The following is a 57,671-nucleotide window of genomic DNA, read 5'->3' on the forward strand; positions in this document are numbered from 1 at the left end:
AACCTGTAAAAGATACAGTAAAAGGCATGGCTGCAACTGCTATCGAAGCGAAAGATCGTGCTGACGAAAGCAACGAAGTTATCGGCCTATTCGGTCTATTAAAATTACTAAAAGACCCACAAGCACAAAAAATGTTCCGCTTTGTGAACGCATATCTTCAAATTAGTGCAGAACGTAACAATAAATAATTTAACTTATAACAACAATTAGTAAAGACGGGGGATATCATACTATGTCAAAACAAATTGTCATCTTAGGCGCTGGTTATGGCGGTCTTCTTGCCGCTTTAAACGTACGTAAATATTACAGTAAATCAGAAGCACAAGTTACAGTGATTAACCAATACCCAACACACCAAATCATCACTGAACTACACCGCCTTGCAGCTGGTAACGTTGCTGAGCAAGCAATTGCAATGCCACTTACAAAGCTTTTCAAAGGTAAAGATATCGATCTTAAAATTGCAACAGTTGAGTCATTCTCAGTTGATAGCAAAGAAATCAAACTAGCTGGCGGCACTACTTTATCTTACGATGCACTTGTAGTTGCTTTAGGAAGTAAAACTGCTTACTTCGGTATTCCAGGACTAGAAGAAAACAGCATGGTATTAAAATCTGCTGCTGATGCAAACAAAATCTATAAACACGTTGAAGACCGTATTCGTGAATACGCGAAAACGAAAAACGAAGCTGATGCTACAATCGTAATCGGTGGTGGCGGATTAACTGGCGTTGAGCTAGTTGGTGAGCTTGCTGACATTATGCCTAAACTTGCAAAAAGCCACGGCGTAAACCCAAAAGAAGTTAAACTTCTTCTTGTTGAAGCAGGTCCAAAAATCCTTCCTGTATTACCAGACCACTTAATCGAACGTGCAACTACTAGCCTAGAAGCACGCGGTGTTACATTCTTAACAGGTCTTCCTGTAACAAACGTTGCTGGCAATGAAATCGACTTAAAAGACGGTCAAAAACTTGTTGCTAACACATTCGTTTGGACAGGTGGCGTTCAAGGTAACCCACTAATCGGTGAATCAGGTCTTGAAGTAAACCGTGGTCGTGCAACAGTTGATGCATACCTACAATCTACTTCTCACAAAGACGTATTCGTTGCTGGAGACAGCGCTGTTGTCTTCGCTCCAGACGGACGTCCATACCCACCAACTGCACAAATCGCTTGGCAAATGGGTGAGTTAATTGGATACAACTTATACGCAGCACTAGAAGGCAAAGCATTCGAAGAGTTCGCACCTGTAAACTCTGGAACACTTGCTAGTCTAGGACGTAAAGATGCTGTTGCTACAATCGGAGCAAGCAATACTCCACTTAAAGGCTTACCAGCATCATTAATGAAAGAAGCAAGTAACGTTCGTTACTTATCACACATTAAAGGTCTATTCAGCTTAGCTTACTAATCTGAATATAAGCCCGAATCATGCCCTGCATGGTTCGGGCTATTTTTATCCGTAACTTTCTCTAACTTATATATTCGGCAGAAGAATAAGTTAATCCTCTTTAATTATCGAAATATACTGACTCTTTATAATAAAAGCTGTACCAATTTGGTACAGCTTTTATGATCACCTTTTGTCGGTAAATCGGCAAATCGATATATCAAGAAAATCGCTGATATAATTTTTCAACCTCATTCATTATCCTAATTTAACTAGGCTGTAGTTCTTCTTCCCTTTACGAATAATAATAAATCGTCCATCAAATGAATTTTCTACAGTAACATCTGTACCCATATCTGTTACTTTTTCACCATTCATAGAAATAGCTCCATTATTAATATCTTCACGTGCTTGTCGTCTAGATGGTTCAATTCCTAAATCAACTAGCCATTCTACGATGTTTTTCGTCTCTTTCGAAGACTCAAATGTTGGCATCTCTTTAAAACCTTGTTCAATTTCATCAGCTGTTAACGATTTAATATCTCCGCTAAATAACGCTGCTGTAATTTTCTCAGCTTGCAGGAGTGCCTCTGCTCCATGAACGAATTTCGTCATTTCTTCCGCTAATACTTTTTGTGCTTCACGTTTATGAGGCTCTGTTTCTACCTTCGCTACCAATTCATCAATGCGCTCTTTCGTTAAGAACGTAAAGTATTTCAAGTATTTCACTACATCACGGTCATCTGTATTCACCCAGAACTGGTAAAATTCAAACGGTGTCGTTTTTTCAGGATCAAGCCAAACCGCACCACCTGCTGATTTACCAAACTTCGTACCATCTGATTTCAATAATAACGGAATCGTTAATCCGAATACTTTCGCTTCGTGCCCTTCTAACTTACGAATTAAATCTAAACCACTCGTAATATTTCCCCATTGGTCACTACCACCAATTTGCAGTTGGACATCTTCTTTCGTGTATAAATGATGGAAGTCCATCGCTTGCAAAATTTGGTACGTAAATTCTGTGAAAGAAATTCCTGTATCTAAACGACTTGCTACAATGTCCTTCGCTAACATGCTATTAATGCTAAAGTTTTTCCCGTAATCACGTAAAAACTCAATAATGTTTATTTCATGTGTCCAGTCGTAGTTATTTACCATCTTCACTTCGCTATTTCCGCCAAAATCAAATAGCTTTTTCATTTGCGCTGTTAACGCATCAACATTATGCTGAATGACTTCTAACGTTTGAAGTTGACGTTCTGATTGACGTCCGCTCGGATCACCAATTGTTCCTGTTGCCCCACCAATTAAAATAACCGGATGATGGCCAGCTAACTGGAACCTCTTCATCATCATAAACGGAATCAAATGTCCAATATGCATACTATCACCAGTCGGATCAACTCCGCAGTATAGTGAAATCTTTTTCTCTTCTACTAGCTTACGTAAACCTTCTTCGTCCGTCTGTTGATTAATGGCGCCGCGCCATTCTAATTCATCAATAATATTCATCTTTTGTCATCCCCTCTATTTTTTTGAAAACAAAAAGTCCCTATGTCTATGACATAGGGACGATTATTCACCGTGTTACCACCCAGTTTGTATAAATAGCATAGCTACTCATACCACTCTTAGCAATAATATCGATTGCCAATCCGCTTAGCATTACCTAAGATACTCCAGAGTGTAATTCGCAAGTTTGTTTGTGCTAGGTTCCAGCAACCCCTAGCTCTCTCATTAACAGTGACAAACTGCTACTGGGCTCTTTCAACGTATATTATTTGTTAAATTATTAGCCATTATATTGAATTGAAAACAAATTGTCAACAATACCCAAATGTTATTTTAAAATAATTCACATTTTCATACGTATTTCGTTACTCTTTATCTTCTCCAATAATCCTTACTTCTCGCTCTAACTTCACGCCAAATTTCTCTTCAACGGTCTTTTGTACAAAGTGGATTAAATCAATGTAATCTTGTGCTGTTCCATTATCCACATTCACCATAAATCCAGCGTGCTTTAAAGAAACTTCCACTCCGCCAATTCGCTTACCTTGTAGTCCTGATTCTTGAATCAATTTACCAGCAAAGTTATTTGGTGGGCGCTTAAATACGCTACCACATGAAGGGTATTCTAGAGGCTGCTTTGATTCACGTTTAAACGTTAAATCATCCATTTTTTCTTTAATTTCTTCACGTATACCTTCTTCAAGTTCAAATCGCGCTTCAAGAATAATGTAATGGTTGTTCGCAAATACACTCTTACGATATCCAAATTCAAATGCTTCTTTCGTCAAAGTACGTAGCTCTCCATCACCTGTCATTACAACAGCTTCTGTTAATACAAACGATACTTCACCGCCGTAAGCACCGGCATTCATATATAATGCTCCGCCAACTGAACCTGGAATACCACAAGCAAACTCAAGACCCGTTAAATTATGATCTAACGCAATACGTGATACATCAATAATTGCTGCACCACACTGTGCTACAATCGTTGTTCCTGTTACAGTCACACCTGTAATGTGAATTAAACTTACTATAATCCCGCGAATTCCACCATCTTTAATAATGACATTCGATCCATTTCCTAAAAACGTAACTGGAATATTATATTCGTTAGCATATTTAATAACTTCTTGAATTTCATCATAATTCGTAGGCGCAACGAACACATCTGCTTTTCCGCCAACTTTAATATGCGTATGATTCTTTAACATTTCATCTTGTTTCACATGACCTTCAGGCAATACCGTACTTAAATATTCATAAACCTCTTGCATATTCATTTTACGATTCCTCTATTTCTATATTCTTTTTATCCCGTTATACGGGCCCATAATATCCCCACATACATGAACGAACCTAAAGTGGTGGATACAGTGTACCCAAAATCAATTCGAGACACCTATAAACCTCTTAATTTATAAGAGGTGCCACTCATATTAAAATATATATTGCATAATAAAGCAACCCAAATGGGCTACTAAACTTGACATGTCATCAGAAAGACAACAATTTGTAAAATATATTACTTTTTCAAAACACTATCCTTCAGTATCTTACTATATCACACGAAAATAAAGTGGTATTTTTTTGTAATCTTTACTTTATTTTCATCAATAAAAAAGATGCTTTTACCTGTGTAAAAGCATCTTTTTTATTACCTATTATAATTTACTTTTCGTTCTCTTCTTTTTCCTTATCAAACCATAATAGCTCATCGTCATCAACTTCACCATTATAATTGATTAAAATCTCTTCTCCCGCTTTTATATCTTTGTAAGCAAAGAAGTTAAACGTATGATTCTCAAAGACAATATCATACGTTGCATTCGGATTATATGCATGATTAAATAACATGCCGTATCCTAACAGGAATGCCGTATGATTTACCCCATACTCAAATGCGTAGTCAGCAAGTAACGTTTTCTCAATGTGTTCATGCTGTTCATTCGGATAAGAGATAACTGGTGCTGAGTGAATCAACTCACCTTTTTTAATATCACGAGTTGCAAATACCCCTCTATTAAATTCTCCATCACTAAGTTCAGAAGTCTTAACTTCGATCATATGCGTCACCTATATAATTCTTTCTTTGAAGTATTTTATTCCGCTATTTGCGGGGTTCAACTAATAATCAGTAGCGTATAACCCACTAATTAAAGTCTCAGTTTATCTCCTTAAGCTTGGCAGAAAACGCGCAGAAAAGCAATTAAATTACTATCAACTATTCATTTAAATGAAAAAAGAACACACATAGTGTGCCCTTTTTAAGAGATATTACTTTTCTAAAATATCTTCTAGTAACTTCACTTGCTCGCTAACAGTATGTAACGTCTTCACCGATACATCATTTCGATGTTTTTCTTCTTCCACACTTGCTAACACTTCTTCCGTAGCCGCAGAAGTTTGCTGAATTACATTAGAAGCATGTGTAACATCCTTTACGATATTCGTCGTTTTAACTTGAAAACTTTCTTGATGGTCAACAATCTCTCTCATTACATCATTAATTACATCAATAAACTTCCCTAAATCCGTTACATTTGTTAAAACACTTGCTAACATTTCGTTACATTCTTCTTGTACCCTTTCTGATTTCTCTACCTGTACTTCCACCTTACTTGCTTGATTACTAAACTCCTTTAAAATACCTTGAATTCTCCCCGCAGAACGATTTGATTCTTCAGCAAGCTTTAATACTTCATTCGCTACAATAGCAAATCCCTTTCCATGCTCGCCTGCTCTTGCCGCTTCAATATTTGCATTTAAAGCTAGCAAACTCGTCTGACTTGAAATATTCGTTATTACATCTACAATTTCATTAATTTGCTTCGACTGCATCATTAAATCTCTAAATATAATTCCTGATTGTGAAACAACATCATTTAAACTTCTCATATTCGCTTCAAAATTTCGTAAAGTATGTACACTGCCCTTTGAAATTTCTAAACTTTCATCCATACGAATTGATGCATTTCTTACTTGAGAAATAATTTGTTCAATATTCCCCTCCATATCGTTCAATACTTCTACCGAACGATACATCATCTCTGATTGTGATTGGGTACCAACTGCCACTTCTTCAAAAGCGAAATTAATTTCACTCATCGACTCCATCGATGTATTCATATTTTGTCTTAAATGATTGAAATTACTATCTAGTTTCACAACAGTTTCCTCAATAAGTCTTTGAGTCTCTTCTAGCTCCTGAGCTTTCCTCATCACCTCTTGCTTCTCATCACTTAAACGAGCTAGCAGATTAGAGCCAATTTTCGTTACGCCCCACATAGCGATCGTTACGATTGCTAACAAGCTTGCGAAGTTTGCAGCTTCAGATGCCGCTGTATAAGCAAAAAATTGCTCTGGCCAATAACTACAAAGAATAAATGTGATAACAACCGCCACTCCGCCTAGAATTATAACGAGACGTTCACTTAAATAAATAAGTGAAACTGCTAATGTAAAATACACCATTTGAAATACAGCCGGACTTTCATTAAAGGCTTGCACCATAATGAAAGACATAATAAGCAACATAAATGTCATGATATATTTATACATCGCTCCCATGCTTTCTATAAAAGTAAGAAGCGTTCCAAATACAACAACAGAAATACCACAAACCCAAAACGCTATTGCTCTCTCTGTAAAAATATATCCGTAATACCCAATCGCAATTACTCCAAGAAAGAAACTACAAATCGTGATAAACAGCAATAAATGATTTTTCTGTGATTCTTTCTCAAGGTTAGAAAAACAAGTTCTCTTTAACCACTCCATATATGAAGCCCCACCTTCTACTTATACATATCGATTACTTCAGCTTAAATACCGCACTCACTGGGTTATGATCACTATTCTCAAACTTTAAATCTTTCCCTTGTACATTTACAATCTCAACATTCGGTGAAACGATAAAACCATCAATAATCGTGACGAAGTTTTCACCCTCCACATATTTCTTCACATCATCTCTCACCGTCATAACAGACGGATCTACAGCCCACTTAAAGCCACCATCAGTAAAGTCCTTTGGTAACTCTACTAACCACTCAGGACGCTCTTTCACAAACTTCGGATCACTTAGCTGAGCGCTAGAAAGTAATTGATTCCAATCTCCGCCCATAATTACGTAATCACCATTTTTATAATGCTTGTTCATATATTCTTTTAAAAACTCTACTTGCTGCTTTCTAATTTTCCCGCCTTCATCATAAGCAGACAAATGTAAATTTACGAGTCTAACAAACTTCCCATTATTAACAGGAATTTTGTGCTCAACAATCGCTCGATCTAAATCAAACAAACGCTTTGGCCAAGGCTCCATTCCAGGAAGCTGGAACCTCTCCGCTGTTTGAACTTTATATTTAGAAAACGTACTTAATCCAGCCTCCGCATATCCCATTGGACTTGTAATTGGGACAGGGACCCATTTTGTATCATAGTTCTTCCCGAATGACGAAGCATAATCCGGTAATCCTTTTTTCAAAAATTCATGCCCATTTACATCAAAAGATCGCATTGATTTTATATCGACTTCTTGTAATAACGCAAAATCACTATTCTCATTTTGTAAAAACGAAAGCATATTCTTTAAGTTCACTTCAGTCTGTTCTTTACTACTTGAACCAGATCCCTTTCCGCCATCCATAAAGAAATCTTGATCCTTATCTAATCCAGCATATCCAATATTAAATGTTGTAACTTTAAACTCATTGTCAGGCGCTAATACACGCTCCTTATTATTTCCCACCTTCAAACTTACAACATCAGCCGGCTGTTCTTTTGTAAGTGTCATATATCCTAAAAATCCACCTACAATTCCCGCTCCTACTAAAATACATATAAGTACTATTTTTAATAATTTCTTCAAATAAACGCCCCTTTTCTAAAACACACAACTTAATTTTCTCTATTTTCAGTTAACTGAAACTGAATGACAGACATACGAAATATTTTATCACATCGAAAACCCTATATCACTATATTTAGTTTATAAGTAATGATTCTTGCTCTTAAATCATCAAAAAAAGACAAAACACCCCAACTTCTTCACTGGAAATCAAACGCAATGTTTAGTACACTATATGTAATAATCATAGGCGATGGAGTTCGCCATAAACGCTGCTTAGCTAATGACTCCTACCAGTATAACTACTGGTAGGAGTCTATTTTTTTGAGCAAGCTATTTAAAGAGGTGAGAAAATTGATTTATATTATCGTTGGCATTGCCGGTATATTAGGAGCCCTTTCTCGTTATTATTTAGGTCTTACTATTCATGAATTTTGGCATCATTCATTTCCATTAGCTACATTACTCATTAACTTAGTCGGCTGCTTCTTATTAGCATGGCTAACTACGTATATTGCTCGGCTAAACATCTTACCTTCGGAGGTTATCACAGGCATTGGAACTGGATTTATCGGTTCCTTTACGACGTTTTCAACATTCAGTGTAGAGACTGTGCAATTACTCAATCTTTCTGAATGGGGTACGGCTTTCTTATATGTATCATGCAGCATACTTGGTGGTCTCATTATGTCTGGTCTTGGCTATACACTAGGTGATTTCTTAATTAAGAAACATCTTACGGAGGGTGATCACTTATGATAGAAGCTTTATTAGTAGCAACTGGAGGTTTCTTCGGTGCTATTACACGATTTGCAATTAGCAATTGGTTTAAAAAAAGAAATAAAACTTCATTTCCACTTGCTACATTTCTCATTAACATAACAGGGGCGTTTTTACTCGGATATATAATTGGCAACGGCGTCACTACAGGCTGGCAGTTATTATTAGGCACTGGATTTATGGGTGCCTTCACTACATTTTCAACATTTAAATTAGAATCTGTTCAGCTTCTCAATCGTAAAAACTTTGGCATACTATTTCTATATTTAAGTGCCACTTATATGATTGGTATCCTTTTTGCATTCCTTGGCATGAAGCTAGGCGGAATATAAAAAAGAAAGCGACTCTGATCAGTCGCTTTCTTTTATAAGAAGTATGTTCCGCCATATGGAATGGAAAATAAACCAGCTGGATGCACATCATAATGTACAAATTGCATTGGAAACTGTGAATACGGCATATACTGACTTTGCATCATTTGTGTTGCTTGTGCTTGCTGCTGCATTTGAATAGCCTGATACACAGCATGAATTGTTCCCTGTGCTCCGGCTAGCGTAATAGCTGCCCCTACCTGTCTACCATTATAAAAATAATGATTCATCATTATTCAGCTCACTTATTATTTTTCTTCCATATAGTATGTTTCTATTTCATAGTGAGTGTTTTGTCCCGATTTATGGATCCCTCACTAATTAAACTCCATTTTATCTATTACTTTTTTTCAGCTTTGAAGTAATAAATCCAAATAATAATACACCAATACCACTAAGGAACAATACATAACTTATCGGTACTAGGAAAAAGAAAGGTTCTTCAAGGAATCCATTCGCTCCTACTTTGCTGTTTGAAGCATGTATAGTTAAAGAAATAATCGCTAAAATCATGAAAGAAATAGCCACTATGTATTTATTTATCATTTCACATTCTCCTCTATTCATATAATTACCCTTAGATTGTTAACATCATATTATCCAAAATAACATTAATAGTCAATAATAATTTATTGTTTTACAATAAATTATTATTGACTATATTGAAAACAAAAAGATTTGCGAAGCATCTTACATTGTCTTACAAACCTTTTCAAACATAAACATTTACACTTCAAACCTCTTACTCACTACAACATAAATCGCACACAACAGCACGAATATCCCAGCATAAATCAACAAAATTTCTACACTAAACATATCAGCCAATGGACCAAATATGATCATTCCTAAAGGAAGTGCGCATGAATTAGCGATTTGTACAACACTAAACATACGCCCATGCATAGAAGGTTCTACTTTTTCCTGCAATAACACAGTAACTGGTGTATTGAAGCACGGCATTGTTATACCAATTAAAAAATTAAATACTAAATACATAATAAATATGGGTGCAATTCCTAGTCCAATCATAAGTAGTCCATACAACGCACAAGCTAGCGCTGTTGTATGCATACGATTACGGAAACCACCCCATGCCGCAATTAATACGCCACCAGCTGCTGCCCCCGCACTAAAAGTCATCTCACTAGCAGTAAGTCTCCACATTTCTGCACCGAAGGAACGGGTTACCATTAAAGGTGTTAAAAAGGCAGCTGGGCTTATTAAAATCATGACAATGATTAATAAAACGAGTAGCCTTTTAATAAATACATTTTCTTTTAAATAAGCAAAACCTTCTTTTATGCCTTGTAGATTAGATTTTTGCTTACTCTCTGCATTCACATGTCTCTCCACTTGAATAATAAACATAATACTAATTCCAATCATAGCCGTAATAACATCAATAAAAAATGTCGTTTCAATGCTAGTAACAGAAAGAATTGCGGCACTTGCCGCCGGTGAAAGAAACATAATTAAAGATGTAATACTACTATTTATCCCATTTACTTTCATAAGATAATCTTTCGGAACAATTTGTGGAATTAACGCATTCACAGCTGGCGTTTGTATCCCTGTCCCAGCTGAACGAATGAGTAGTACTATAAAAAGTAGCCAAATACTTTTATATCCTGTTAAAAATAAAACTGCTAAAACTAACGTAGCAATTGCTATAACCCCGTCCGATAACATAATCATCTTTTTACGATCGTAACGATCAATCCAAACACCTGCAAACAAAGATATCGCAATTTGTGGTAGGAAACCACAAACGGTTGAAATGGTCAACATTAACCCTGACGATGTGGTTAAGGTGATATACCATATAATCGCGTATTGCACGAGAGAGGAACCGAACAACGAAATAGTTTGAGCAGTCAAAAATATAATAATTTTCTTTTTCCAATCATTTCTACTCATATGTTTCACACCCCCTTAACTAATCCTGTCTCTATATTAAAAATACTATCTGTCCAATCAAGATAAAAACTTGCTTCGTGAGATACGAGTATAACGCTCCCCTTAAATTGTATTAACGCCTTTCGCACAGCTTCTTTCGCTTCCGCATCTAGATGATTTGTCGGCTCATCTAAAATTAAGAAATTACAAGGTGATAATAACAATCCGCATAATTTAACCTTTGATTGTTCACCACCACTCAACGTACGAATTTCTTGTGAAACATGAGTATCCTTCACACCACATGCAGCTAAATGATGACGTATTTCCTTCGTATTCAGTTTTGGAAACTGTTCCGAAATAATTTGAAGCGGCGTTAAAGAATCATTGCGCCAATGTAAATCTTGCTCATAGTAACCCATCTTTATTTGCTCTGAAAAATGAAATTCTCCAGAAATACTAGCAATATTTCCAACGATTGTTTTTAATAAAGTAGATTTCCCTACTCCATTGAATCCTGTAATAACAAGTTTTTGCCCACCCATTACTGAAAAATTCAACTTTGGTAAGAGAGCAAAATCGTAACCAACTTCAAGGTTATTTACTTCAAGAACTATCTGAACTGAAATGGGAAGTTCCTGAAAATGAATAGACGGTTTATGAGTAAAACTTGGTGGTGCAATTCTTTCCATACGTTGCAACTGCTTTCTGCGTCCTTGTGCTATTTTTGAATTTACTCCAGCGATATTTCTACGAATATACTCTTCCGTTTTTTCAATTTTCTTCTGCTGTGCATGATATTGGCGAATATAATCTTTTCGCAAATGCTCCTTTTGTCTTACAAAATCTGAGTATTTGCCGTAATACTTCTTCACCGTTCCAAACTCTACATCACATATGCAAGAAGTTACTTTCTCTAGAAAATCAAAATCATGTGATACTACAATAAACGCCCCTTCAAAATTCATTAAATAATTAGCAAGCCATTCAACATGCTCTTTATCAAGAAAGTTTGTCGGTTCATCTAGTAATAAAATATTAGGCTCTTCTAATAAAAGCTTTGCTAAAATCACCTTTGCCCGTTGTCCTCCGCTTAATTCACCAATAACACAATCCATCCCAATAGCGTCAATACCTAAACCGGCTGCCACCTTATTTATTACGCTGTCTACTGAATAAAAATCACGAGCCTCAAGCTGCTCTTGTATTTCAGCTACTTTCAATAGTTGATTCTCATCTCCAGTCATCGCACTTTCTTCATATAACGTATTCATTCTCTTTTCCATTTCAAACAAATCATAAAAGGCTCGCTTTAAATATTGTGCAATGGTATAGCTCCCATCAATTTCTGCATATTGATCAAGATGTCCAATTTGAATATTAGGTTGCCACTTAATGCTCCCTTTATCAGAAATAATTTCCCCCACCAATATTTTCATTAATGTGCTTTTTCCTGCACCATTCTGCCCAACAATCCCCATATGTTCTCCTTTATGCAAATCAAAAGAAGCATTTTCGTATAATGCTTTATCTATAAAACTATGTGATAAACTTTCAACTTTAAGTAAACTCATTTTTATTCCTCTTTTCCTGAAATTAAAAAAAGCAGAGAGGTAGCGTCATTCGACACTAGCCCTCTGCTTCGTGGTTTTTCCCATACTACTCCAATTTACAGTAAAAGCTCATTGGAATAATATACACAAAGGGCCATAGACAAAGCATTGTCTATGGCCCCTTAATCTATTTTATGCATCAGCTGAATAACCATAACGAAATAAGCATAGGTAAACTATACTTTTTTTGAAAAGTTATTCAGCCGATGAATATAGGGGATTTATGCCCCTTGATTAAGCTCCGTACAACGCTTCACCGTATACATTTGTGCGGAGCAAAGTTTTCTAATGAGTTTTACAAATTTTATATAAAGCATGTTCTGCACCTTCCTTAATACTTAAAAGGGATTTTAGCATACAGTTTTACGAAGCGTCAACATTACTTCCAAATCATTCAACTACTTGCTTTCAAAATATTCCTTCTGGAACATGCACATTCTTATCGCATTATGATAGTTACCATCAACGAAAAACTCGTCGAGAAGTTCACCTTCCACCATAAATCCAACCTTTTTATAAACATGTACTGCTTTTTCATTTTCCTTATCCACCACTAAATAAAGTTTATGCATATTTAATACAGAAAAAGCGTAATCCATCGCTAAACGCGTCGCTTCCGCTGCATAACCATGTCCTTGATAATTCGGATCAATAATAATTTGGAATTCAGTTCTTCGATGAATATAATCGATTTCCACTAACTCGACTAATCCAACCATCTCATTATCTTTCTCCAGGATAAAACGGCGTTCACTTTGATCATGGATATGTTTATCATATAAATCCTGTAGTTCTACAAAAGCTTCATACGGCTCTTCAAACCAATAAGACATAATATGTGCATTATTATTAAGTTCGTGTACAAACTTTAAATCTTCCCGTTCTAAAGGACGTAACTTTAATTCCTGACTCATTTCTATAACCTCCAAGTAAAAGAAACCTCTTCACTTAATTTCTCAATTTTTTTCAATTTCAAACGCCCTATTTTCATTGTAAACTTTCAAGTAACTTGAAGGTCAAGACATAAAAAGTAGTGCAAGCTACGTCTGCACTACTACTCTTTTCTCAAATCTCTCATATTTGATATGTATAAAGCAATGACTAAAACAAGAATTGCTCCTGCGTATAATAACGTCTCCATAGGTTCCTCATGAGATACAATAATTAATCGAATTAAAGCTGTAATTCCGATATAAATAAAATAACGTAACGGGAAATGATAATTCGACTTAAAATACTTAATAATCAATGCGATGAACTCGAAGTATAAGAAATAGACGATGATACTTTCAACCAATTTATACGATGTATATTCCTTTGTTGAAAATATGTATTGAATAAATGTGATAGTCTCGTTAATTAAAAAGATAGATAATACAATGGATAATATAATTAACGCTATATTCAATATCCACTGCAAAATGCTAGCTATGTAATGATCGATATTAAACTTCATTTTCTCTTTTAGCTCCCCTTCGTATAAGTACTTATTTATTATAGCAAAATTATACTTACAGAAATGTTAAATCATATGTGATCGTCCTCTTTCACTATCACTTCACCATTAGGATATTTATGCTCAATATAACCGCTACCCCAATTACAAAGTACTTTTAAACCTTGTTTTAATGATTGTCCCTGTTCTGTAAGGGAATATTCCACTTTCGGTGGCACTTGATTGTATACTTTTCTAGATACGAGCCCATCCTTTTCAAGCTCTTTCAATTGCTCAGTAAGCATCTTTTGTGTAATACCAGTTACCAACCTTTTTAACTCACCCGTTCTTGTCGGTCCACTTGTTAAATGATATAAAATGTGGGATTTCCACTTTCCTCCGATCACATCCAAAACGACTTCAATTCTATTGTTATACTCTTTTTTCATACTGAACTCCTTCTGTATTTTGATAGGCACTTTCTCGTGCCTATGTCACGAGATGGTGTCTATATCACGGAAAAGTGCGTACTTTTCATAGTACCTGTACTATACCATAATGATGCATGTAAGCAACTTAGTGGAGGTATTTAAAAATGAAAAAAGAAAATCGTACTGCAAATTTTTATGATGTAATTCGTGAGCGTCGTTCCGTTCGTTCCTATGATCCTTCAGTTACAATCTCTAATGAAGAAATTAAAGAACTTTTAGAAGAAGCAATGTTAGCACCAAGTAGTTCTAACTTAAACCCATGGCGTTTCATGGTAATTACAGATCAAGATTTAAAAGAAAAGCTTCATCCAATCGCATTAAACCAACCACAAGTGTTAGAGGCATCAGCTATGATCGTAATTTTAAGCGAAAATAACGCCCATGAATTCGAACATATCAATAAAGTAAATGAGCGTGCAGTAGCTGCTGGATTCATGACAGAAGAAATTAAAACTAGACTAAACAACAGCATTCGTGAGTTTTATGCACCTGTCAGTGACCAAGGAAAAAGAGAATGGCAAATGCTTGATGGTGGTTTGCTAGCTATGCAATTGATGCTTGCTGCAAAAGCGAGAGGATATGATACTGTCCCAATGCTTGGCTATAACGTTGAAGAATTCCGCAAAACATTTAACGTTCAAGAAAACTTAACTGACGTTTTAATGATTGCATTAGGCAAAGCAAAAGAGCCCGGATTTCCATCAGTTCGATTAACTGTAGATGAAGTAACATCTTGGAATGGCGGGTTTTAATCACCGTGTTTATCGTACTTTTGGAATGAAAGTACGATAAACACTATTAATGAAACTATGATGGTAGCAACCATAACCATAATCATAATGCAAAACTACAACCTTACCGACTACTTGCAAAAAAGAAAGGCGGAGAAAACAATGCTTGAAGTTTTAAATCGAATTAATGAACTAGCCAACAAACAAAAAGAAGCAGGTTTAACAAAAACAGAATTACATGAGCGTAAAGTATTACGCGGGGAGTATCTTCAAATTATTCGTGGTCAAATCAACACCACTGTTACAGGATTAAAAATATTAGATCCTTTAGGAAATGACGTGACACCTGAAAAATTAAAAAAACAACAAAAGCTATCACTAAACACAGATAACAATGCATGAAAATACCAAGATTTTTTGTTACTTAATGATTCGTCTAAGTAAACATGCGATTAGATGAATCATTAAGTTAACATTACATACCTCATCAACATATCCTTAAAACTTCTAGTTCTAACTTAAAAATCTACAAACAAAAAACCATCCCCCGCCTCTCCGGCAAGTTATGATTTTCAGTCTACAATACCACTAAGTTAATCATTAGCTTATAAGTTTTCCACAAAACGGAAAACAAAGTCACTATAACCTCCAAAGAAAAGAAACCTTATTTCAACTTTCCTATTGATAGATTAACACGATAGTTCCCGTACTTTAATAATCGTCCTAGAAAGTTATCTAATTCTTCATTGGAAGCAAAATGTGTTTTTAATAAATAACACCCCTCACCACTTATACGGTGTACTTCAGAAATCCCTTCTTCTCCTTGAAAGAAATTCATAAACTCTTGGTGATTAGCTGTTGTTACGAACAAAGTAACAAATGCAGTCACTACTTGTCCTAATTTGATTCGGTTTATTGCAATTGTATACTGTTCAATAACCCCTAAATCTTCTAATCTTCGAATTCGATTTCCTACGGCCTGCCCCGTCATATGTATTTTTTGGCCAAGCTCTTTCCATTGTATTCTTGAGTTTTCTCCTAATAATTTCAGTATCTCAAAATCTGTTTGATCAATGATATAAACCAATCCTTTCACCGTGAAAGTAGAAAGCCCGAAAGTGTTTCGCCAACTTATTCTGCTTATCGATACAATTCACTATACTTAGTTTATCCTCTTACATCACATTATTTATCAGGTATATTTACTTATAACACAGAGGACGCAACAAAAAAATACATCTAGATTTAAAGGAGGTTACAAATATGTTATTACAAGAAATTCTATCGTTCAATGAACAATTTGTAGAAAATAAGGAATACGCTCCTCGTGAAGCGACAAAAATGCCTAAAAAACGTATGGTTGTTGTTTCTTGCATGGATGCTCGTTTAATTGAGCTACTTCCAAAAGCTTTAGATATACACGATGGTGATGCAAAAGTTATCAGAAATGCAGGTGGTAAAATTGCTTCTGCTTTCGATAGTGTTATGCAAAGTGTTGTCGCGTCAGTATACGATTTAAATGCAGATGAAATCTTCCTTATTGGACACCATAGATGTGGTGCGAGCCAAACGAATCCAAAAGGAACACTTCAAAAAATATTAGATCGTGGAGTAGCTTCACCAGAAATTTTATCAGCAATTGAATATGCTGGTGTTGACCTTGAAAAGTGGTTATTTGGATTCGATGATGTTTGCGATTCAACACAAGCTAATGTTGATTTAGTAAGAAATCATCCACTTATTCCAAAAGATGTTCCTGTACATGGTTTAGTTATTGATCCTCATACAGGTAAATTAGATTTAGTAGTCGACGGATATAAAACATTAAATGGTATGGAACATTAATTATTACTTAAATGAAGGGAAGTTATTAGATATGAATAGACAAGAAGCTACGCAAAAAATTATGGAAGCAAAAATTGCAAAAGGGTTAACATGGGAAGAAATTTCAAAAGTAAGCGAAAACTCTGAGACTTGGGTTGTAACAGCATTATTAGGACAAGCTACAATGACACGTCCGGAAGCAGAAAAAATCGGTAAACTATTAGAATTAGATGAAGATGTAGTTCAAGCATTAACAGTAGTTCCACTTCGCGGCCAAGTAATGCAAATGCCTCCTACTGACCCAATCTTATATCGACTATATGAAATGATGTTACAATACGCACCAACTCTTAGAGAATTAATCTTAGAAAAAGCTGGCGAAGGTGTAATGAGTGCAATTAACTTCAATCTAGGTGTGGATACACAAGAAGATCCAAAAGGTGGCGATCCTCGTATCGTGATTACACTTAACGGTAAATTCTTACCATTCCGTACATGGTAATTAATTTTAAATCTATATATATAATTAAAATAATTTTATAGATTTATAAAATCCATCCTTTTTAATCTAACTGTATAGAAAGGATGGATTTTTACTATGAGATTCTTTTTCGACAAAGGAGAATAATATGAACAAAAAATACTTTAATACGAGCTTTAGTATTCTACAGTGGTTTGTGTTTCTATTAGCAAATGCAATTGCATTACCTATCATTATTGGTGGCATATTTCATTTATCAATTGAAGATATCTCAACATTAATGCAGCGAACTTTTTTAGTCGTGGGAGTAAGTTCATTTATACAAGCATGGTTTGGGCATCGCTATCCCATAGCAGATGGTCCAGCAGGTTCATGGGTAAGTATATTTGTCATACTGGGACAAGTAGCTATGCATCAGGGACAAAGTGCAAAAGACGTGTTGCAACTTTTAGAAGGTGGGTTAATTATTGCAGGTATATTACTCTTCGTTCTTGGTATAACAGGGCTTGTTCATCGAATCTTACGTTTATTTACCCCTTTAGTTACAGGAACCTTTCTTTTAATATTATCTCTTCAGCTTAGTGGTGTGTTACTAAAAGGAATGATGGGATTACAAGGACCTGCAATTCATCCTGACTATACAACAGCTACTATTGCTCTCTTTGTTTTTGCCCTTATTACTTTCTTATCAATTAAAGGGAAAGGATGGATGAAAAGTTACGCTGTGTTACTTGCCATTTCATTTGGTTGGCTTTTGTATGCTTTATTAGAAAAATCGCCTCATATGCCTTCACACACACCGTTAGTTAAGTTACCACAGATATTTGCTTGGGGCATGCCTAGATTCGATATTGGAATGACTCTAACTGCAATTTTATTTACATTTCTTTTAGTTGCAAATACGATTGCTGCTATTTCGGCTGTAAAACAAGTGGCTCCATTATCTAAAGAAAATGAAAAGCAAACACTGAACCGTGGTGTATGGGTCGGAGGTATATCACATATTATCTCGTCGTTGTTTTCTACAATTGGAATTGTACCATTACCTGCATCAGTAGGATTTATTCAACTAACAGGACAAAGAAAAGTGAAGTCATTCCTTATAGCAAGTCTCATATTAGCAGGAATTTCTTTTATTCCCTCAATTGTAAGCTTTATATCCTTACTTCCAGGCCCTATTGCTAATGCTGCACTTTTAGCAACATTTGTCCAAGTAATAGGCCTTTCATTTCAATCAATTTTACGTGAAGAATTAAAGCAACGCCGATTAACTATATTAGGAATTACATTATTAATCAGTTTAGGAATAATGTTTCTTCCAGAAAGTGCATTTAGCGGCATTCCTTCTTCCTTACAATATGTGTTAAGTAACGGACTACTCGTAGGTACTATGATCGTTATTTTGCTAGAACAGTCTTGGAAAGAGTAAAATTTGTGACTAAGTAAAAAAGCGCCCTGATTACAGGGCGCTTTTTTATACCTAATGACTAATACTAGCCGTTGGGTATAATGTTGTTCCTCCAATTGAAACTTTTATTTCATTTGTTAATGGAACATTTTGTTCATTAATAATTGTTCTCCACCATTCCCATGCAAGACCAGTACATTCTCTAGCTACGATTTTTATATTTTTTGAATTTGGTGGAAGAGGGATAACTGTAGAGTAATGAGCTGTTTTGTCTCTGCCGCTACCATCCCATGTTTTATGTGTTAGTACTTCTTTCCCATTTTGATCAAATGTGAATTCATCCCAAGATACATCAAATTGAGCAACGTAAGCACCGTAATGATCAAGTGTCATTTTAGCACTTGAATATTCTGTAGTTGTCGTCTCAATATAATCTGTATTGTTATGAACAGCAGCAGTTGCATTATCTTTTAAGAAAGTGCTTGTATATGAAATTGGATATGCTGGATTTTTAAGACTTAATTCAGCATTATCTTTAATGATATTTCGGATTTCATTGAAATCTTTAGTAACAACCTTGTTATGCTCTTTCGCATCTCCGCCTAATACTACAGCAGTAAAGGTACTTTCTTCAAAAATATCTTTATACTGTCCACTCGTTTCGACGCTGTTATTCTTAAGTAAGGCTTTAAAAGCAGCTTGTACATCTTTACTCTTAGATGTTGTTTCTAATTTTACATAAACAGTTCTACCATAAGCTACATTTGAAACCATAACAGGTGGAGCCGAATTACTTACACCTTTACGAGTTAACTCACCAAAAGTAACACTATTATCAAAAAGATCGGATGGATTGTTAGGTAGTTCAGCACTTACGGTATAAAATATTTGCTTATATGCCGCTACCATCACTTTCTTCTCTCCATTTGCAACCGCATTAAAATCGATATTTAGACTGTTATCAAGATATTTAGCGTTAACGTTAAGGGCACTTGCGATTTGTGATTTACTATAAACCATAGATTCTGTATACTGCATTCTTGCAGGTAACGTATGTGTTTTAGAATACTTTTCATTCCAAGTAGATACTAAATCATCTACTGCTCCAGCCACATTACCATATGTCGGATTTTGGACAGTAATTGTATTTTCTTTTCTCATGCCAGGTAAGTCTATACTAATATTCAAAGGCTTTCTCTTAGCCACTAATAAACTCGGTTGATTGTCTGCAAAAGCTTTATTTGCAAGTTGTACCGCTCCTGGATACGTACGATTCACCACAGAATCAATAATCGAAATATCGACTGGTGAAGTTGTAAGTGATTTTTTCTCACGTTCCACTACTACAAATTTACCATTTGAATTGATGCTTTCTTTCGGAACAAAACTCTCTACCTTATCACCATTTACAGCTAAAACCTCTTGATTATTATATTTAAGATTTGCTATACCAGTATCAATGCCACTAGCATTTTTGATTACATCAGTTACATTACCTACTTGTGTTTCTGCGAAGGAAATAGATGAATAATTAATAGTGCATAGACTAACTAATAAACATGCAAGGAACTTTCTTCTTTTAGTGTTTTTCTTAATATTCAGAAAAATCACCCCGTTCTTTTTTTAGTAAGATATGATAATGATTGATAAATGATTGCTAACTAATAAACCTACATAAATGCTTTTAAAAGTTCTTGAATTAACGGGATTACGCCACCTACAAATTTCAAAACTGCCATTGCGATTTCCATATTATTTCCTCCTTTTTTATTGCTACGAAAATGTGATTAATCTTTATGCCCTCATTATAGTGACCCCTTATAATTTTATCAATACACTCTTATATGCAATATTACATATTAAGAACCAAGCTGAATTCTTATAAAAAGTTATACAGAGATAAATTTTTCGTTTGGTAGATACTTAAAAAATTGAAGCATTCCTTTGCATTTTATGAGTAATCACATAAAAAAAGCTGCTGCCTATAAACTACAGACAGCAACTTCAACTAGAGTAACTTGCATAATCTACACAAGCTACAGTATTTTTTTACACTTTATAACTAATAAACAGCGATTGGACCATAAGGACCATTGAGAATTTCAATTTTTGTTTCAAAAATATCTGTCAAAATCTTTGGATCCATAACCTCTTCTACTGTTCCAAAAGCAGCAATTTGTCCATCTTTCATAGCACAAATTTTATCTGAGTATTTGGCTGCAAAATTGATGTCATGCATAACAGTCAAAATTGTTCTTCCAAATTCATTAGCCGCACGTCTTAAATGCTCCATCATTTGAACAGAACGAGCAACATCCAGATTGTTCAGAGGTTCGTCTAAAAGTACATATTCAGTCTCTTGGCACAATACCATCGCTACATATGCCCTTTGTCTTTGACCACCAGAAAGCTCATCTAAATATCTATTCTCTAAACTAGTTAAATCTAAGAAATCGATATATTTAGAAATGATAACCTCATCTTCTTTAGTTAATCTTCCCTTTGAATAAGGAAAGCGCCCAAATCCAACTAATTGTCTAACAGTAAGCCTCGTTACAAAATGATTTTCTTGTCGCAATATAGTCAAAATTTTTGCTAAGTCTTTTGATTTAGATTCAGAAACATCCATATTCGCTACCTGAATTTGACCTTCATCCATATCTAAAAGTCTTCCAATCATCAAAAGTGTCGTAGACTTTCCAGCGCCATTTGGTCCAATTAAAGAAGTAAAGCCTGCTTTTGGTATTTCAATATCCAAAGGTCCTATTTTCACCTTATCAGTATAGAACTTTTTAACATTATCGATTTTTATCATAAAGCCCTCTTCCTTAAAACTATAGTTAAGAATATGATTCCACCAAATAATTCAATAATAACTGAAACTACACCTTGAGCATGGAATACATGATACATTAAAAAGTATGCACTCGTCATTATTAAAAATCCTATAGCAAACGCCATTGGGAAAATATATCTATGATCATAAGTTGACGCCGCCTGATAACTCAAAGTTGCTACTAAAAAGCCGTAGAACGTAAGTGGCCCAATTAGAGCGGTTGAGATAGACATTAAAATAGCTACTAACACAAGCGTATAAATTACACTAGGTTGATATTTAACCCCAAAAGAAGTAGCAACATCCTTCCCTAGTGACAAAACATTCAACTTCTTAGAATGAGCAAAAATTAATAACGCTACAATTATGATCATAGGAATTACAACAGGAAAATATGCAGGGTCTGCATGATTAACAGAACCAAATAATCTCGCTTGTAAAATATCAAATTCTGAAGGCGCAAGTAGTTTTCTCATAAAAGTTGACACAGAGTTTAGCCCGGTACCAATAATAATTCCAACTAAAAGCATAAGTTGTAAATTCCCGTATTTACCGGAAAGTAACCATCCATAAAGTATCAAACTCATCAAGACCATCACAACAACTTGAAATAAAAATGATCCAATTCCATTAAAGTTTATTAATGCACTAGCACCAAAGAAGAATATTGTACTCGTTTGAATTGCTGAATAAAGTGATTCGAAACCTAAAAGTGAAGGAGTAATAATCTTATTATTCGTAATGGATTGGAAAGCAACTGTCGATAAGCTATGGCAAACTGCAGCAATAATCATCGCAACAATAGCTACTATTCTTCTCTTAACAACTGGGATAAAAGAAGGTGAATCTATCGGAACTGGATTGTTATAAACTAAAAGTCCATATGAAGAAAGGAGACCTAAAGCAATCAATGTTGTCAGTACAATCCAATAACGTCTTGCTTCCTTCTTAGAACGAAAAGCACTAGCTGATCTACTTTCATTATGAAGGCTAGAATCGACTTCGACATTTTCTTTATTTCTATAATCTAATGTGATCATCGCAGCCTCCTTGGTTTTCTTCGTCTCAATAGAATAGTAATAAACACGACCGCTCCCACTGTTGCAAGTATTAAAGAAACAGGTAATTCAAACGGCTTTATAATTGTTCGAGAAATGATGTCACAGGCAGTTATTGTCCCCATTCCGATCACACATACCCAAGGTAAATTACTCCTAAGATCATCGCCTCTAAACATGGAAACAATGTTTGGAACAATTAAACCTAAGAAAGGTAAATTTCCAATAACAGCTGCAACAATTCCAACAGCAACAGAGATAAGACCAGTCCCAAAAAGAACAATTCTATTGTAATTAACGCCAAGGCTTGTTGCCACATCTTCCCCTAGTCCAGCTAAAGTCAATCTATTAGCATACATAAAAATAAACAAAGTAACGATAACAATCAGCCATAAATATTCATATCTTCCTACCTGAACAGTAGCAAATGAACCTACGAACCAAGTTTCAATACTTTGCGTCATTTGAAAAAGAAGTCCCATAAACGTAGACACTGCAGAAATAACTGCTCCAAGCATCAATCCAATAATCGGGACAATTAAAGAAGAACGAAGTTTAACTCTTCTTAAAAATAAAAAGAAAATCATAGTTCCTATAAAAGAAAAAATGATTGCGCCAGTCATTCTTTGAACTAAAGTCGGGGCAGGAAATAATAAATATACAAAAAGCAGGCCTAAGCCTGACCATTCAATCGTTCCCGTTGTAGTAGGTTCAACAAAGCGATTCTGTGTAATGAGTTGCATTACGAGTCCTGCCATCGCCATTGCAGCTCCAGTAAGCATTAATGCAACTGTTCTCGGAACACGAGTAATGAAAAACATCTCCATTCCGTCCTCTTGTCCACGAATATCATAAACTCCGGTAAACAGTGATATAACCCCTAAAATTATAACAACTATAACCGCTATTATAAAAGGTTTTGTCCATATTTTATTGTGATTATAAAACTGGGGTTGAGAAATATTCTCAACCCTAGAAATCATATTTTTTGACACTGTTTCGTACCCCTTTACACTACTTAGCTAAAGTTTTTGCAATATTTCCAAATAACTCTACGTAAGTCTGAATTGATTCATTTGTGTAAGTATCTGCTGGTGCATAAATAACTTGTTTTTTAGAAACAGCAGTTGTATTTTGAAGAGCTGGTGATTTAGAAATAACATCCTGAGCAGGAGCTGACTTAGCTGCATCAGATGTTGCAGCATCACGATCTAATACGAAAAGCCAATCAGGATTTGTTTGTGCGATAGCTTCAACAGAAACGTCATCACCTTTATGACCTGCAGTAGAATTCGAAACTTCTAATGCTGGAGTCCAACCGAAAATTTCATACATTGGTCCCCAAACACGACCAGAATGTGGAGCAGCAAAACCAATATTCCCACCAGTAACGATAACACTCATAACTTTATCTTTTCCGTTATAAGCAGATTTTGCTTTTTCAATAGATTTATCAAAATCAGCTACTAATTGTTTAGCTTCTTTATCTTTAGCAAAGATTTTTCCTAAAGTAGTTGTAGAATCTTTAAGTCCTTTTACTAAGTTTTCTCCAGGCTTAGTAGCCTTCTCAGAAACATCAAAATTAAGATCAATAACAGCTGCATTTGGCACTAATTTTTTGATTTCTTCGTAATGATCAGCAAATCTTTGACCAACGATTACAAGTTCAGGATTTGCCGCTGCAATAATTTCAAGATTTGGTTCGCGGTGATTCCCGATATTTTTAACTGAATCATCTTTTTTATATGCTGAATCCGCAGGCATGATATCCTTTGGAGCAGCCGCTAATTTAATTCCCCAATCAGCTAAAGTTTCAAAAGTTCTATTATCTAAAGCAACTACATTCTTTGGATTTACAGGGACTTTAACAGTTCCATGAGCATCAGTGATTTCAACCGTTTTTGGCTTATCACTACTATCACCTTTATTAGCTTTCGAAGTTTCCTTACCTGAATCTGAGCAAGCTACTAACATTAAAGTGAAAATTGCTAGAATACTTACTAATTTTAAAAGCATAGTTTTTTTCATACGTATACTCCTTATTATGTAATTTAGTTCGAAAATGATGACGTCCATAGATTGAATTAGATAATAACTTTCATGTATCTAAATTGCTATTGATAATCATTTTCATTTGAACATCCTGTAAATAAGTATAGTCATTAATTCTGTGAAAATCTTGTGAATGGTGTGAGTTAATAAAATTAAAAATAAATTAGATACGGTCTCAACTAATGCACACCAGATCCATCCCCCGCACGTACTAACCGATAGATTAGCACCTTATAAACCATGATTTCTACTGCAAAAAAATGCCCATTTCTGATAGCAATCTTCTTTTAATATTTCACAGAAACTATTTTATTATCTTATTTTTATCATTCAATCATTGAATAGCCTCTGCCATGTATCGTTTGAATATATCTGTCTTTCTTCTCGCACTTTAATTTTTTTCTTACATACCCAATATATAAGTCTACTACATTTGGATTTACTACTACGTTATATCCCCAAACCTGATTCAAAAGCATTTCACGGCTCAATATTGTATTTTTATTCTTGATTAAAAATACAAGTAAATCGTACTCGCGCTTCGTGAGCGAGAGATTTTCACTACCTTTTTTCACAATATTGCTAGATGCATCAACAAAGAGATCTTTAAACTGAAAAAAGTTTATCTCATTTTGCTGGATATAGTCACTTCTCCTTAAAATTGCTTTAACCCTTGCTACTAATTCTTCTTTCGCAAATGGTTTTCTTATATAATCATCAGCTCCTGCTTGTAACCCTGCTATGCAATCCTTGCTAGAAATATTGTCGGTCACAATAATGAGCGGTGTCGTTTTAACAAGTCGTATTTGTCTACAAATTTCTGGTCCCGATATACTTAATGAATCCCAATCCAATATGATAATATCCCAATCTTGTTCATATATTATATTTAAACCCTGGTTTTCATTGTGAAGTTTTAAAATGAAAGAGCCTTCTTGCGTTAGACCGCTTACGATTTTCTTCGCTAAAGACCGTTCATTCTTAATTACTAACACCTGCTTCACCGATGGTTCACCTCTATTTCAATATAACTTAGTTAGATAAAAATAATTTAAGATTTGTAAATATTAAATTCCTAAAAAAGCCATTATAACAGCTTATTAGGAGAACTCTATATAATCTTACAATAGATATGAATAGAAACACAAAGGATATGAAGATTTAAATACATATTATTTAATCATTAAGGGTAGCTATTATAGTAACTGCAATTTGTTTCATCATTGATATTTATTATTTTATTTGAAATATAATAAAAGCATTATCTACAGAAAAATTTCAACATATTAAAAGCCAATTTTCTGTTAAGAAAGTTGGCTTTTAATTAGTAAGATTCTTATGCAACATGAGCGAAATTATAAATTGTTCCGTAAATTATAGTACAACTAAAAAGCCCTGTAGGTGGATAAGCTTTGCTAAAAAATCTTTTTAAATTTGCAAAAAGACGAAAACCATTTAGATCTCCGCCTTCACAATATTCTCACCTTATAGTTGATGATTTACAAAAGCTAAAATCATGCCAACACAAAATGAAATAAATCCAATTAGAACTAAAGGAAGAGTGAAGCCCCCCCAAGCAGGTTTATTAACAAATGCCCTTATTCTAAAATTAATTCTTGCTAAAGACATGATAACGATACCTGCTATTGATAAAATTGTAGTTAGATAAGTCATTTATAACGATACTCCCCTTTTATGTTGATTTCGTATTTCCGGAAATTATCTGTTTTAGCAACATATTCTCTACTAAACTTACCAATTTCTTATTACTGAATTGACAGCGTTTCTTCTTCCCATATGTCATATAACAACATAGTTTCTCTAATGCCCTTTTAAAGAATTTAAGTTATATTGAAATATAAATACTAGGGATTATAATATAGAAGAATTGCACTACGAATTATCTGTGCAGGTGTTACAACCTCAATTCGCTTCTAATAAAAAAGGACAAACCAGACGGTTCGATCCTTTTGTTTTTATAACACACTCTCTTATTTTCTAAAATGTCTTAACCTCTTTGCTCTAACACAGCTACTAGTTAATTTGTCCTAACTCATTATGAGGTACCGTTCAATTTGTCTACGATACCTTTATCTATTTTTGCTTGATCTACTTTAGCTATTTTAGAAACAATCCCACGACGATCTTCCCAATCAATCAAATAATATTGATTTTTTTCCAATTTATCTTGTACGGAAATTTGCAGTTTTCTTTCTTCCCCTTTTTTATCGTACACCTTCTCATCGTAAACATGATACGTAAGAACTTCTCCATTACTCAATTTTTCGTTTTCTACTTTAGAATCCGTCATTACTTTTACATAATATTGTTTAGTTGAATAGTATCCATTCCCTGACTGCAGATAGTAGAAAGCCCCTCCTACTATAGCTAATAATACAAAAATTCTCATGATCCATTTCATACGATAATACCTAACCTTTCTGCTCTACTTGTAAGATTTAAATTCATTAACATATAAATCTTCCTTACCTTAAGTATGCTTTATCTACCAAAAAGGAACAATTCAGTTTCCTTACACCCACATTACACTTTTGTAATCCTATCATTCTGGATTAAAACGTTGTTATCATTTTACAAAAACAAAACAAGCATAGTTTTATCGCAAACAAAAAGAACCATAACCTCGCCAATCTGGCAAAGTTATGGTTCATGTTATACAATGTTACTTTACCTATAAGTTTGCCACAATTAGAAGCATAAACTTGCCGGAATTTGCTTATTGTAGAAGATATTTATCTAATTGTGCAAAGAAAATGGAAGCATAACTTTGCCGTGCGTTAATTATTAATCCATAAGCTTGCCATGTATTTTATTAATGTAGATTATGAATAATGTTTTGTCTAATTGATACTAATAACCTCGATAAACGAGCAAAAAGAAAGAGCGTGTTATAATCAAAACATGCTCTTAACTTATTTAATTGAATCATTCATTTTTAAAAAAATCTGATCATTTCTGTCGTTCTTCTTTCATTATGCCCCCCTTTTGTTGAATAATGAACTCAACAATTCACTATAATATTAAATTGTTTTCATCTTGATTAATTTTCAAATTTATGTATAATATAAGATAATTATATATGTTAAATGTTTTCTAGGGTTCCGCAATAAACTAGTGTTATTGGTCTGGTCCAAGAGAAAACTCACAGCTTTGCTGTGTCACGGAAGGATAAAAGCCTGGGAGAAACTGTTTAACAGTTATCTCTCAGGCTTTTTTTGTTTTTTTTGTTAATAATAAAATTGGAGGTGTCTTTAGATGAGTAAAGACTGGATTAAAGTATTTGTTGCTGCTTTCTTTGAAATCTTTTGGGTTATTGGTTTAAAACATGCTGATGACTTTTGGACATGGACAGGAACTATCATCGCTATATTTTTAAGCTTTTATTTAATGATTATGGCAGGAAAAAAGCTTCCTGTAGGAACTGTTTATGCTGTTTTTGTTGGGCTAGGTACAGCTGGAACTGTCTTTTCTGAAATCCTACTCTTTGGTGAACCATTTAAAGTAGGAAAAGTGTTATTGATTTTATTTTTATTAGCTGGAGTAATTGGTTTGAAATTAGTTACAGATGACAAAGTTCAGAAAGGTGATGAATCCTAATGGCATGGATTTCTTTAATCTTAGCAGGTTTGTTTGAAATGTTTGGTGTTGCTATGATAAATAAATTGCATAAAGACCAAAATTGGCAATCATTAGCTTTGTTAATTCTCGGATTTGGCTTAAGTTTTATTTTTCTTGCTTACGCAATGGAAATACTACCTATGGGGACAGCCTATGCAATTTGGACTGGAATTGGTGCGTCTGGTGGTGCAATTTTAGGCATGATTTTATATGGCGAATCAAAAGATTGGAGAAGGGTTGTTTTTATAGGTATGGTTTTAGGTGCCGCAATAGGTCTAAAACTTGTTTCATAAATGACCTTTTAAATTGTACTATGAAGAAGATAATCTGTTTTTATTAAGCAAATTATCTTCTTCATTTTTTATTTTTATTCAACAAAATGTCCCTTTAATGGAGTAACTTTATTTATTACTACTCAACGGTCTCTTAATCGGCATTTCAGTTCAGTTCTTCTTTTCACTATAAAAACATCCCTTTAGAGAAATAGATCCAAAGGGACAAAACTTCGCGTTTTTTATAAACACCATGATTTTATTTAAAAGCGACATTAAAAATATTCTTCAAATCCTGGAAGCATAAGTTTGCCCCAAACAAAAAGAACCATAATCTTGCCGAAACGGCAAAGTTATGGTTCAAATCACATACAAAATAAAAAAACCACCAAATATGTATTGGTGGAGACGGTGGGAGTCGAACCCACGTCCAAAAATATCGGCACTTAAGCTTCTACGAGTGTAGTCGATATATTAGCATTTCGCGAACTCTTCGGCCTATCGACAGGCTTCCAAGTTGCTAGTCTGATTGTTCTCTTCCTTCGCCCTCAGACGGCGAACTCCGGCGTAGTCCACTTAGTTTGAGTCCCTTACCCTACCACATGGACGATGGAGGGAGGAACCTTTAGTGCAATTAAGCAGCTAAAGAAAGATTGTTTTGTTTGCCAATTATAGGCTTTGACGTTTTAACGAGGCCGATCCCCTCGACTCGCAACCTAAGCTCGAACTATCCCTGTCGAATCCGTAACGTCCCCATGATAAAAATGGAGCATACGAAGAAATATCGTGATAGCTACTAAGAGCTGTTTTTCAATGTGCAACAATCTTACATAAATTATTATATCATACGCGCGCCGTTTTACAAATGTAAATATCTGTATTACATCTTTTGGCGATCACGGAACGCGCGTGCAATTTCACGTTTTGCTTCTTTTTCTTTTAAATCGTTACGCTTATCATATTGCTTTTTACCTTTTGCTAAACCAAGTGCCATTTTTGCAAATCCATTTTTCAAATAGATTCTAACTGGAACTAATGCATAGCCTGTTTCTTTTGAAGCACCCGTTAACTTCTCAATTTCTTTTTTATGAAGAAGTAACTTTCTCGTACGAAGCGGATCATGGTTGAAACGATTCCCTTGCTCGTACGTACTAATATGCATATTATGAACCCATACTTCACCATTATGTACACGTGCAAACGCATCTTTCAAGTTCACGCGTCCAGCGCGAATCGACTTAATTTCCGTTCCTTGAAGGACAAGCCCTGCCTCGTATGTTTCTTCGATGAAATAATCATGAAATGCTTTTTTATTTTGTGCAATAACCTTACCTGTACCCTTTGGCATATAACGTCCCTCCTCTATTTTTACTATTGTAACAAATGTTAATAAAAAGCGAAAGTGGCTCGCTCAGAATGTGAGGTGAATGGAGCTTCTGACCTTGAGGCGCTCTTTGCCTCTCGGGAAGAAGCGAAGCCGCCAAACATTCTAGCCACTGTAGCTGGATTACAATAAAAAGCGAAAGTGGCTCGCTCTCAAGCCACTAATAAAAAAGAAAAAGCCCCGCTTTTCATCAAAGCGAAGCCCTCCTTTTCTTACTTACGCTTTTTCTTTTTCTTCTTGAATCCTGGTACATTTTCGAAGAATGCTTTTTTCTTCTTGCCGTTACCATCTTTTTTCCCTGGCTGACTAGCGGACGTGGAAGTGGAAGTGGAAGCAGAAGCTGATCCTCTTCCTTTTCCTTTGCCACCACGGTCAAATTTTCTACCTGTGCCACGTTCACCGCCGCGCTCATTACTGCGCTCGCTACGTCCACCGCGTTTCTTTCTGCCTGTTCTTGGCTGTTCGATAACGACTGGACGATCTTTGAATTTACGACGAGGTGTACCTTTCATGCCAACGATTTCAAAGTCGATTGCGCGCTCATCTTTATTTACGTTAATAACACGAATTGTAATTTCGTCACCGATGCGGAATACGTTACCTGTACGTTCTCCAATCATCGCAAAATGTTTTTCGTCATAACGATAATAATCATCTGTTAAATAGCTAACGTGTACAAGACCTTCAATTGTATTTGGAAGCTCTACGAATAAACCGAAGTTTGTTACAGAGCTAATCATACCGTCATACTCTTCGCCGACCTTATCAACCATATACTCCGCTTTTTTCATTTCGTCTGTTTCACGTTCTGCTTCAACAGCACGGCGTTCCATATTAGAAGAATGCTCTGCTATCTCAGGTAAGTTTTCACGCCATTTTGCTTGTGTTTCATGGTCGACTTTACCATTAATGATATATTCACGAATTAATCTATGAACAATCGTATCTGGGTAACGACGAATTGGCGATGTGAAATGCGTGTAGAACTCAGTTGATAAGCCGAAATGTCCTAAGCTTTCCGAATCGTAACGCGCTTGCTTCATTGAACGAAGCATTACTGTTGAAATAACTACTTCTTCCGGCTGTCCTTGAACCATTTCAAGAATTTGTTGCAGCGCACGAGGATGTATTTCATTCGCACGTCCTTTTACTGCATATCCGAAGTTCGTTACAAACTCGAAGAAACGTTCCAGCTTATCTTCTTTCGGATCTTCATGGACACGGTACATGAATGGTACGTTCATCCAGTGGAAATGCTCTGCTACTGTTTCGTTCGCAACAAGCATAAATTCTTCAATTAACTTCTCTGATACAGAACGATCACGCATAACAACATCTGTCGGTTTTCCTTCTTCATCTACTAATACTTTCGCTTCTTTAAAGTCAAAGTCGATTGCACCACGGCGCATACGTTTTTCACGTAAAATTTGTGCCAATTGACCCATCTCTTTAAACATCGGTACGAGCAGCTCATAACGTTTGATTAACTCTTCGTCCTCATCTTCTAAAATGCTTCTTACGTCAGCATACGTCATACGCTCTGTCGTTTTAATCACACTTTGGAAAATCTCGTGCTTTACAACGTCACCTAAGTTATTGATTTCCATTTCACAAGATAACGTCAGACGGTCTACTTTCGGATTTAACGAACAAATACCGTTAGATAGACGATGCGGAATCATCGGAATTACACGGTCAACAAGATATACACTCGTCGCTCTCTCTGCTGCTTCGACATCAATTGGAGAACCTTCTTGAACGTAATGACTTACATCCGCAATATGAACGCCAAGCTTGTAGTTACCATTCTCAAGCTTTGTTACTGTAACGGCGTCATCTAAATCTTTCGCATCTGCACCGTCGATTGTTACAATCATTTGGTCACGTAGGTCACGGCGATCTTTTAAATCTTCTTCTGAAATCGTTTCTGGTACACTGTTTGCATGCTCCATCACTTCTTCAGGGAATGCTAAAGGTAAATGATGTTTATGAATGACAGATAAAATATCTACTCCTGGATCATTTTTATGACCTAGAATTTGAATAACTTCACCTTCTGCACTTAAACGATTCTCTGGATAGCTCGTAATTTTCACAACTACTTTATGGCCTTCTACAGCACCCATTGATGCACTTTTCAAGATAAAGATATCACTTGTCCAGCGCTTATTGTCAGGTATAACAAATCCAAAGTTTTTCGATTCTGTATATGTACCAACTAGTTCTTTCGTTCCACGCTCTAAAATACGTACAATTGAACCTTCTTGGCGTGATCCACTTGATTGTGCGCTAACACGAGCTAATACTGTATCGCCATGAAGTGCACCGTTTAACTCTGTAGGCGGAATGAAAAGATCATCGTCCCCCGTTTTCTTCTCGTCTGGTACAACGAATGCAAAGCCACGTGCATGTCCAATTAATTTACCACGCACTAAATTCATCTTTTCAGGAAGACCGTAACGGTTGCTACGTGTACGAATAACAAGCCCCTTCTCTTCCATCATTACAAGTGCCTTTACAAAATCTTTAAAGCCCTCAGAACCTTCAATTCCAAATGCCTCTTCTAACTCTTGTATCGTTAGCGGTTTATACGCTTCTTCTCTCATAAATAATAACAACTTATCAATATGTTCTTGTATGATTTCTTCCAAGCAGAAATACCTCCTTTAAACCCTTATATTATTTAGTGTATCCGAAAGATGGGGGATGTATAAAGCGAAACTTCAATCATCTCCCAATGATTTTTTTACAGCTTCCATAAAAAATTCCCTTATGAAAAAAAGAGGCAACTAGATCTTACCAATCTAGTTGCTCCAAGAAGTTATATACATCCTCATGTAGCTCGTCACGTTGCTTATCAAGTGTAATGACATGCGTAGAGTCTTCATACCATTTAATATCTTTTAACGTAGATTCTACACCGTTATAAATAATGTTAGCACTATCTGTATTAATCATTTCATCATGACGTGCTTGTACAACAAATGTCGGTGCATAAATCATATCCACATTGTTACGTACGTCAGCAATTAATTGTTGTAATGCTTTTAATGTATTCATCGGTGTCTTTTGGAATTCCAACATTTCTTGTTCAATTTGCTCTGGTGATTTTTGCTCACGTTTTTTATATTCGCGGGCATATGCCAATATACCTTGGTACATCGTTTCTTCACTCTTAATATACATTGGTGCACACATTGGTACTACACCTAAAACCGGTACTGTATAACCTAATTTTAAAGAAAATACGCCGCCAAGTGATAATCCAGCAACAGCAATTTTCTCAAAGCCTTTATCTTTTAAAAGCTGATATGCTTCCATTACGTCTTGCCACCAATCTTCAGGACCTGTATGAACAAGCTCTTCTGGTGGTACACCGTGCCCTTTAAAAATTGGCGCATGACAAGTGTAGCCTTTCTTCTCTAAGAAACGCCCTAACATACGTACATCAGCTGAGTTTCCTGTGAAACCATGTAGTAATAAAACAGCGCGGTCTCCACCCTCAAATGTAAATGGTTTCGGAGATGCTAATTTCATCATGTACTTCTCCTCTTTCTCTTCTGTAATCTAGTCGTATTCTTTCTATATCTTAGTGTACCATATTTATATTTCTATAATCTAATTAGAAACATCTTTCAAATGGCAAAATAAAAAAAGAAGAACCATTAGTACATCTTACTAACGCTTCTTCTTTCAATTCTATAAATTTAAGTACGTAACAGCAATTGTTAATACGAAGAATAGAACAGCTAAAACAATTGTAATACGGTTTAATACTGCTTCAATTCCACGTGCTTTTTGCTTACCAAATAATTGCTCTGCACCGCCTGAAATTGCACCTGAAAGGCCTGAGCTATTACTAGACTGCATAAGTACCATAACAATCATTAAAATCGATACAATAATAAGTAAAACGGATAATAACGTATGCACTTGGCGTACCTCCTACAAAGATTCAGTTATTTTAACTGTAGCATAAATTCTATAGAAAAGCGAGAGCTATAAAGTCGCTCTCGCTTTTCTTCTATTACATAAACATCATTGCAAATAACGGCCCGAGCAAACATGTCAAAATTGCTGTTAATGTCATTGTTACCGATCCAATAACACCTTCATGTTCATTATTTTTCATTGCTCTCATTACACCCATAATATGAGAAGCACATCCAAATCCGATACCTTTACCAACTGAGTTTGTAACGCGGCTCCATTTTAATAAAAGTGGGCCGGTAATCGTTCCAGTAATACCTGCGATAACAACGAAAGCTGCTGTTAATGAAGGTACACCACCAACTTGCTCTGAAACACTCATCGCAACTGGCATTGTCACCGATTTTGGTAAAGAAGATAAAATTAAGCTTTTATCTGTTCCCATAAGTGATGCGATGGCAAAATCACTTGCGATTGCAACTGTTGTCCCTACTAATACGCCACCAGCAATCGGTACAATATATTTTTGCAGAACATGACGTTGTTTATAAAGAGGAATGGCAAATGCTACAACACCGGGTCCTAGCAGCTTGGCAATCCAGCCACCACCACTTTCCATATAATGTTGATATGGTATATCAAGCATGATGAATAAGAAAGCCATTAATCCTGTTGCTACAAGCATTGGAATGGTGAATGGTGTTGGAAATAATGTATAGATTTTTTTAGATAATTGGTATAATAGCACCGTAAAAAGAACCCAACCGATTCCGATTAATATTTGGCTCATCACGACTCTCTTTCCTTTCTATTCGCAAGATATTGTCCCGTATGTCCTGCGACAATAATAATTAAAAATGTACTCGCTACAATTGTAATGAAAAGAGAAATTCCTTTACTCATAAAAAAAGCACCGTAATTCATTAGGCCAAGCGTTGGCGGAATTAATAAAAACGGCATAATAGCAACGAGTGTTTCTGCTCCTAAATCGAACCATTTCACTGGAAGGACTTTTAGGCTAAGTAAAACAAGTAAGAGGAACATTCCGATTAAACTTCCTGGAATCGGAATGTTTAACATTTCTTGTACCCAATTTCCAACCATATAAAAAACGTAAAGAGCAGCAATTTGGACAAGAATCTTTGTAAATTTCATGTTCATCATCCCTCATGTTTATACGATCTTCTCTTAATATCTTTATCATAGTATAAATTGTAAAAAGCTGCAATTTATCAACTTGACAGCAAAAACAGCCTATGTTATACGCTTACACCCTTGATATGACTGCATTTCTAATCGGAAATTAAGTCAAAAACCTTGACCTAATATAAAAAGTTTTTATTTTCTGAATTTGTAATGTTGTTATTTCAATAAAATAATCTTTTTATCCTTAAGCTTACATATATATAAAGTGAAACTTTAATCAGTGGGGGGTCTTCATCCCCCACTGATTATTAGCTGAACCAATCGGACTTTTATGGGCAGTTGATCCCCCACCTAAATTCTTTGCTTTCGCTGAATTTTGAGGTGGGGGTCTTACTGCCCATTAAAGTGGGATAAATAAGATAGGTGGTGAACATATGCCCAAAAAGGTTCTTATTTTTTGTGATCCTGGGATTGATGATACGATGGCTCTCCTCTTAGCATTCTTTATCAATGAAATAGAAATCGTGGGCATTGTTGCTGATTACGGCAATGTTCCAAAAGAAATGGCCGTACAAAACGCTCATTTTCTTAAGAACGAAGCAAAGGATAGAAACATCAAGATATTTGGTGGATCAGAACGCCCACTTACTGGCGCCCCTCCTGCTTTCTTTACGGAAGTACACGGGAAACAAGGGCTCGGGCCAATTATTCCAAAGGGACATGTGACTAACGGAGAAATGGAGAATTTTTTCGAAGTTATTCCTCTTATTGAACAGTATAAAGATGAATTAATCATTGTTAGTTTAGGCAGACTTACCTCCCTAGCAATTTTATTCATCTTATGTAAACAGCTCATGAAGCAAATTAAATCTTACTACGTAATGGGCGGTGCCTTTTTACATCCTGGTAATGTGACCCCTATTTCAGAAGCGAACTTTTATGGCGATCCTACTGCCGCTAATATAGTCCTTCAATCCTCACCTAACATGTACATCTATCCATTAAACGTCACTCAGTATTCCATCATTACACCAGAAATGGCTGAATACATTGAAGCAAAAGGAAAAGCCCCACTCGTCAAACCGTTATTCGATCATTATTACTACGGCTATTATAAAGACGCCTTACCCCATTTAAAGGGGAGCCCCTTCCATGACACAATGCCAATACTCGCTTTACTTGATAACTCTATGTTTACGTATCACAAATCACCTATCGTTGTCATGACGGAATCCTATGCACAAGGAGCAAGCATTGGAGAATTTCGCTCTTTAGGAGAATCTAAACCATTTATTGATCGGCCGAGTCATCAAATCGCAATTGATTTTGATTATAACCGTTTCTTTAAACATTTCATGTCACTTATGACGGGTGAGCAATTTTAAGCATAAAAAAAACAGACCGTGATTTCTCACGGTCTGTCGTTATTTTCTACAATTATCGTTTGATGTTGTAGAAAGATTTGATACCATCGTAAACAGCGATTTCGCCTAGTTCGTCTTCAATGCGTAATAATTGGTTGTACTTAGCAATACGGTCAGTACGGCTCATAGAACCAGTTTTAATTTGGCCAGCGTTAGTTGCAACTGCGATGTCAGCGATTGTAGCATCTTCAGTTTCACCAGAACGGTGAGATACAACTGCTGTATAACCAGCACGTTTAGCCATTTCGATAGCTTCGAAAGTCTCAGTTAAAGTACCGATTTGGTTAACTTTAATTAAGATTGAGTTAGAGATACCTTTTTCGATACCTTCAGCAAGTTTTTGTGTGTTAGTTACGAATAAGTCGTCACCAACTAATTGTACTTTATCACCGATACGCTCAGTTAATAATTTGTGACCATCCCAGTCGTTTTCGTCTAAACCATCTTCAATAGAGATGATTGGGAAGTCTTTGCAAAGCTCTTCGTAGAAATCAACCATTTCTGCAGAAGTTAAGCCAGTACGGCCTTCGCCTGCAAGGTCATATTTACCAGTTTCTTTGTTGTAGAACTCAGAAGAAGCAACGTCCATTCCTAAGAATACGTTCTCGCCAGCTTTGTAACCAGCTTTTTCGATAGCTTCGATGATTACTTCTAATGCTTCACGGTTAGAACCAAGGTTTGGAGCGAATCCACCTTCGTCACCTACTGCAGTATTAAGACCTTTGTCATGTAATACAGCTTTAAGTGCATGGAATACTTCAGCACCCATACGGATTGATTCTTTGAATGTTGGAGCACCAACTGGTAAGATCATGAACTCTTGGAAGTCTACGTTGTTATCAGCGTGAGAACCACCGTTGATAATGTTCATCATTGGAGTTGGTAATTGTTTTGCATTGAATCCACCAAGGTAACGGTATAATGGAAGACCTACGAAGTCAGCTGCTGCGTGAGCTACTGCCATAGATACACCAAGGATAGCGTTAGCGCCTAGTTTACCTTTGTTTGGAGTGCCATCTAATTCGATCATAGCACGGTCGATACCAGCTTGGTCAGTTACGTCGAAACCAACGATTTCTGGAGCGATTGCTTCGTTAACGTTGTTTACTGCATTTAGAACACCTTTACCAAGGTAACGAGATTTGTCACCGTCACGTAATTCTACTGCTTCGTGCTCACCAGTAGATGCACCACTTGGTACGATAGCGCGTCCGAAAGCGCCGCTTTCTGTGTAAACTTCTACTTCTACAGTTGGGTTACCACGAGAGTCAAGGACTTCGCGAGCATAAACATCAATAATTGTTGACATAATAAATTCTCTCCTTTTTATATAAGCAAATTATTTAATAATTGTTTTACCTGTCATTTCTTTCGGTTGTTCCACATTTAAAAGTGTAAGCATTGTTGGGGCGATATCTCCTAAAATACCACCTTCACGAAGCTCTACGTCATTTTTTGTAACGATGAAAGGAACCGGGTTAGTTGTATGAGCTGTCATAGGCCCGCCATCAGCAGTTAACTCCTGATCAGCATTACCATGGTCAGCAGTAATAAGTGCTACACCATCTTTTGCAAGAATCGCTTCTACAACTTTTCCTAAACATTCGTCAGTTGCTTCTACTGCTTTAATTGTTGGTTCCATCATCCCAGAATGGCCAACCATATCACAGTTTGCAAAGTTAAGAATGATAACATCATGTTTATCATTTTCGATTTCATTTACTAAAGCGTCCGTTACTTCGTAAATGCTCATTTCAGGTTTCAAGTCATACGTTGCAACCTTCGGTGAGTTAATTAAAATACGCTCTTCTCCTGGGAATTCAGCCTCACGACCACCGCTAAAGAAGAATGTAACGTGCGGATACTTTTCAGTTTCCGCGATGCGAAGTTGCTTTAATCCCGCTTGCGCAACAACTTCACCTAATGTGTTATCAAGGTTCATTGGCTTGAATGCCACGTAACCATCTACAGTTTCACTGAAATGTGTCATACAAACGAATTCAGGAATGTGAGGTACTTTTTCACCACGATCGAACTCACGGAAGTCTTCGTTTGTAAATACACGAGCAATTTGAATTGCACGGTCTGGACGGAAGTTATAGAAGATAACTGCATCATCATCATTGATTGTTGCAACTGGCGTGTTATCTTCGTTAACAATTACAGACGGCAATACGAATTCATCGTAGATACCATTTGCATAAGAGTCTTCTACACACTCTTCTGCTGATTTATAAGTAGGGCCTTCACCATTTACCATAGCACTGTAACATTTTTCTACGCGATCCCAACGCTTGTCACGGTCCATGGAGTAATAACGACCAGAGATAGTCGCGAATTGTCCTACTCCTGTTTCTTTAATTACTTCATTTGTTGCATCGATATAACCTTTTGCTGTTTGTGGTCCAACATCGCGGCCGTCTAAGAATGCATGGATATAAACTTTCTCCACGCCTTCTTTTGCTGCTAAGCGAAGAAGAGCAAACATATGGTTCATGTGACTGTGCACACCACCGTCAGAAAGTAAACCGAATAAATGAAGAGCAGTACCTTTTTCTTTTACGCTTTTAATTGCATTTTGGAAAGTTTCGTTCTGATCGAACTCACCTTCACGAATTGCAACGTTTACGCGTGTTAAGCTTTGATATACAATGCGGCCTGCACCGATATTTAAGTGACCAACCTCAGAGTTACCCATTTGACCTTCTGGAAGACCTACTTCCTCACCACAAGCTGTAAGCGTTGTGTGAGGGAATTTGTTCCAGTAACCATCAAAATTAGGTTTCTTAGCTTGTGCTACAGCATTCCCGTGAGTTTCTTCACGTAGTCCGAAACCATCAAGAATGATTAAAGCTGTTGGCTTTCTCATTTTACCGCCCCCAGAAGACCTAAGAACGAAGCAGGCTCTAAGCTAGCACCGCCAACTAAAGCGCCGTCGATGTCAGATTGTGCCATATACTCTTTAATGTTTTCTGGTTTTACGCTACCGCCGTATTGAATACGAACAGCTTCTGCAGCTTCTGGAGAAACAGCTTCTGCAACAACTTTACGGATGTGCGCACATACTTCGTTTGCATCTGCAGAAGAAGAAGATTTACCTGTACCGATAGCCCAGATTGGCTCATAAGCGATAACAGTTGCTTTAACTTGCTCTTCTGTTAAACCTGCAAGTGCTTTTGTCACTTGACCTGCTACTAGATCAAATGTTTTTCCGCTTTCGCGCTCTTCTAAAGTCTCACCACAACATACGATTGGTGTTAAACCATGTTCAAATGCTGCAAGAGTCTTTTTGTTTACTGATTCGTCTGTTTCAGCAAACATTTCACGACGCTCAGAGTGGCCAAGTACTACGTAGCCTACTTTTAAGTCGCTAAGTGCTACTGGGCTAATTTCGCCAGTGAATGCACCATTTTTTTCGAAGTGCATGTTTTGTGCACCTACTTGTAAGTCCGTTCCTTCAGCCTTAGCTACTAAACGCTCTAAGAATAGAGCTGGAGAGCAAACTACTGCATCAACAGCTGAAGCTGCTGGGATTTGACCTTTAACTTCCTCTACGAAGCTAACTGCTTCAGATAGAGTTTTATTCATTTTCCAGTTACCTGCGATAATTGGTTTACGCATGCTTTGCACCGTCCTTTTTCTTTGGCTGCTACTTATTTGTCGTTAAGACAAACTACACCTGGAAGCTCTTTACCTTCCATGAATTCTAATGACGCACCGCCGCCAGTAGAAATGTGGCTCATTTTATCAGCCATACCGAATTTTTCAACAGCTGCTGCAGAGTCACCACCGCCGATAACAGAGTATGTATCTTCTGCATCTGCTAATGCTTGTCCTACTGCTTTTGTACCTTCTGCGAATGGAGTCATTTCGAATACACCCATTGGTCCATTCCATACAACAAGCTTAGAATTTTTAATTACATCTGCATAAATTTCACGTGTTTTAGGACCGATGTCCACGCCTTCCCAAGTAGAAGGGATAGAGTCGATACCTACGATTTGAGTTGTTGCAGTTTCAGAGAATTCCTCTGTGATTACAACATCAACTGGCATGTAGAAGTTTACGCCTTTTTCTTTTGCAAGTTGCATAAATTCTTTAGCTAGTTCGATTTTGTCGTCTTCACATAGAGATAGACCAATTTCATGACCTAAAGCTTTAACAAATGTGTAAGCTAGTCCGCCACCGATGATTAAGTTATCTACTTTGTCTAATAGATGACGAATTACACCGATTTTATCTTTTACTTTCGCACCACCGATGATAGCTGTGAATGGACGTTCTGGGTTAGAAAGTGCTTTTCCAAGTACATCTAACTCTTTTTCCATTAATAAACCAGATACTGCTGGTAGGTAGTCTGCGATACCTGCTGTAGAAGCGTGAGCACGGTGAGCTGCACCGAATGCATCGTTTACGAAGATATCAGCAAGAGCTGCAAATTCTTTCGCAAGTTCTGCATCGTTCTTTTCTTCGCCCGCATAGAAACGTACGTTTTCAAGAACTAATACGTCGCCTTCGTTCATTGCTGCAACCATTTCTTGTGCAACTGGTCCGAATGCTTCGTCTGCTTTTTTAACATCTTTACCAAGAAGCTCGCCTAAACGTGCTGCTACTGGAGTAAGACGTAATTCTTCTACTGCTTGACCTTTTGGACGGCCTAAATGACTTGCTAAAATAACTTTCGCACCTTGCTCTACTAAATATTGAATTGTAGGAAGAGCTGCACGGATACGAGTTTCATCTGTAATTTTGCCTTCTTTCATAGGTACGTTGAAATCAACGCGGCAAAATACACGCTTACCTTTTAAATCTACGTCACGAATTGATTTTTTGTTCATTGGATTTCCCTCCGACTACTAGTTAGGATTGACAAAACCCACTCAAAAGCTTAACACATTTGCTTTTAAAACGAAAGAAGAGAGAGAGGGAACAAACCCTCTCCCTCGTTTTGTCATTGATTACTTATATAATTAAGAATTAAAGACCTTTAGAAGTCATGTATGCTGCTAGGTCTACTACGCGGTTAGAGTAACCAGTTTCGTTATCGTACCAAGAAAGTACTTTAACCATGTTACCTTCCATTACCATTGTAGATAATGCATCGATTGTAGAAGAAGCTGTACATCCGTTATAGTCGATAGATACTAATGGCTCTTCGCTGTATCCAAGGATACCTTTTAATTCGCCTTCAGCTGCTGCTTTGAATGCTGCGTTTACATCTTCAACTGTTACTTCTTTGTCAAGTTCAACAACTAAGTCAACAAGAGAAACGTTAGCAGTTGGAACACGTACAGCGCCGCCGTTTAATTTACCTTTAAGTTCTGGTAATACTAATGCTACAGCTTTAGCTGCACCAGTAGATGTTGGGATCATGTTTTCAGCTGCTGCACGAGCACGACGTAAATCTTTGTGTGGTAAGTCTAAGATTTGTTGGTCGTTAGTGTAAGAGTGAATTGTTGTCATCATTCCGCGTTTTACGCCGAATTTTTCGTTTAATACTTTAGCGAATGGAGCTAGACAGTTTGTAGTACAAGAAGCATTAGATACTACGTTGTGGTTAGCTGCATCATATTGTTCGTGGTTAACACCCATAACTACAGTGATATCTTCGTCAGAAGCTGGAGCTGAGATGATAACTTTCTTAACTGATCCACCTAAGTGTTTTTCAGCGTCTGATTTTTTAGTGAAACGGCCAGTAGATTCTACTACTACTTCTACTCCGTAGTCGCTCCATGGTAATTGAGCTGGGTCACGCTCAGCGATAACTTTAATTTCTTTACCGTTAACAACGATGCTGTTTTCGTTAGCAGATACTTCTGCATTTAAAGTTCCGTGAACTGTGTCATATTTTAAAAGGTGAGCTAATGTTTTAGCATCTGTTAAGTCGTTGATTGCTACTACTTCTACCTCAGAGTTGTTAAGAGCTGCGCGGAATACGTTACGTCCGATACGTCCAAATCCATTAATACCAATTTTAGTCATTTGAATTTCCTCCTTGGGGGATTATATTAAAGGGTAATACCCTTTGTTAACTGTTTTGCTGCACCTTCATCTGTAATTAGAATTGAAGTGTGCCCTTGTTTAATTACAGCCTGTATTGCCTTTGCCTTTGAAGAACCTCCAGCGACTGCAACAACGTGAGATACATGTTGTAAATCCTCAAGTTGCATACCAACTGTTCTTACTTTATGAACAACATTTCCTTGTTCATTAAAGTAATAACCGAAAGCTTCGCCTACTGCTTCGCTTGCTTGAATCTTTAACCAATCTGCTTCTGAAGTATTTCTGCGACGTGCCATTGTTAACGCATCACCTATTCCATGAATGACGATATTGGAAGATCGAATCAACTCAAGAACTTCTTTCACGGAAGGCTCTGTCACAATAGACGCATATGCTTCGCTACTAACATGGTCTGGAACATACAATAAGCGATAATTACTCATCGTATTTTGCGCCATCTTGGCACAAATGGTATTGGCTTCTAATTCGACACCTTCTCCAATTCCACCACGTGCTGGGACAAATAGCATATGTAAATCTTTGCAATCAAGCTGCATCATGTCCGCAGCAGCAGCTAGCGTAGTTCCTCCAGCCACAGCAACGATATTATTCACTGTCAGACGGTCTTTTATACAAGTCACACAAGCACGGCCCATCTCCAGTTTGACCCAAGGTGATTCATCACTATCACCAGGGACAACGAAAACTTCATCCAAGTCTAATGTTTCCTTAAGTTGCTTTTCTAAAACCTTTAACCCGGAAATTTCTTTCATAAAGTCTTCCAAAGCAAGAACTAAAGCTGTTCCTTCTTCTGTCAAAGTCATTCCAGAAGAAGCGACGTGAACTAAGTTTTGTTCTTTCAAAACTTGAACTTCACTTCGCAATACTCGTTCTGTCATACCGAGACTTGCTGACAAATTTCTTCTTCCAATCGGCTGCATGAGCCTAATGTATTGAAGAATTTGCATTCTCGTTTGCATAACAGGTAGCAGATCAGGTAATAATTTTTTTGTGTTCTGAATCCATGAGCGCATATCTTTTCTCCTCACTACATTGGTTCATTTTTCCTTGTGGTCACTTTACGTCCCGTAGTGACATTTTGTGTCCCACATAGGTTAAAAAAATAATCCCTGCTACGTGTATTATTGTAACAGGAGATAGAAACTTATTCAACTCTTAACTGCATTCTTTATATAGTTTATTATGACACCTTTGTGAATGTTACCGTATTCTACTTGTTTTCCTCCTATTTCTACAACCGGAATCATTAGGTGATATTTTTCTAAAAGGTCATTATCTTCATATATATTTATTTCCTCGATTTGAAAAGAATATTCACATTGTACTTCCTGCAAAACTTGTTTTGCCTGCACGCAAAGACCACAATCTTTTTTTGTATACAGTACAACTTTCATATTCTTCACCTACCCAATCGTTTTTCGTAATGATGACGCTGGAATGTGCATTTGTTCTCTATACTTCGCCACTGTTCTTCGAGAAATAACAATTTCATGCTCTTCTTCTAATAATTTTGAAATCTTTTGATCTGAAAGTGGCTTTTTCTTATTCTCTGCCTCAACAAGCGTTTGGATAAATCGTTTCACACGCTTTGTAGAAACAGCTTCATCTTCAGTAGTCGAAACGGCATTGCTAAAGAACGATTTCATCTCAAATAAACCGTGTGGTGTTTGCACATATTTATTTCGCGTTGCACGACTAATTGTAGATTCATGCACACTTAACTCTTCTGCTACCTCTTTTAAAGCAAGCGGTTTTAAATATTCTGGACCTTCCCAGAAGAAATCACGTTGTTTTTCCATAATAATAGTCATCACTTGCAGAAGCGTTTGTTTTCTCTGTTTTAAACTGCGCATAATCCACTGTACATGCTGATACTTTTCTGATACGTAAGATGCTACTTCACTTTCACTAGCATTCAGAAGCGCACTATACTCAGAATGAATTTCAATTCTCGGCATATTTCTCTCGTTCATTTGTAAAACGAGACGATCACCATCTTTTTTCACTGCCATATCAGGCACGATATAAAGTGGTTTATCAGAAGAAAACGCAAGACCTGGTTTCGGCTGTAATGACGTAATACAGTTCACCGCTGTTTGCAATTCCTCATTACTACACTTCAACACTTGAACGAGCTTTCGCCAATCTTTCTTCACGAAATAAGCAAATTGATCCTCTATAACCTCTTCCGCTAATCCATTCCGTCTTTGTAAGCGCTTCAATTGCAAAGTTAGACATTCCTGAATATTACGCGCTCCTACCCCTGCTGGCTCAAGCGATTGGACAAGCTCTACAGAGCGGTCGACTACATGAAGTGGTGCGGAAAGGAGATCCGCTAACTCTTCGTTCGTTTCTTGTAAATACCCATTTCCATCCATGTTCATAATAATGAAAGAAGCTACTTTTCGCTCTTCTTCATCTATTTTATAATATTGTATTTGATTTAATAAATGTTGCTGAATCGTTGTAGAATCCACACTGTAGATTTCCATCTGATTCTCGACTTGTTTGCTGGTACTTTTACTTGTGTTAGAGCTCTTTTTCTTCTCCCTCTCAAAACCACCTAACTCAATAAGGGGATTCTCTAACGATTGCTCATACAAAAACTCCGATAATTCTTGTACATTATACTGGAGCATTGTAATCGCTTGCCTTAACTCTTGTGTCATTGCCAAACGTAAGCTTTGTTCTTGTAAAAGACTTGCCTTCAAACTAATCTCCCCCTTGTTTCTATTGTACAATAAGTTTGGTAAAAGGAGAATCCTCACGCAGACACCCATTCCAAAATATTATTAATTTATATGTATTAATGAGATTTACAACTTACAACCGAAATTTGAATAATATTGAAAGAAAATAATAATACACAAAAATTATTACCACATACTAATAGTAAATCTTATTATCAGATATAACAAGGGGGAATAAAAAAGGTCTGAACTTAAATTTGTAAGTTCAGACCTTTTTTACCCAGATTGATTTGCTATGCTCCATTAAATATAACGTCTCCGCTTTCAGCCGGCCATTCACCTTCCAATTCCATATCCTCTAACATCATCTCAGCTGTAAAAACAATCGCTATTAAATCCTTACGATAGTCTCCGCTAGGTAAATAATGACTAGGTCCAAAACATTCCATATCAATTTCTTGATGGTGCAATTCCATATTTAGCATAAACTTTAACATTTCACCAGAATCCGATATAGCGACAGTTCTACGTTCGTTATCCCCTAAAACCCTTAAATATCCGCTAATTTTACGCACCTGCAAACCCCTCATACTATAAGTTTTAGATAATTTTAGTATAAACTTTAACAGAAGTACCTTGTAAGACCATAACAAAAACCCCCTGTACACGATTATTTCTAATCACAAACAAGGGGTTATTTTAGATTTACTATTTACGTAACACCAACAATATATAACGCGCCCAGAGGGATTCGAACCCCCGGCAGACGTGGTACCGGAAACCACCGCTCTATCCGACTGAGCTATGGGCGCATGATTATAGAAAACTCTTCATTTTCTTTCCATAATAATAGCAATAAAATCCATCTAAATCAATAAAAATATCCCCACAATCCTTTATGCACCTTAGTTATGAGTATATTAACAAAGCACTCCACCTAAAATTTTCCAATCATAAATTCACCCCTACTCACAAATTATAATCTTTGAATTGATATTCCAAAGGGGGCTTCATTCAATGACTGTAATTACAAAACTAAAGCAAACTGTTTCTGGATTAAAAAGTGCACAAGCTAGCTTAGAGGGATTCGCTCTTGATACGGATAACCAACAAGCCAAGCAACTTTTCCAAACAGCTGCGCAGCAAACGCAAACGATTATCGATTCTTTAAACCCACGCGTTGAAGAAGTCCAACAAGAAGAACCACAATACTCACAGCAATAACGAATCGGTCATGCTGTGAAATAGAAAAAGGATGATATGCAGTCATCCTTTTTCTATCACATTACATATTGCAATAGAAATGGAATGATAATCATGCGAAAACTCGGCCTCATAACCGCTTTATTTGCCCTTCTATTTAGCTCTTTTACCGGATGTGATAATAGTCCCTTAGATAAAAAAGTGAAAGAAGAAGCAAAACGAACGGAGAAAGAGAAAGGTCCCAAATTAACAAAGACGAGTACGGAATCCTTTAATCAATCTATATCGCAAGGAGCCAAGAAAAGAGCCCTCGCTATGAATGAAATTATAAAAAGCACAGCAGTAAATTCAAATTTAGATCTCTACATAGCAGTACTACCTGAGCACCACGAAAGGTTTGGATTAAAACCTCTGCGTAAGAAGCTTCAAAAGCAGCTAAGCGATGAGCATCCTACTTTCGATGTTCGTGTAAGCACAGATAAAAAAATCTTTATGTTACTCGAAAAGCTTGAAAGAAGGATTAAGGAAAAAAAAGTATCTAAAGATGAGATTAATAAGCAATTAAAACTCATTGGGAAAAAAATGGAGTCTAACACTTAACGCTTTTTAAAAGAAAAGGAAGGATCGCAATGTCTAGTAAAGATAAGAACTTAACCCCTGTGCAACAGGAGTATAAAAAATTCGAGCAAGAACGAGAACCGAAGCGTCCTGTCTTAAAAAATTGTATAAAAGCCTTTTTCGTCGGTGGTTTTATTTGCTTCATCGGACAACTCATTTCTACGTTTTATATCACATATTTTGATTTCACTGAGCGTTCCGCAGGAAATCCAACAGTCGCAACTCTCATTTTCATTTCCATGTTACTAACTGGTTTCGGTATATATGACCGCTTTGGGCAGTTTGCTGGAGCAGGCACAGCTGTACCTGTCACTGGATTTGGTAACTCTGTTATTGCCGCATGTATCGAACACCGAACAGAAGGATTCGTACTCGGCGTTGGAGGAAATATGTTTAAATTAGCCGGATCCGTTATTTTGTTTGGTGTATTTTCAGCTTTCGTCATCGCACTTATTAAAACGATTCTCGTTCAATGGGGAGGGCTATAAATGTTACAAGGACACCGAACGTGGGTATTTGAAAACAAGCCTGTTATTATTTCGACAGGAGTCGTTGGCGGACCGTTTGAAGCAAAAGGAAACATTCCAGAAGACTTCGATATCCTCCATGAAGATTTATGGCTCGGCCAAGATTCCTATGAAAAAGCACATAAAATTTTGTTTGAAGAAGCTTGTAGCCGTGCTACTGAAAAAGCAGAACTTCGTAAAGACGATATTCAATTTGTACTTGCAGGAGATTTAATTAATCAAATCACTCCAACAAGCTTTGCCTGCCGCACACTCGGAACCCCATATCTCGGATTATTCGGCGCTTGTTCTACTTCTATGGAAGGATTAGCACTCGGGGCAAGCATTGTAAATGCAAAAGGCGCAAAATATTTACTAACTGGGGCATCCAGCCATAACGCTGCTGTAGAGAAGCAATTCCGATATCCAACTGAATACGGCGGTCAAAAACCGCCTACCGCACAATGGACAGTAACCGGGGCAGGTGCGGCGATTTTAAGTGACACTGGCCATGGTCCTAGGGTAACATCTGCAACAATCGGACGAGTGATTGATATGGGATTAACAGATCCTTTTAATATGGGTGGTGCGATGGCCCCAGCGGCTGTTGATACAATCGAGGCCCATTTACGCGAACGACAAATTGACGCCTCTTATTACGACCTAATTGTAACAGGTGACCTTGGACATGTTGGTCGCGAAATTGCCTACGACCTACTACATAAACATGGAACAAAAGTAACGAACGAACAGTTTCAAGATTGCGGGATTATCATTTATAGAGACGGACAACCAGTCATAGCCGGGGCAAGTGGACCAGGATGCTCTGCCACAGTCGTATACGGTCACTTATTAAACCGAATGAAAAGAGGAGAGTTCAAAAAAATACTTGTCGTTGCGACAGGCGCTTTACTATCTCCACTTACATTCCAACAAGAAGAAACGATTCCGTGCATCGCTCACGCCGTTTCGATTGAATTTGGAGGTGCAACGCAATGATTTTTTTCTGGGCTTTCGTCATTGGCGGACTCATATGTGTAATCGGACAACTTATGTTTGATGTCGGCAAGCTAACACCCGCTCATACAATGGCAACACTCGTTGTTGCCGGAGCTATATTAGATGGATTCAATTTGTATGAACCATTAATTGATTTCGCTGGAGCTGGAGCAACTGTACCTATTACAAGCTTCGGTAATGCCCTCGTTCACGGCGCAATGGAAGAAGCGGCAAAACACGGTATCGTTGGCGTCATTACCGGCATGTTTAAAGTAACAAGCGCCGGTGTATCCGCAGCTATTATTTTCGGCTTCATTGGAGCATTGCTATTCAAACCGAAAGGATAAGGTGTTCGTATGACAGTTATTGCTAGCGTTAAAACCTGCCTTGCTAGTGTACGGGGTGCTCAAGCAAGTTTAAGCTCCCTTTCACTAAATTCACAGGACGCGGAATCAAAACGCGTATTTCATGAATGTATGTTAGAAATGGACAGCATCATCGCTGATTTACAGAATAGAGTTTCAGTATTAGAACGTGAAGAACCTCAATATAAAGGGTTTTAAGTAGACTGGAGGAAATGACTATGTCTCACCTGCCGGAATGGACACTTGTCATTCTTCGCTCTGTATTCATATTAATTATTTTATTCGCTATTACGAAATGGTTAGGGAAAAGACAAATCTCTCAGCTCTCCTTTTTTGAATACATAGCCGGAATGACAATCGGTGACATCGCTGCCCAAGTATCTACAGGGCTCGATTCAAAATTTTTCCACGGTGTCTTTGCGATACTCATTTTCGCTGTGGTACCTTTTTTAACAGGAATCCTCTCCTTAAAGAACAAAACAGCTCGGGATTTTTTTGAAGGGAAATCTACCGTATTAATAAAAGATGGAAAAATACTTGAAGATAACTTAAAGAAAGAAAAATATACAAGTGACGAATTACTGGAACTTCTCCGCGGAAAAGATGCTTTTAGTGTAGCTGATGTTGAATTTGCCGTACTAGAACCGAGCGGAGAATTAAATGTACTATTGAAGAAAGATCGCCAACCACTTACAGCAAAAGACATCGGCTTAAAAGTACCAAACGAAAAAGAACCACAAACTGTTATTATGGATGGAAATGTCTTAGATGAACCTCTATCCTCTAGTGGGCATAACCGCGCTTGGCTACATTCTGAACTAGAAAAGCTCGGTGTTGTTATTGAAAATGTCTTTCTCGGTCAAGTGGATTCATACGGACAACTTACTATCGACATTTATAATGACAAACTACAAATGCCTTCTCCTCAAAACAAGCCTTTATTATTAGCATCTTTAAAAAAATGTCATGCTGATCTTGAACTATTTTCCCTAGAAACAAAGTCGAAATCAGCAAGTGAAATGTATAGTAAAAACGCGAAACACATCGAAAAGATTTTAAATAAAGTAACCTACCTTTTAAAAGAATAGATATCGAAAGAACGCTTCAGTAAAAAGGCGTTCTTTTCTTTTTTTCTACAGTTTTTATAACGTTTAAATTTATGTAATTCGGTTATGATGTTGAAGATACATAAGCAGGGAATTTCAAAAACATAGCGAATATTTCATGGTACAACTACATATTTTTTTGATTTAAAGTGGTTTCGTTTGACCTTTATTGACCATAATTGTATTATAAGACTAAGAAAGCTTTAGAAGGAGGAAATAACAGATGAATTTAATTCCTACAGTAATTGAACAAACAAATCGTGGAGAACGCGCTTACGATATTTACTCTCGACTATTAAAAGACCGCATCATTATGCTTGGTAGTGCAATTGATGACAACGTAGCTAACTCAATCGTTTCCCAGCTTTTATTCTTGGAATCTCAAGATCCAGAAAAAGATATTCACATCTACATCAACAGCCCTGGTGGTTCTATCACAGCAGGTATGGCAATTTACGATACAATGCAGTTTATTAAACCACAAGTATCAACAATCTGTATCGGTATGGCTGCATCTATGGGTGCATTCTTACTTGCAGCAGGTGAAAAAGGAAAACGTTATGCACTTCCAAACAGTGAAGTAATGATTCACCAACCACTTGGTGGAGCACAAGGTCAAGCAACTGAAATCGAAATTGCTGCAAAACGTATCCTATTCTTACGTGAAAAACTAAACCAAATTCTTGCGGACCGTACAGGTCAACCACTTGAAGTACTACAACGCGACACAGACCGCGATAACTTCATGACAGCAGAAAAAGCTTTAGAATACGGTTTAATCGATAAGATCTTTACAAATCGTTAATAACTAAAAGCGGAGGCGCCCTCTTACAGGGCGCTTTTTTTGTGGTCAAGTCTCCGCACTCACATACCCCACCTAAATATATCAGCGATTTTTCAAATATATCGACCGTAACTCCAATTATATCGGCAATTATTTTAATATATCGCCGTTTCGACACAACTTATCGACTTACCGACAATCTTCGACAAGCTCGCGCCCTACATCCCCACACCCAACAACAAAACAAAAAAGCTATCGCACATGCGCGATAGCTTTTTATTGTACATATGCAGCTAATGCTTCTAAAGCCTCTTCTGCATCTGAACCTTCTGTTGTAATTGTTATCATGCTACCAGTTCCAATTGCTAAGCTCATAATCCCCATTATGCTCTTTGCATTCACTGTCTTTCCATCTTTCTCGATGAAGATATCTGCATGAAAGCGATTGGCCTCTTGTACAAACAACGCAGCCGGACGTGCTTGCAAACCGTTTTTTAATGAAACCTTAACTCGTTTTTGAACCACAGCTCCATTTCCCCTTTAACCTCTTATTTTTTCGCTACCGTTTCCCCCGCGCGTAATTTCTCTGCAATCTCATCGATTTTACGCAAACGATGATTAATACCCGATTTACTAATTTTCCCCCCGGATACCATCTCGCCTAACTCTTTCAATGTTACATCTTGATAATCTCTTCGTAATTGTGCAATTTCTCGCAGTTTATCTGGTAATATATCAAGACCCACCGTCTCATCAATATAACGGATATTTTCAATCTGCCTTAGCGCTGCACCAATTGTTTTATTTAAATTGGCTGTTTCGCAGTTCACTAAACGATTTACTGAATTACGCATATCGCGAACGATTCGAATGTCTTCAAACCTTAAAAGTGCATTATGAGCGCCTATAATATTTAAAAACTCCGTAATCTTTTCCGCTTCTTTCAAATACGTAATGTACCCTTTTCTTCTTTCCAACGTCTTACTATTTAAATCAAATCCGTTCATCAGTTCACATATAGCATCATTATGTTCCTTATATAACGAAAAGACCTCTAAATGATAAGATGATGTTTCTGGGTTATTTACTGAACCACCTGCTAAAAATGCACCACGTAAATACGATCGTTTACAACATTTCTTCTCAATCAATTCTTGTGATATATTTCGGATAAACGAAAAGTCGTCTCGAACAATATGAAGATCAGCTAATATTTCGCGAGACTTCTCAACAAGCCGCACAATATATACATTATTTTTCTTCAATCGCATTTTTTTACGAACAAGTAATTCTACCGTCACGTCATATCCTTTTTTCAAAAGCGTATAAATCCTTCTTGCAATTGCCGCATTCTCCGTTTGAATATCAATAGATAGACGACGATTTGAAAAAGAAAGCGATCCGTTCATTCGAAGTAACGCTGATAATTCTGCTTTCTCACAGCATTCCTTCATCTCAAGATTCGTCAACTCTTTCTTTGTTTCTGATGCAAATGACACAGTCAACACCTCCTTATACGATTACTTTGGAACAAAAATCTTGTCCTATATGAAATGATGAGCGTTACCTCAAACGAGGCAACGCACATCTACAACAGTGAATATAAAATAGAAGCTAATTTTAATGTATCGTGTCTTACAACACGGTCATCATACTTCGCTAATTGATCTTGAATGACATCAATATTGCTCTCTTTAAAACGCTCTTCATCTACTACAACTGGTGCCGACAGTTCTTCCTCATATAACTGACGTAATTCACAAGGAATATCACGGTTATTTACAATTGCAGTATCAATAAATGGTTTACCTAAATGATCATGTAACGCCTGCACATGGTCAAACGCAGTATATCCCATCGTTTCACCAGCTTGCGTCATAACATTACACACATATACCTTCTTCGCTTTTGCAGCAAGAACAGCGTCCCCGATTTTGTTAACAACTAAATTCGGTAATATACTCGTATACAAACTTCCTGGACCAAAAACAAGTAAATCAGCTCGTTTAATCTCAGCCAACGTTTCATGTAACGGCTCTACATCTTCTGGAGTTAAAAAGACGCGGTTAATCTTCTTTCCATAATAAGGAATCTTCGATTCACCTGTTACAATTTCTCCATCTTCTAGTTCCGCATGAAGTACCGCACTTTGATTCGCTGCCGGTAACACACGTCCTCTGACATTTAACACTTTACTCGTTTCCGTAATCGCATGGAAGAAGTCTCCTGTAATCGAGGTCATACCTGCCAATAATAAATTACCTAACGCATGACCTTTCAGCCCGTCTCCCGTTGTGAAACGATGCTGAAATAAAGCTTCCACCAGCGGCTCTACATCTGATAACGCAACAAGTACGTTACGAATGTCACCTGGGGGTGGAATTTCTAGCTCATCACGTAATCTACCTGAACTGCCACCATCATCAGCGATTGTAACAACTGCTGTAATATCAACTGGATATTGTTTTAATCCTCGTAATAAAACAGATAGTCCAGTACCGCCTCCCATGATGACAATTTTAGGTTTTCTCTCTTTTTTCATCCCTTAATGGCCCTTTCTCTTCTCCACATCACGATGAGATACATGAACGCTATACTCTGGTTTCAAATGTTTCCCAAGGTATTCTGTAAGCGTAACAGAACGATGCTGTCCACCTGTACATCCAATTGCAATTACAAGTTGACTCTTGCCTTCTCTTTTATAATGAGGCAGCATGAAAGTAATAAGATCCGTCAATTTCTCTAAAAACTTATGTGTCTCATTAAATTTCAGCACATACGATGAAACTTCCTCATCTAGTCCTGTTAATGGCTTCATATGTGGAATGTAATATGGATTTGGTAAAAAACGAACATCAAATACTAAATCTGCATCAATTGGAATACCGTACTTAAATCCAAATGACATAACATTTACACGAAATGCTTGCTCAGTTTCAGTTGAAAACAGATGAACAATTTTTTCACGTAATTCTTTCGGTTTTAAATCCGATGTATCCAGCACAATATTCGCTCGTGCCTTCATATCAGTTAATAAGCCACGCTCCATCTCGATTCCCTTTAACGGCAAACCAGTTGGTGCAAGTGGATGCGAACGTCTCGTTTCTTTATAACGAGTTACAAGCGTGCCATCTTTCGCATCTAAGAATAAAATATGAGGAATTATCCATGTACGTTCTGATAAATCATCAAGTGCTCCCCATAAATGTTCAAAAAACTCTCGACCACGTAAATCAACGCCAAGTGCCACTTTATTCATTTTCCCTTTTGAATCCGCCATAAGCTCAATAAACTTCGGCAATAACATCGGTGGTAAATTATCTACACAGAAATATCCTAAATCTTCAAAACTTTGTAAAGCTACTGTCTTTCCAGCTCCAGACATTCCTGTAATAATTACCATTTTTATATCATTATTCTCTGTCATCGTATCCTCTCCTTGACGGTTTAACTCGGATCTAATCGATATGAAAGCAACTCAAAATCTGGGGTATATACAAATGTACCGTAGATTATGCCATTTCCTTTAATTAAATAATCAATAATGTGATAATCTCCTGGTGCCATTGCTAAATCATCAATTTTGTCAAATGTATGCCAACCAATGATGCCTTCTTCGCTCTCTAGTTTGTTTTCTCCTGCAAAATCTGTCGCTAAAAAGGAGAACATCATCCATTCAGAAACAACTTTATCACCTTCTTGGATGACAAAGGTGAAGACCCCCTTTAACGCTGGGTTCTTTAAATAAATACCTGTTTCTTCACGATACTCGCGAACAACGGAATCTCTTACAGTCTCACCACGCTCCATTTTCCCGCCTGGTGCAACCCACCAATTTCGGCGAGGTTTTTGGAGTAAGAGTACTTCATTATCTCTAATTAACACACAGTTTGTCACTCTTTGCATGTTTCTTCACCTCAGCTACTTGCAGTAAATTTCTCACTGCATACTCATTTCATTATACTATCAAAAACAGTTTGCTACAACGAAGGAGCCAGTCCTCTTTCGCTAAGTACATGCTACTCAACAATTTTAAAAAGGCTTTCTATAACAAGCAATGTAAATGCCCGGACTTTCAATGAATAGCATGAAAAAATCCCCTTGACGATTTTTATCGTCAAGGGGATTAAAGCCCTTATTTCTTACCAAAATAAGTAACAATCGCAAATCCTAAAATAAAGGTAATAATTGAACTTATAATTGAAAATCCTCCAGTTGGAATACCAGGGAACACAATTACAATCGAGCCGATAACAAGTCCAATAATTGCCGCAAATGTCATACTTTTATAACGATCTAACAAGAAACTAATTCCTTTACTACTTACAACAAACCCTGCCATAACACCGGCACCGATAACTACGATTAAAGGTAAGTTCAGTGTAGTTAAAGCATTAATTGCTGTCGGATACACACCAATAATTAATAAAATAAATGATCCACTAATTCCAGGCAGCAACATAGCCATACTAGCCATCCAGCCCGCGAAAAATAAACCAATTGCATTTAAAATTGTTAACGTCGTAATTGGATCTGCTGCCTTATCTGGTTTAAAGAAAGCTGTGATCGCAACAAGAATTGCTGCAACTATTAATAAAACAATGTGCTTACCTTTAAACGACGACTTTGCATCAGCTTCCCTCATTAACATCGGTAATATACTAATAATTAAACCGAGGAAGAAAAATTGAGTCGGTTCATAATGATTTGCAAGTAAATATTTAATAACGTGACTTAACGTTAAAAATGCTGCTGCCACACCAGCTGCAAGGGGAATTAAAAATCCTAAATGCTTTTTCCATTCACGACTAAAGAACCCACTAATTGCCGCAAGCAATTGTTCATAAATCCCTAACACAACAGCGATTGTACCGCCGCTCACACCAGGAATTAAATCACTAACGCCCATACAAAATCCACGATATATATTACGCCATTCCATACTGAATAAATTCCTCATTTCTTATAGTGATTTTTTCCGTAAAGTCCAGTATATCAATAAGAAAGCTTATAATCCTAATATTTTTTGACAAAACTTTGACATTTTCACAAAAAAAGAAAGCTCCTATCGGTAGCTTTCTTCTCAAAAGACATGTTATCCCTTATTTTTCTGATACTGTTTTTAGTTCTTCTAATAATTCTTCTACGTAATGTTGTGCACTTTGTGCTGCGATACTACCATCACCTGTTGCAGTTACAATTTGACGTAGCATTTTTTCACGAACATCTCCAGCTGCGAAAATACCAGGAACTTTCGTTTCCATACGCTCATTTGTTTCAAGGTAACCATTTTCATTTGTAATACCCAGTTCAACAAATGGTTTTGATAGTGGTAACATACCGATGTAGATGAACACGCCATCAGTTTTGACTTCTTTCTCTTCTCCACTGTTTACGTCTACAAGTGTTACGCTTCCCACTTTACCATTTGCATCGTTAATTTCTTTTATAGTGTGATTCCAAATGAAATCAACTTTCTCGTTTTGGAAAGCACGATCTTGTAAAATTTTCTGTGCACGAAGAGTGTCACGACGGTGAACGATTGTTACCTTCGATGCGAAGCGTGTTAAGAACACACCCTCTTCAACAGCAGAATCTCCGCCACCAATAACTACAAGTTCTTTTCCTTTAAAGAAAGCCCCATCACATACCGCACAATATGATACACCGCGGCCGCCAAGTTCAGCTTCGCCTGGCACACCAATTTTTTTATATTCTGCACCGCTTGCAACGATAATTGCACGTGCTTTATATTCTTTTTTGCCAGCAATAATTGTTTTGTATTCTTTACCATCGATGACTGCTTTCACATCACCGTATGCATATTCAGCACCAAATTTCTTCGCATGCTCGAACATTTTATTTGATAAGTCTGGTCCTAAAATAGACTCATAACCTGGATAGTTTTCTACATCTTCTGTGTTTGCCATTTGTCCACCTGGGATACCACGCTCAAGCATTAATGTGCTTAAATTCGCACGAGATGTATATACTGCAGCTGTCATACCAGCTGGTCCTGCACCAATAATAATGACATCATAAATTTTTTCTTCTGACACACTATTCACTCCTATTCATTCCTACACAATTAAGTTACCCTCATTATACTGTTAGCATCATTTTTTTCCCAATGATTTGCTTACCCTATGTGTGCGTACGCTTAACAGCCTGCACATACTTTCGAACAGTCGCCACAGATACATTATATACATCTCCGAGCTCCGACTGTGTCATCTTATTTCCTTGTTCGCCGCGCACAATATATTCAACCGCAGCTGACCAGCCGTATACATTTGTAAAAGCTGCCCCAGATGTATATAAACGTATAAACGTACAAAACCAAAATTGTAAACACTCTTCGATTAATTCATCATCTTTTTTCGTATAATTATATAAGGCATCCGCAATTTGCGCGCACTGTTCAAATTGCTGTAAATCAGCTGGAATGCTCTTATGGCTATTAAGTAAAAAGAAATACTTTGCAAGTTGCGATACGATTGGAACACCGTTCTTCGCCTGCGTTACATCAAAGAAGAATCCTACCTTCTCTGGCGTTGACAATTCATTCATTAAATATAAAGCTAGCATCTGTTCCTCTAGCGTCGCACTTTGTTGAAATGATTTTCGTAATTCTTCAAATAATACGTTTTGTCCTTCATCTGCTAAGTTCAGCGCATTCCACGGTTCTTTTCCCTTTTTATCAGGGTGCAATTCTACAACATGCTGCCACATTTTTTCAGCTACTTGCTGATCTTTCACCATATAAGCAGAATATGCAAACCAATAATAAAAACTAACGTCTCCCTCGTATCCTTGACGCTTTAATACTTTGAACCATTTAT

General features: G+C 36.7%; 64 protein-coding genes, 1 tRNA gene, 1 other RNA gene, 2 riboswitches and 1 other annotated feature (2 of these 69 only partly in view). Of the genes, 20 read left to right on the forward strand and 46 right to left on the reverse strand.

The genetic code is table 11. The features are described from left to right. On the forward strand, window positions 1-188 hold the end of the coding sequence (locus tag KZZ19_RS24930; RefSeq protein ID WP_001115312.1) for a DUF1641 domain-containing protein. 253 nt of this gene lie to the left of the window's left edge; 188 of the gene's 441 nt are visible here — the last part of the coding sequence; the start codon falls outside the window, past its left edge; it ends in the stop codon at window positions 186-188. A 44-nt stretch (window positions 189-232) separates the two neighbouring features. Beyond that, on the forward strand, window positions 233-1,411 hold the full coding sequence (locus tag KZZ19_RS24935; protein WP_000043194.1) for an NAD(P)/FAD-dependent oxidoreductase: 1,179 nt from the start codon (window positions 233-235) through the stop codon (window positions 1,409-1,411). A gap of 237 nt (window positions 1,412-1,648) precedes the next feature. Here the strand turns inward: KZZ19_RS24935 and tyrS are convergent, their stop codons facing one another. From tyrS to KZZ19_RS24960, 5 genes are all read right to left on the reverse strand, one after another. Beyond that, window positions 1,649-2,908 carry a tyrosine--tRNA ligase gene (gene tyrS / locus KZZ19_RS24940; protein ID WP_237981301.1) on the reverse strand — a complete coding sequence of 420 codons (1,260 nt, stop codon included), beginning with the start codon at window positions 2,906-2,908 and terminating at the stop codon, window positions 1,649-1,651. 52 nt (window positions 2,909-2,960) lie between these two features. After that, window positions 2,961-3,176: a binding site (T-box leader), on the reverse strand. Window positions 3,177-3,273: 97 nt separating this feature from the next. Then, window positions 3,274-4,191 (reverse strand): UDP-N-acetylmuramate dehydrogenase, encoded by a 918-nt coding sequence (murB, locus tag KZZ19_RS24945; RefSeq protein WP_088098329.1) that lies wholly within the window; start codon window positions 4,189-4,191, stop codon window positions 3,274-3,276. Window positions 4,192-4,579: 388 nt separating this feature from the next. Next, on the reverse strand, window positions 4,580-4,975 hold the full coding sequence (locus tag KZZ19_RS24950) for an SET domain-containing protein (protein ID WP_000573650.1): 396 nt from the start codon (window positions 4,973-4,975) through the stop codon (window positions 4,580-4,582). Between the two features lie 210 nt (window positions 4,976-5,185). Then, window positions 5,186-6,688 carry a DUF4077 domain-containing protein gene (locus KZZ19_RS24955; RefSeq protein WP_237981300.1) on the reverse strand — a complete coding sequence of 501 codons (1,503 nt, stop codon included), beginning with the start codon at window positions 6,686-6,688 and terminating at the stop codon, window positions 5,186-5,188. Between the two features lie 34 nt (window positions 6,689-6,722). Continuing rightward, on the reverse strand, window positions 6,723-7,781 hold the full coding sequence (locus KZZ19_RS24960; RefSeq protein ID WP_237981299.1) for an endonuclease/exonuclease/phosphatase family protein: 1,059 nt from the start codon (window positions 7,779-7,781) through the stop codon (window positions 6,723-6,725). 219 nt (window positions 7,782-8,000) lie between these two features. Further along, a riboswitch (Fluoride riboswitch) is annotated at window positions 8,001-8,060 on the forward strand. Between the two features lie 54 nt (window positions 8,061-8,114). Between KZZ19_RS24960 and crcB (KZZ19_RS24965) the strand changes: the two genes are divergently transcribed. Beyond that, complete coding sequence (crcB, locus tag KZZ19_RS24965) at window positions 8,115-8,519, forward strand: fluoride efflux transporter CrcB (RefSeq protein ID WP_140392599.1); 405 nt, start codon at window positions 8,115-8,117, stop codon at window positions 8,517-8,519. Further along, window positions 8,516-8,872: a fluoride efflux transporter CrcB gene (gene crcB / locus KZZ19_RS24970; RefSeq protein ID WP_237981298.1), complete on the forward strand. Its 357-nt coding sequence runs from the start codon at window positions 8,516-8,518 to the stop codon at window positions 8,870-8,872. The genes crcB (KZZ19_RS24965) and crcB (KZZ19_RS24970) overlap by 4 nt, the downstream gene beginning before the upstream one ends. Before the next feature lie 32 nt (window positions 8,873-8,904). Here the strand turns inward: crcB (KZZ19_RS24970) and KZZ19_RS24975 are convergent, their stop codons facing one another. The 7 genes from KZZ19_RS24975 to KZZ19_RS25005 form a co-directional block, all read right to left on the reverse strand. Next, window positions 8,905-9,144: a DUF3947 family protein gene (locus tag KZZ19_RS24975; protein WP_237981297.1), complete on the reverse strand. Its 240-nt coding sequence runs from the start codon at window positions 9,142-9,144 to the stop codon at window positions 8,905-8,907. Between the two features lie 100 nt (window positions 9,145-9,244). Beyond that, window positions 9,245-9,478 carry a DUF3955 domain-containing protein gene (locus KZZ19_RS24980; protein ID WP_237981296.1) on the reverse strand — a complete coding sequence of 78 codons (234 nt, stop codon included), beginning with the start codon at window positions 9,476-9,478 and terminating at the stop codon, window positions 9,245-9,247. A gap of 159 nt (window positions 9,479-9,637) precedes the next feature. Then, window positions 9,638-10,831 carry an MFS transporter gene (locus tag KZZ19_RS24985; protein ID WP_237981295.1) on the reverse strand — a complete coding sequence of 398 codons (1,194 nt, stop codon included), beginning with the start codon at window positions 10,829-10,831 and terminating at the stop codon, window positions 9,638-9,640. 5 nt (window positions 10,832-10,836) lie between these two features. Further along, complete coding sequence (locus KZZ19_RS24990; protein WP_237981294.1) at window positions 10,837-12,384, reverse strand: ABC-F family ATP-binding cassette domain-containing protein; 1,548 nt, start codon at window positions 12,382-12,384, stop codon at window positions 10,837-10,839. Window positions 12,385-12,821: 437 nt separating this feature from the next. Further along, the gene (gene speG, locus KZZ19_RS24995; protein WP_016085620.1) at window positions 12,822-13,337 is read right to left on the reverse strand and encodes a spermidine N1-acetyltransferase; all 516 of its coding nucleotides are present in this window, start codon (window positions 13,335-13,337) and stop codon (window positions 12,822-12,824) included. A gap of 140 nt (window positions 13,338-13,477) precedes the next feature. Further along, complete coding sequence (psiE, locus tag KZZ19_RS25000) at window positions 13,478-13,879, reverse strand: phosphate-starvation-inducible protein PsiE (protein WP_087983029.1); 402 nt, start codon at window positions 13,877-13,879, stop codon at window positions 13,478-13,480. Window positions 13,880-13,950: 71 nt separating this feature from the next. After that, the gene (locus tag KZZ19_RS25005) at window positions 13,951-14,307 is read right to left on the reverse strand and encodes a winged helix-turn-helix transcriptional regulator (RefSeq protein ID WP_237981293.1); all 357 of its coding nucleotides are present in this window, start codon (window positions 14,305-14,307) and stop codon (window positions 13,951-13,953) included. Window positions 14,308-14,453: 146 nt separating this feature from the next. Between KZZ19_RS25005 and KZZ19_RS25010 the strand changes: the two genes are divergently transcribed. Both KZZ19_RS25010 and KZZ19_RS25015 read left to right on the forward strand, forming a co-directional pair. Further along, window positions 14,454-15,101 (forward strand): nitroreductase family protein, encoded by a 648-nt coding sequence (locus KZZ19_RS25010; RefSeq protein ID WP_237981292.1) that lies wholly within the window; start codon window positions 14,454-14,456, stop codon window positions 15,099-15,101. Window positions 15,102-15,242: 141 nt separating this feature from the next. After that, complete coding sequence (locus KZZ19_RS25015) at window positions 15,243-15,482, forward strand: DUF896 domain-containing protein (RefSeq protein ID WP_088098342.1); 240 nt, start codon at window positions 15,243-15,245, stop codon at window positions 15,480-15,482. Between the two features lie 262 nt (window positions 15,483-15,744). Here KZZ19_RS25015 and KZZ19_RS25020 read toward each other — a convergent pair whose 3' ends face one another. Then, window positions 15,745-16,176 (reverse strand): Lrp/AsnC family transcriptional regulator, encoded by a 432-nt coding sequence (locus KZZ19_RS25020; protein WP_002019685.1) that lies wholly within the window; start codon window positions 16,174-16,176, stop codon window positions 15,745-15,747. 167 nt (window positions 16,177-16,343) lie between these two features. On the opposite strand from KZZ19_RS25020, the gene KZZ19_RS25025 reads away from it, so the two are divergent. From KZZ19_RS25025 to KZZ19_RS25035, 3 genes are all read left to right on the forward strand, one after another. Then, the gene (locus tag KZZ19_RS25025) at window positions 16,344-16,925 is read left to right on the forward strand and encodes a beta-class carbonic anhydrase (RefSeq protein ID WP_237981291.1); all 582 of its coding nucleotides are present in this window, start codon (window positions 16,344-16,346) and stop codon (window positions 16,923-16,925) included. 31 nt (window positions 16,926-16,956) lie between these two features. Further along, window positions 16,957-17,406 carry a cyanase gene (gene cynS, locus KZZ19_RS25030; RefSeq protein WP_237981290.1) on the forward strand — a complete coding sequence of 150 codons (450 nt, stop codon included), beginning with the start codon at window positions 16,957-16,959 and terminating at the stop codon, window positions 17,404-17,406. 127 nt (window positions 17,407-17,533) lie between these two features. Then, the gene (locus tag KZZ19_RS25035) at window positions 17,534-18,814 is read left to right on the forward strand and encodes a purine/pyrimidine permease (protein WP_237981289.1); all 1,281 of its coding nucleotides are present in this window, start codon (window positions 17,534-17,536) and stop codon (window positions 18,812-18,814) included. A gap of 51 nt (window positions 18,815-18,865) precedes the next feature. Here the strand turns inward: KZZ19_RS25035 and alo are convergent, their stop codons facing one another. The 8 genes from alo to KZZ19_RS25075 all read right to left on the reverse strand — a co-directional run bounded on the left by alo (window position 18,866) and on the right by KZZ19_RS25075 (window position 27,161). Further along, on the reverse strand, window positions 18,866-20,404 hold the full coding sequence (alo, locus tag KZZ19_RS25040) for an anthrolysin O/cereolysin O family cholesterol-dependent cytolysin Alo (RefSeq protein WP_237981288.1): 1,539 nt from the start codon (window positions 20,402-20,404) through the stop codon (window positions 18,866-18,868). Between the two features lie 451 nt (window positions 20,405-20,855). Beyond that, on the reverse strand, window positions 20,856-21,608 hold the full coding sequence (locus tag KZZ19_RS25045; protein WP_237981287.1) for an iron ABC transporter ATP-binding protein: 753 nt from the start codon (window positions 21,606-21,608) through the stop codon (window positions 20,856-20,858). Next, window positions 21,605-22,669: an iron chelate uptake ABC transporter family permease subunit gene (locus KZZ19_RS25050; protein WP_237981286.1), complete on the reverse strand. Its 1,065-nt coding sequence runs from the start codon at window positions 22,667-22,669 to the stop codon at window positions 21,605-21,607. Before KZZ19_RS25050 ends, KZZ19_RS25045 begins: the two co-directional genes overlap by 4 nt. Beyond that, window positions 22,666-23,682: an ABC transporter permease gene (locus KZZ19_RS25055; protein WP_097809432.1), complete on the reverse strand. Its 1,017-nt coding sequence runs from the start codon at window positions 23,680-23,682 to the stop codon at window positions 22,666-22,668. The genes KZZ19_RS25050 and KZZ19_RS25055 overlap by 4 nt, the downstream gene beginning before the upstream one ends. Before the next feature lie 19 nt (window positions 23,683-23,701). After that, window positions 23,702-24,715, reverse strand: a complete 1,014-nt coding sequence (locus KZZ19_RS25060) for a siderophore ABC transporter substrate-binding protein (RefSeq protein ID WP_016130833.1) — start codon at window positions 24,713-24,715, stop codon at window positions 23,702-23,704. Between the two features lie 350 nt (window positions 24,716-25,065). After that, complete coding sequence (locus tag KZZ19_RS25065; protein WP_237981285.1) at window positions 25,066-25,743, reverse strand: response regulator transcription factor; 678 nt, start codon at window positions 25,741-25,743, stop codon at window positions 25,066-25,068. A gap of 481 nt (window positions 25,744-26,224) precedes the next feature. Beyond that, window positions 26,225-26,413 carry a hypothetical protein gene (locus tag KZZ19_RS25070; protein WP_237981284.1) on the reverse strand — a complete coding sequence of 63 codons (189 nt, stop codon included), beginning with the start codon at window positions 26,411-26,413 and terminating at the stop codon, window positions 26,225-26,227. 382 nt (window positions 26,414-26,795) lie between these two features. Beyond that, window positions 26,796-27,161, reverse strand: a complete 366-nt coding sequence (locus tag KZZ19_RS25075) for a YxeA family protein (RefSeq protein WP_237981283.1) — start codon at window positions 27,159-27,161, stop codon at window positions 26,796-26,798. A 681-nt stretch (window positions 27,162-27,842) separates the two neighbouring features. Continuing rightward, a riboswitch (guanidine-I (ykkC/yxkD leader) is annotated at window positions 27,843-27,945 on the forward strand. Window positions 27,946-28,015: 70 nt separating this feature from the next. Here KZZ19_RS25075 and KZZ19_RS25080 point away from each other — a divergent pair. Both KZZ19_RS25080 and KZZ19_RS25085 read left to right on the forward strand, forming a co-directional pair. Continuing rightward, window positions 28,016-28,357, forward strand: a complete 342-nt coding sequence (locus KZZ19_RS25080; protein WP_120341978.1) for a DMT family transporter — start codon at window positions 28,016-28,018, stop codon at window positions 28,355-28,357. Beyond that, window positions 28,357-28,671 (forward strand): DMT family transporter, encoded by a 315-nt coding sequence (locus KZZ19_RS25085; protein WP_120341979.1) that lies wholly within the window; start codon window positions 28,357-28,359, stop codon window positions 28,669-28,671. Before KZZ19_RS25080 ends, KZZ19_RS25085 begins: the two co-directional genes overlap by 1 nt. A 379-nt stretch (window positions 28,672-29,050) precedes the next feature. On the opposite strand, the gene ssrA is transcribed toward KZZ19_RS25085, so the two are convergent. The 7 genes from ssrA to KZZ19_RS25120 all read right to left on the reverse strand — a co-directional run bounded on the left by ssrA (window position 29,051) and on the right by KZZ19_RS25120 (window position 35,119). After that, window positions 29,051-29,405: a transfer-messenger RNA gene (gene ssrA, locus KZZ19_RS25090) on the reverse strand. Window positions 29,406-29,530: 125 nt separating this feature from the next. Further along, window positions 29,531-29,998: an SsrA-binding protein gene (smpB, locus tag KZZ19_RS25095; protein ID WP_001123922.1), complete on the reverse strand. Its 468-nt coding sequence runs from the start codon at window positions 29,996-29,998 to the stop codon at window positions 29,531-29,533. 248 nt (window positions 29,999-30,246) lie between these two features. After that, window positions 30,247-32,685 (reverse strand): ribonuclease R, encoded by a 2,439-nt coding sequence (gene rnr, locus KZZ19_RS25100; RefSeq protein ID WP_237981282.1) that lies wholly within the window; start codon window positions 32,683-32,685, stop codon window positions 30,247-30,249. Window positions 32,686-32,830: 145 nt separating this feature from the next. Continuing rightward, window positions 32,831-33,571 (reverse strand): carboxylesterase, encoded by a 741-nt coding sequence (gene estA, locus KZZ19_RS25105; RefSeq protein WP_170930161.1) that lies wholly within the window; start codon window positions 33,569-33,571, stop codon window positions 32,831-32,833. A 162-nt stretch (window positions 33,572-33,733) separates the two neighbouring features. Then, on the reverse strand, window positions 33,734-33,967 hold the full coding sequence (gene secG / locus KZZ19_RS25110; RefSeq protein WP_000557263.1) for a preprotein translocase subunit SecG: 234 nt from the start codon (window positions 33,965-33,967) through the stop codon (window positions 33,734-33,736). 94 nt (window positions 33,968-34,061) lie between these two features. After that, window positions 34,062-34,754 carry an LrgB family protein gene (locus tag KZZ19_RS25115; RefSeq protein ID WP_088098358.1) on the reverse strand — a complete coding sequence of 231 codons (693 nt, stop codon included), beginning with the start codon at window positions 34,752-34,754 and terminating at the stop codon, window positions 34,062-34,064. Then, on the reverse strand, window positions 34,754-35,119 hold the full coding sequence (locus KZZ19_RS25120) for a CidA/LrgA family holin-like protein (protein WP_088098359.1): 366 nt from the start codon (window positions 35,117-35,119) through the stop codon (window positions 34,754-34,756). The genes KZZ19_RS25115 and KZZ19_RS25120 overlap by 1 nt, the downstream gene beginning before the upstream one ends. Window positions 35,120-35,544: 425 nt before the next feature. Here KZZ19_RS25120 and KZZ19_RS25125 point away from each other — a divergent pair, with 425 nt between their 5' ends. Then, the gene (locus tag KZZ19_RS25125; RefSeq protein ID WP_237981281.1) at window positions 35,545-36,495 is read left to right on the forward strand and encodes a nucleoside hydrolase; all 951 of its coding nucleotides are present in this window, start codon (window positions 35,545-35,547) and stop codon (window positions 36,493-36,495) included. 52 nt (window positions 36,496-36,547) lie between these two features. Here KZZ19_RS25125 and eno read toward each other — a convergent pair whose 3' ends face one another. The 10 genes from eno to KZZ19_RS25175 form a co-directional block, all read right to left on the reverse strand. Next, window positions 36,548-37,843, reverse strand: coding sequence for a phosphopyruvate hydratase (eno, locus tag KZZ19_RS25130; protein ID WP_000103948.1), 1,296 nt, complete (start codon window positions 37,841-37,843; stop codon window positions 36,548-36,550). A gap of 30 nt (window positions 37,844-37,873) precedes the next feature. Beyond that, window positions 37,874-39,403, reverse strand: a complete 1,530-nt coding sequence (gene gpmI, locus KZZ19_RS25135) for a 2,3-bisphosphoglycerate-independent phosphoglycerate mutase (protein ID WP_001231145.1) — start codon at window positions 39,401-39,403, stop codon at window positions 37,874-37,876. Next, window positions 39,400-40,155: a triose-phosphate isomerase gene (gene tpiA / locus KZZ19_RS25140; RefSeq protein WP_048566659.1), complete on the reverse strand. Its 756-nt coding sequence runs from the start codon at window positions 40,153-40,155 to the stop codon at window positions 39,400-39,402. Before tpiA ends, gpmI begins: the two co-directional genes overlap by 4 nt. Window positions 40,156-40,187: 32 nt before the next feature. Then, window positions 40,188-41,372: a phosphoglycerate kinase gene (locus tag KZZ19_RS25145; protein WP_001036333.1), complete on the reverse strand. Its 1,185-nt coding sequence runs from the start codon at window positions 41,370-41,372 to the stop codon at window positions 40,188-40,190. 139 nt (window positions 41,373-41,511) lie between these two features. Then, window positions 41,512-42,516, reverse strand: coding sequence for a type I glyceraldehyde-3-phosphate dehydrogenase (gene gap / locus KZZ19_RS25150; protein ID WP_000161234.1), 1,005 nt, complete (start codon window positions 42,514-42,516; stop codon window positions 41,512-41,514). Between the two features lie 26 nt (window positions 42,517-42,542). Continuing rightward, entirely contained in the window at window positions 42,543-43,571 is a 1,029-nt protein-coding gene (gene cggR, locus KZZ19_RS25155) for a gapA transcriptional regulator CggR (RefSeq protein WP_001258189.1), read from the reverse strand. Window positions 43,572-43,706: 135 nt separating this feature from the next. After that, window positions 43,707-43,952 (reverse strand): glutaredoxin family protein, encoded by a 246-nt coding sequence (locus tag KZZ19_RS25160; protein WP_088098361.1) that lies wholly within the window; start codon window positions 43,950-43,952, stop codon window positions 43,707-43,709. A gap of 9 nt (window positions 43,953-43,961) precedes the next feature. Continuing rightward, window positions 43,962-45,269, reverse strand: a complete 1,308-nt coding sequence (gene rpoN, locus KZZ19_RS25165) for an RNA polymerase factor sigma-54 (protein ID WP_088098362.1) — start codon at window positions 45,267-45,269, stop codon at window positions 43,962-43,964. 272 nt (window positions 45,270-45,541) lie between these two features. Next, the gene (locus tag KZZ19_RS25170; RefSeq protein ID WP_237981280.1) at window positions 45,542-45,823 is read right to left on the reverse strand and encodes a hypothetical protein; all 282 of its coding nucleotides are present in this window, start codon (window positions 45,821-45,823) and stop codon (window positions 45,542-45,544) included. A 161-nt stretch (window positions 45,824-45,984) separates the two neighbouring features. Then, a tRNA-Arg gene (locus tag KZZ19_RS25175) sits at window positions 45,985-46,060 on the reverse strand. 205 nt (window positions 46,061-46,265) lie between these two features. Between KZZ19_RS25175 and KZZ19_RS25180 the strand changes: the two genes are divergently transcribed. The 8 genes from KZZ19_RS25180 (at window position 46,266) to clpP (ending at window position 50,850) form a co-directional block, all read left to right on the forward strand. After that, entirely contained in the window at window positions 46,266-46,472 is a 207-nt protein-coding gene (locus tag KZZ19_RS25180; RefSeq protein WP_000216166.1) for a DUF1657 domain-containing protein, read from the forward strand. A gap of 93 nt (window positions 46,473-46,565) precedes the next feature. Beyond that, a complete protein-coding gene (locus KZZ19_RS25185; RefSeq protein ID WP_237981332.1) occupies window positions 46,566-47,051 on the forward strand; it encodes a YhcN/YlaJ family sporulation lipoprotein in 486 nt (161 codons plus the stop codon). Window positions 47,052-47,080: 29 nt separating this feature from the next. Further along, window positions 47,081-47,557: a stage V sporulation protein AC gene (gene spoVAC / locus KZZ19_RS25190; protein ID WP_000095399.1), complete on the forward strand. Its 477-nt coding sequence runs from the start codon at window positions 47,081-47,083 to the stop codon at window positions 47,555-47,557. After that, complete coding sequence (gene spoVAD / locus KZZ19_RS25195; protein WP_226545769.1) at window positions 47,558-48,574, forward strand: stage V sporulation protein AD; 1,017 nt, start codon at window positions 47,558-47,560, stop codon at window positions 48,572-48,574. Next, window positions 48,571-48,921, forward strand: coding sequence for a stage V sporulation protein AE (gene spoVAE, locus KZZ19_RS25200; RefSeq protein WP_000575919.1), 351 nt, complete (start codon window positions 48,571-48,573; stop codon window positions 48,919-48,921). The genes spoVAD and spoVAE overlap by 4 nt, the downstream gene beginning before the upstream one ends. 9 nt (window positions 48,922-48,930) lie before the next feature. Next, entirely contained in the window at window positions 48,931-49,137 is a 207-nt protein-coding gene (locus KZZ19_RS25205) for a DUF1657 domain-containing protein (RefSeq protein ID WP_002167398.1), read from the forward strand. A 20-nt stretch (window positions 49,138-49,157) separates the two neighbouring features. Next, window positions 49,158-50,027, forward strand: a complete 870-nt coding sequence (locus tag KZZ19_RS25210; RefSeq protein WP_061679300.1) for a DUF421 domain-containing protein — start codon at window positions 49,158-49,160, stop codon at window positions 50,025-50,027. Window positions 50,028-50,268: 241 nt separating this feature from the next. Further along, on the forward strand, window positions 50,269-50,850 hold the full coding sequence (clpP, locus tag KZZ19_RS25215; protein ID WP_001049162.1) for an ATP-dependent Clp endopeptidase proteolytic subunit ClpP: 582 nt from the start codon (window positions 50,269-50,271) through the stop codon (window positions 50,848-50,850). 255 nt (window positions 50,851-51,105) lie between these two features. On the opposite strand, the gene KZZ19_RS25220 is transcribed toward clpP, so the two are convergent. The 8 genes from KZZ19_RS25220 to KZZ19_RS25255 all read right to left on the reverse strand — a co-directional run. After that, window positions 51,106-51,354 carry an HPr family phosphocarrier protein gene (locus tag KZZ19_RS25220; RefSeq protein ID WP_000250306.1) on the reverse strand — a complete coding sequence of 83 codons (249 nt, stop codon included), beginning with the start codon at window positions 51,352-51,354 and terminating at the stop codon, window positions 51,106-51,108. 23 nt (window positions 51,355-51,377) lie between these two features. Then, window positions 51,378-52,328: a DNA-binding protein WhiA gene (gene whiA / locus KZZ19_RS25225; RefSeq protein WP_000006564.1), complete on the reverse strand. Its 951-nt coding sequence runs from the start codon at window positions 52,326-52,328 to the stop codon at window positions 51,378-51,380. A gap of 89 nt (window positions 52,329-52,417) precedes the next feature. Then, window positions 52,418-53,371 carry a gluconeogenesis factor YvcK family protein gene (locus KZZ19_RS25230; RefSeq protein ID WP_088098376.1) on the reverse strand — a complete coding sequence of 318 codons (954 nt, stop codon included), beginning with the start codon at window positions 53,369-53,371 and terminating at the stop codon, window positions 52,418-52,420. 3 nt (window positions 53,372-53,374) lie between these two features. Beyond that, complete coding sequence (gene rapZ, locus KZZ19_RS25235; protein ID WP_000138461.1) at window positions 53,375-54,256, reverse strand: RNase adapter RapZ; 882 nt, start codon at window positions 54,254-54,256, stop codon at window positions 53,375-53,377. A gap of 20 nt (window positions 54,257-54,276) precedes the next feature. Then, on the reverse strand, window positions 54,277-54,735 hold the full coding sequence (locus KZZ19_RS25240; RefSeq protein WP_001190080.1) for an NUDIX hydrolase: 459 nt from the start codon (window positions 54,733-54,735) through the stop codon (window positions 54,277-54,279). Between the two features lie 229 nt (window positions 54,736-54,964). After that, the gene (locus KZZ19_RS25245; protein ID WP_000455195.1) at window positions 54,965-55,771 is read right to left on the reverse strand and encodes a DUF368 domain-containing protein; all 807 of its coding nucleotides are present in this window, start codon (window positions 55,769-55,771) and stop codon (window positions 54,965-54,967) included. Window positions 55,772-55,931: 160 nt separating this feature from the next. Next, the gene (gene trxB / locus KZZ19_RS25250) at window positions 55,932-56,888 is read right to left on the reverse strand and encodes a thioredoxin-disulfide reductase (RefSeq protein WP_001288064.1); all 957 of its coding nucleotides are present in this window, start codon (window positions 56,886-56,888) and stop codon (window positions 55,932-55,934) included. 85 nt (window positions 56,889-56,973) lie between these two features. Beyond that, a protein-coding gene (locus KZZ19_RS25255; protein WP_237981279.1) for a tetratricopeptide repeat protein crosses the window boundary here: on the reverse strand, window positions 56,974-57,671 show its final stretch. 814 nt of this gene lie beyond the right edge of the window; 698 of the gene's 1,512 nt are visible here — the last part of the coding sequence; the start codon falls outside the window, past its right edge; it ends in the stop codon at window positions 56,974-56,976.

The sequence above is a fragment of the Bacillus thuringiensis genome (assembly GCF_022095615.2).
Classification (GTDB): Bacteria; Bacillota; Bacilli; order Bacillales; family Bacillaceae_G; genus Bacillus_A; species Bacillus_A cereus_AG.

Coding starts and splice junctions, on each gene's coding strand:
- KZZ19_RS24935 (WP_000043194.1), top strand. CDS start 233: ATGTCAAAACAAATTGTCATCTTAGGCGCTGGTTATGGCGGTCTTCTT.
- tyrS (WP_237981301.1), bottom strand. CDS start 2,908: ATGAATATTATTGATGAATTAGAATGGCGCGGCGCCATTAATCAACAG.
- murB (WP_088098329.1), bottom strand. CDS start 4,191: ATGAATATGCAAGAGGTTTATGAATATTTAAGTACGGTATTGCCTGAA.
- KZZ19_RS24950 (WP_000573650.1), bottom strand. CDS start 4,975: ATGATCGAAGTTAAGACTTCTGAACTTAGTGATGGAGAATTTAATAGA.
- KZZ19_RS24955 (WP_237981300.1), bottom strand. CDS start 6,688: ATGGAGTGGTTAAAGAGAACTTGTTTTTCTAACCTTGAGAAAGAATCA.
- crcB (WP_237981298.1), top strand. CDS start 8,516: ATGATAGAAGCTTTATTAGTAGCAACTGGAGGTTTCTTCGGTGCTATT.
- KZZ19_RS24975 (WP_237981297.1), bottom strand. CDS start 9,144: ATGATGAATCATTATTTTTATAATGGTAGACAGGTAGGGGCAGCTATT.
- KZZ19_RS24980 (WP_237981296.1), bottom strand. CDS start 9,478: ATGAATAGAGGAGAATGTGAAATGATAAATAAATACATAGTGGCTATT.
- KZZ19_RS24985 (WP_237981295.1), bottom strand. CDS start 10,831: ATGAGTAGAAATGATTGGAAAAAGAAAATTATTATATTTTTGACTGCT.
- KZZ19_RS24990 (WP_237981294.1), bottom strand. CDS start 12,384: ATGAGTTTACTTAAAGTTGAAAGTTTATCACATAGTTTTATAGATAAA.
- speG (WP_016085620.1), bottom strand. CDS start 13,337: ATGAGTCAGGAATTAAAGTTACGTCCTTTAGAACGGGAAGATTTAAAG.
- psiE (WP_087983029.1), bottom strand. CDS start 13,879: ATGAAGTTTAATATCGATCATTACATAGCTAGCATTTTGCAGTGGATA.
- KZZ19_RS25005 (WP_237981293.1), bottom strand. CDS start 14,307: ATGAAAAAAGAGTATAACAATAGAATTGAAGTCGTTTTGGATGTGATC.
- KZZ19_RS25010 (WP_237981292.1), top strand. CDS start 14,454: ATGAAAAAAGAAAATCGTACTGCAAATTTTTATGATGTAATTCGTGAG.
- KZZ19_RS25015 (WP_088098342.1), top strand. CDS start 15,243: ATGCTTGAAGTTTTAAATCGAATTAATGAACTAGCCAACAAACAAAAA.
- KZZ19_RS25025 (WP_237981291.1), top strand. CDS start 16,344: ATGTTATTACAAGAAATTCTATCGTTCAATGAACAATTTGTAGAAAAT.
- cynS (WP_237981290.1), top strand. CDS start 16,957: ATGAATAGACAAGAAGCTACGCAAAAAATTATGGAAGCAAAAATTGCA.
- KZZ19_RS25035 (WP_237981289.1), top strand. CDS start 17,534: ATGAACAAAAAATACTTTAATACGAGCTTTAGTATTCTACAGTGGTTT.
- KZZ19_RS25045 (WP_237981287.1), bottom strand. CDS start 21,608: ATGATAAAAATCGATAATGTTAAAAAGTTCTATACTGATAAGGTGAAA.
- KZZ19_RS25050 (WP_237981286.1), bottom strand. CDS start 22,669: ATGATCACATTAGATTATAGAAATAAAGAAAATGTCGAAGTCGATTCT.
- KZZ19_RS25060 (WP_016130833.1), bottom strand. CDS start 24,715: ATGAAAAAAACTATGCTTTTAAAATTAGTAAGTATTCTAGCAATTTTC.
- KZZ19_RS25070 (WP_237981284.1), bottom strand. CDS start 26,413: ATGACTTATCTAACTACAATTTTATCAATAGCAGGTATCGTTATCATG.
- KZZ19_RS25075 (WP_237981283.1), bottom strand. CDS start 27,161: ATGAAATGGATCATGAGAATTTTTGTATTATTAGCTATAGTAGGAGGG.
- KZZ19_RS25080 (WP_120341978.1), top strand. CDS start 28,016: ATGAGTAAAGACTGGATTAAAGTATTTGTTGCTGCTTTCTTTGAAATC.
- KZZ19_RS25085 (WP_120341979.1), top strand. CDS start 28,357: ATGGCATGGATTTCTTTAATCTTAGCAGGTTTGTTTGAAATGTTTGGT.
- smpB (WP_001123922.1), bottom strand. CDS start 29,998: ATGCCAAAGGGTACAGGTAAGGTTATTGCACAAAATAAAAAAGCATTT.
- estA (WP_170930161.1), bottom strand. CDS start 33,571: ATGAAATTAGCATCTCCGAAACCATTTACATTTGAGGGTGGAGACCGC.
- KZZ19_RS25115 (WP_088098358.1), bottom strand. CDS start 34,754: ATGAGCCAAATATTAATCGGAATCGGTTGGGTTCTTTTTACGGTGCTA.
- KZZ19_RS25120 (WP_088098359.1), bottom strand. CDS start 35,119: ATGAAATTTACAAAGATTCTTGTCCAAATTGCTGCTCTTTACGTTTTT.
- KZZ19_RS25125 (WP_237981281.1), top strand. CDS start 35,545: ATGCCCAAAAAGGTTCTTATTTTTTGTGATCCTGGGATTGATGATACG.
- eno (WP_000103948.1), bottom strand. CDS start 37,843: ATGTCAACAATTATTGATGTTTATGCTCGCGAAGTCCTTGACTCTCGT.
- gpmI (WP_001231145.1), bottom strand. CDS start 39,403: ATGAGAAAGCCAACAGCTTTAATCATTCTTGATGGTTTCGGACTACGT.
- tpiA (WP_048566659.1), bottom strand. CDS start 40,155: ATGCGTAAACCAATTATCGCAGGTAACTGGAAAATGAATAAAACTCTA.
- KZZ19_RS25145 (WP_001036333.1), bottom strand. CDS start 41,372: ATGAACAAAAAATCAATTCGTGACGTAGATTTAAAAGGTAAGCGTGTA.
- gap (WP_000161234.1), bottom strand. CDS start 42,516: ATGACTAAAATTGGTATTAATGGATTTGGACGTATCGGACGTAACGTA.
- cggR (WP_001258189.1), bottom strand. CDS start 43,571: ATGCGCTCATGGATTCAGAACACAAAAAAATTATTACCTGATCTGCTA.
- KZZ19_RS25160 (WP_088098361.1), bottom strand. CDS start 43,952: ATGAAAGTTGTACTGTATACAAAAAAAGATTGTGGTCTTTGCGTGCAG.
- KZZ19_RS25180 (WP_000216166.1), top strand. CDS start 46,266: ATGACTGTAATTACAAAACTAAAGCAAACTGTTTCTGGATTAAAAAGT.
- KZZ19_RS25185 (WP_237981332.1), top strand. CDS start 46,566: ATGCGAAAACTCGGCCTCATAACCGCTTTATTTGCCCTTCTATTTAGC.
- spoVAC (WP_000095399.1), top strand. CDS start 47,081: ATGTCTAGTAAAGATAAGAACTTAACCCCTGTGCAACAGGAGTATAAA.
- spoVAD (WP_226545769.1), top strand. CDS start 47,558: ATGTTACAAGGACACCGAACGTGGGTATTTGAAAACAAGCCTGTTATT.
- spoVAE (WP_000575919.1), top strand. CDS start 48,571: ATGATTTTTTTCTGGGCTTTCGTCATTGGCGGACTCATATGTGTAATC.
- KZZ19_RS25205 (WP_002167398.1), top strand. CDS start 48,931: ATGACAGTTATTGCTAGCGTTAAAACCTGCCTTGCTAGTGTACGGGGT.
- KZZ19_RS25210 (WP_061679300.1), top strand. CDS start 49,158: ATGTCTCACCTGCCGGAATGGACACTTGTCATTCTTCGCTCTGTATTC.
- clpP (WP_001049162.1), top strand. CDS start 50,269: ATGAATTTAATTCCTACAGTAATTGAACAAACAAATCGTGGAGAACGC.
- KZZ19_RS25230 (WP_088098376.1), bottom strand. CDS start 53,371: ATGAAAAAAGAGAGAAAACCTAAAATTGTCATCATGGGAGGCGGTACT.
- rapZ (WP_000138461.1), bottom strand. CDS start 54,256: ATGACAGAGAATAATGATATAAAAATGGTAATTATTACAGGAATGTCT.
- KZZ19_RS25240 (WP_001190080.1), bottom strand. CDS start 54,735: ATGCAAAGAGTGACAAACTGTGTGTTAATTAGAGATAATGAAGTACTC.
- KZZ19_RS25245 (WP_000455195.1), bottom strand. CDS start 55,771: ATGGAATGGCGTAATATATATCGTGGATTTTGTATGGGCGTTAGTGAT.